Genomic DNA, 42,474 nt, shown 5'->3' with positions numbered 1-42,474 from the left:
GCACCGCGGCGGCCTTCTCCTCGACCGAGTAGCGACGAGTCGTCGGCTTCCCATTCGCCAGTTCCTTCGGCATAACTCCATCCTCGTTTCCAAGGTCAGGAGCCTCCAACAAACCCAGGGCGCTTCAGGTCGGAGGTGTTGACCGGGTTTGGGTGCGGTCATGGTTCCTCCAGGCTGATGCGGACGGTGATGTCGATGCGGATGCGGGAGGCGATGTCGTCGGCGAGTCGGTGTGCGATGGGGCGGACGAGTTCGGTGGCTTGGTCGGTGAGCCAGGCTGCGAGGCTGGTCATGTGCTGCACCGCGAGTACGGATCGATGGGCCCGAGTCGGCGCAGGAGGTGCAGTGCGGTGGTCAGGATGACGGCGTGTGCTGCGATGTCGAGGATGAGGTGCCGGTCGCGGAGTCGGTCGACGACGCGGGACAGCAGGGCGTCGTGGTGGCCGGTTCGGATGCACCACGCTTCGTAGCCGATAACGCTGCCGATGAGTGCGGCGAGCGTGGCTTCTCCGATCACCGCTGACCTCCTGGGGCCGGTGTGAAGTTGGGTGCCCGCGAACGTCACCTTGTGTGGTGTCGAGTCGCGGGCTGTTCCCCTGTTGTGCAGCTCGCGCCTCGCCGTGAAAGGTCGGGTCGTGGGCGTGGCTTGCGTCCCGGCACTCGCATGACGTGGCGGGACTGACACTCGGGGGACGTGACCCCCGACGCCGAGCAGCCCGTCGCGCGTCGGGGTGGCCGCCATGTGGCGGCTAGGTTCCCGGTGGTTTCGGTCCGCGGCCCACCAAAGCAGAGGATCGGCGGGGCGACCGGGTCCGGGAACGCGAACAGGACCGCCGCCCATTGGGCATACGGTCCTGCTACGCAAAGCGTACCACGCTGCAGTGACGCTATCTGTCAAGTCCGGGATCGGTGTCGAACATGCGCATGCAGCACGTCGCCGAGCCGATAGAACTTCGTTCCAGTATCGGGATCGGTGCCGGTCGCCTTGAGCACTTTCGCCTTCTCGAGTGTTCGCATCCGCCGAGCGTTGAGGCCCACCGCCATCTCCCCCAACTTCGGTGCGATCGTGTCGATCGAGTCCCGCGTGACGATCGTCCTGTTCGCCGCCTCGACACGCTGCGGGTCGATGATGACGTGATCGTCGGGCGGAATATCGACGACGCGCACCGCACTTCGAATGACGTCCTCGATCTCACGTAGCGCTTCTCTTGAACCTTCGCAGAGTGCTAGCGAGGTCATGTTGCGTCGGAGCCAGCCGGCGAGGCTGATCGTGGCGTCGGCCGGCGGCTCTCCTCCCCGTTGGTCGAGGACGACACGCACCCATCCGACGAGCGTGGCGTGAATGTTGTCGGCGGCGTCGGATGCCCCGATGTGGTACGGGATCGCTGGGCCGAGCTTCTTGGGTCTACGCCCTTGCGACATGCCGCGTTTCGCGATGCGCGCCTGTCTGGTCTGGACGTTGATGAGGTCTTCGACGAGGCCAGGTATGCGCGCGAGTAAGTCGCGGAGCTGCTTCTGCTCGTGCCGGTCGAGGTAGTCCGTCTGGCTCATGCGTCCCCCTGGTCGCTCTCGATGCAGTGGTCGGTGTGGTCCAGTACTCGCTGTACGAACGCGGTGTGATCGCCATGGCCGGTGAGGGTGGTGCCGCACAGGCAGGTCCAGTGGTGGTGGATGCGGGATGCCACGCGCGCGCGAACCCGAGACGAACGTGCCGTGATCAGCGTGGTCATCGATGGTCCTCCACTCGGTGGTAGCCGTCGGGTTGTTCGATGTAGGCGTTCTGCCACCATCCGCCGCGCATGTGGTGCATGCGTTGGCCTCGGCAGTGCTCTTCGGTGCAGTACGAGACGGGGAGTCCGTCGGAGTCGAGGCCGCCTCGGAATGCGCCTGGACAGTTGAGCTGGTACTCGCCGTCCTGGTGGTGGACTTGGCGGTCGTACTCGCGGGCTTCGCGGATGCACTTGCGCCGGGTGTGGAATGCGACGGTGGACAGTCCGTGCAGGTTGGTTTGAAAGACAATGACCTTCTGCCGGTGGGTGATGACTTCTCGGCATGCGGGGCAGACGTTGGGGTCGGCGAACCGGTCCAGCTTCTCGGCGTTCTGCTTGGCGATGGTGTCGATGACCGAGTGTTCGCACGGCATCAGGTCGTGGCATTTCGCGCACACCGGGTAGTGCTCAGGCAGTCGCGGCCATCCGACGTCCTGCCAGAAGCCCGTGGATTCGCGGGCACTGGTTGCGGGTTCATCGTCGATGGGGGTGTGTTCGATGATCCATACTCGGCGTCCGTCGCGGGTGTCTTCGCGGACTGAGGCGATGCGTCGCGGCACGCCGGGTCTGGTCTGGGTGGCTTCTCGGATGACAAGGTCGCCGACTCTTGGTGCGGTGTGGCACATCTGGGAGCCGAACGCTACGAGTGCTCCCCCTCGCCATCTGGGCAACTGGGTGAGGCGTTCGTGGTAGCCCGTCATGGCTGGTCCTCTCGTGCGATGGTGTCGGCCAACTCTTGGTCGGCATCGGTGGTGTGGCAATCCGGTCCACAGCCGTGCGGTCGTGGTGGCGGGTCGTCTCGATGGCAGACGAAGCAGTGAGTGCGTGGTCTGCCGATGGTGATTTCGAGCCACAGGAGGCCACCCTCGGCGCGCTTGGGGTGGATGACGGGCATGTGCTTGGTCATCTCGCGCGGGGTGTCGTCGGCGACGACTCCGGCGTCGACGAGACCGTCGCAGGCGGCCTTGAGCGTGGGGACGAGGTTGTCTGCGTCGCGGCGGTGATTCGTCGGGGGTGCGTAGTGCAGGCTGACTGCGACGTGGGCGGAGTTTCGCGGCAGTTGTGAGCATCGGGCTAGGGTCGCCGTCTCCTGACGGACTGCGGCGACGACAGCGGCCTTCTGCCGGAAGTGCATTCGCTGGTTCTCCGTGAGCGGCGGTTCCGCGTACGGCAGCACCAGACGGATCGGGTCGGTCATCGGGGCATCCCCTTGCGGCCAGCGAGCTTCCGCATCTGCGCCATGAACTCGGCGCGACGCTCGGGTGTCGACGGCTTCTTCTCGAGCGCGAGGACGTCGGAGACTGCGGCGGGCTGTCGGCGGGCGACCCGGATGCGTTCGGTGACGTCGCCGGGCATCAACCACTTCGAGGATTCGGCGAAGTACGCGTGGACGGCTTCGACGGCTTCGGGGAACGTCCATCCGGCTCGGCGCGCGGCTTCGGACCAGGCGGCGATGTCGCCTTCGCCGGACGATCGGCGATCGTAGGCGGCGATGACGGTCAGAAGGTCGATGGTCTGGTCTCGGTCGAGGCTCATCCGAGTCTCCTCTGCTCAGGTGCTGGTTGGTGTTTGAGTGCTTGGACGGCGGCCATTCGTTCGTCGGTGGTCGACTTCCGTGTGGTGGGTCTGGCGCGTCTGGCTTTGACGACGTCGCCGAGAACGTTCGGGAGGTACGCGGGCAGGGTGCCGGGTGGCCGGCGGTCCCATTCGCGGAGTGCTTCGGCGATGAGTTCGGCGTCGTGCTTCCCGGCAAGCTTGGCGACTTGGACGGCGAGCTGGTTGATCGTCGCGTCCGGGTAGTCGGCGCCTCCGAGGACGAGGCGGACGGTCGATTTGTGCGCCGGTTCGGCTCGTGGCGCCCGTGGTCTCGCCGCCGTTCCGATCTCAGTGGGAATGATCTCGCCGACGACGACATTCTCGCCAGGTCCTGCGGGTGGTTCCTCGGGGATCGGGGTGCCGTCAGAGAACGTCGACGACGACTCGCGCTTGCGCGCGTTACTTACGTGAGTCGTCTTCCCAACGTGAGTACTTGTCTCTGTCTCTGTCTCTGTCTCTGCTTGAGATTCGCTAAGCGACTCGCTAGCGACTTGCTTAGCGCGGCGCTTGGCTCTCGCTAGCCCACCTCTCTGACCAGCAGCTTTGTTGCGTGCCGATCGGGCCTCGATCTCGGCTCTAGTGTCTTGGTGCTCGGCGAAATCACGGATCATCCAGCCCTCTTCGACCTCGATCAGGGATGGATTCTCTGGGTCATTCGTAGCGAGTTCTGCCAACACGTCAGCGCCCCACTTAGCGAGTGCGTAGCGACGCGCTAGCAACCCGTCAGACATTTGCTTGCGACTCCACAACGTCGCCTCGACCAGACAGCGGAACGCCGCGTCGGACAACGGCAGAATCTTGTAGTTGTCCGGGAAGTCGAGGGTGAACTTCCCGTACAGACGGTCATCCTTCGGCACTACGGTTCCTCCTCTCTCGATGTGTCGAACAGCGTCGGCTCGGGTGCTACCGGCGGACCTTCGTGGTCCCGGTACGCGTTGAGCGCGAGACGCACCAACTCCATCGGCTCGAGCGAGTCCGAGTGGAGGTCGTCGACGAAGCAGATTCCTTCGGGCATCGCCTTGTCGAGCACTGTGATTCGCCAGCGGTCGCCAGTTCGTGGTTCGACGATGACTCGGTAGTCGAGGGTGGATTCCTTGTAGCCGAGCAGCGCGAAGTTCAGGCTGTCGCCGGCCTTGCGCATCGCCGTCTTGTCGATCCTCATGCTGCTTGGGTCTTTCGTTTGGCGGGGTGTCCGTAGCCGGGGAAACGTTTCTGGATGGTGCGGCGTGCGACACCGATACGCTCGGCGACCCGGTTGTAGGAGGCGCCCTCACGCAGCATCTGCTCAGCGGTGGCAAGGTCAGTCCCAGTCCACTCGTGGCGTGACTTCATGCGGTTCAGTCGAGCCTGGCGATCCCTCTCAGCTTTCGCACGCCGCTGCTGCTCAAGTTCGTAGTCGCGGCCACGCTGCAACTCAGGCAGACCGGTGCGCTTGTTGAAGTACTTGCGTTCGGTTTCGGTGACCATCGCCGTCAACGACTGCCACTCCTTGAGTTGAGCTTTCGTGCCTTTCGCTTCGGGGTAGTGGCGGGTGATCCAGGCGGCCGAGACGCCGATGGTGGCGGCGATTTCGCCGGGTGGGCATTCGTCGGCGATCAGCATGGTGATGGTGCGGTGCTCGTCAGGGGTGAACTCACGTCTGGTCATGCGATGGGTTCCTGTCGGTGGTGGGCGCTACCGTGCGCGAGTGAGTGAGGTGTCGTCGTGGTGCTGGTATTCGCCGGGCCTGGTTGAGGCGCCCGGTGGTGGGTGGGTGTCGACGATGCCGCTCGACTGCCGCGGTTGCGGTCTGCGTTGGTCGGATTTGGGGTTGCAGATCGTGCGCGGGAACGTGGTCCGCTCGTGGGGTGCACCGCCCGGGCATCCGTCTGCGACTGTGTTTTACGAGTGCCTCGGGTGCGGGCACCGGACGTACTGCCGGCGGGCGTGAGGTCACCCACGGGCGGACTCCCCGTCGAGTGCGCGGAGCAACGACGTCGCACCGCAGTGGAGGCACTGCGAATCCGTGTCGTTGCCGTCGGGGATGCGATAGCCGCACACGCAAGGATCGGCGTCCCAACGCTCGGCCAGCTCCCGTGCCCGTTCGATGGCGGCTTCGGCTCGCGCCAGCTTGCCTTGCTGCAGTCCCGCCCGGTACGCGGCACCTTCAAGGTCTCCGCGCAGCCGCTCGACTTCGACGCGCAGCTCGTCACGCTCGGCAATCGCCTCATCACGCTCGCGCATCGCTACGCCCGCGAGGTAGCCGCCGGTACGCGCGACGTTTGACTTCCTCTCCCGCAGCTTCTCGACCTCACGGTGCGCAAGTCCGACCATCTCCCACGTCGGTTCCGGCGGGCACTCCGAGTCCTCCCAGCCCTCGACGGACGCCTGCGCTGCATCGTCGTGCTGGAGGCACAGTTCGGCGTACGTCTCCGGTGCCGTGTACGTGATCCCGGTCGGCGTCGTCTTCGGCCAGGTGCGCTCGCGGCGCAGCCGCTCGACTTCGACGCGCAGCTCGCGCACGGGATTTCCGATGGGTTCAGTCATCGGTCAGTCCCCCTGGGTGGCCTGGTAGTAGTGGTCGTCCCAGTCGGCCCTGGTCTTGCCGGGATGTCCGCAGATGCAGTCGTATTCGCCGCCCGGACCCGTCTGGTAGTAGCGGTGCGCGTCGAGCAGACGGATGTTGACGGCCCGACCGATGTCGTCCACCTCGTAGACGCGAGCGACACCCGAGAGGCCGACCGTGGCGAAGCGTTCGCCCGGCTTGTACACGGTCAGTTGTTCAGTCATGGTTCAGTTCCTCGCTGGTGTAGATGAGGCGGGCGGTGTCGCAGGGCCACTGACCGTTGCAGTGATCGCACCCGGTGATGTGCGTAGGAGAGTCGTAGCGCCGGAAGTACGGCCAGGGGATCGTCTTCGCTTGTGTAGTTCGCGGATCGAGGCGAAAGCCTCGCGGACGGCGGCCACGGCGAGCCTCCCCTCGCTCATTCCTTCTTCGAGCGGACGACCGGGGCCGCCCCAGCCCTCGGACTCCCACGCCCGCTGCGCCGCCAGGATCGCGGGATCAGTGCCGGTCATGCCGTCACCACCTCGATGAAGTGTGCTGACCAGAGGACTGCCGGATTCACATTGCCGCGCAGCGGCACCTCCCAGCCGCAAACGCACATCGCGGTGCGAGCTATCCCCGCTACTCGCTGATGCTCGGCCAGTGCAGCCCGTATCACCGCAGGCTCGACCAACCCGATCTGCTCGATGGTCATCTGGTCACTCATCGCTCTCACCTGCCTCAGCGTGAGCGGCAGCCGCGAGGATAGCGGCGGCGAGAGTGCGCCCCTCGTCGGGCTGGTAATCGCCACCGGTGACTGAGAGTTCGCCGCAGCAGGTCGATACCACCGCGACGAGGCCGTCGCCGAGCGCCCAGAGGGGCACCTCGTGCTGGGACTCGGGCGTGGCGTGTTCGCTGGTCATGTCCCGCTCGGGCAGGCGCACGATCGCGTAGCCGGCGTCGGTGAGCGCGTCGAGTGCGGCTTGAGCAGTGTGCGTCTGCGCGTCTCGGCACGGCGTGCACTCGCCGAACCGATGAGGCTCGTGCACGTCGCACGTCCAGCCGTCGTCGTTGATCGCTTCGGCGATGACGTCCCGCGCGTCCTGCCCGGTCATGCCGCACCGTCCTCGGGCGTCCAAACGACGAGGGCGGGCACGCCGAGGTCCTTGCCGACTTCCATGCCGGAGAATCGGCGATGCCCGGGGAGCTTCTCCCACACGCGCCCATACCCGCACCGAAGGATCGTTCCGACCAGCAGTGCGTCGAGGTCTTCGACTTCGCGCACAGTGCGGGCTTCACGCCAGGTCGCGGCGACGTGCGCGCGATGATCACCCTCGTCGTCGAACCAGGTGCCGCAATGGCAGAGGATGAGGTGGGCGTCCTCCTCGCCGGGATTGACGGATGCGTGCGCGGCTAGGTGCTTTTCGAGCGTGATCATGCTGCACCGCCGTCCGAATGTCCCCACTTTTCGATGACCGCATCCAAAGCCCACTGCCGGTCGGCGGCCCACACCTCGCACATGTCCGCGAGGGCCGCGAGCATCGGACGCCGGACTGCGATCTGATCACCTTCCGCCTCAGGCCAGCCGTCATCCTGTGCGATCAGTGCGCGGAGGCCGTCGATGGTGCCCGTCCAGCAGCCGACACGCAGCGCCCATCCGCTCACGGTGGGTGTGAGGATTGCATGTCCAGACGGGAGGCCAGTCACAGACAGGATGGGGTCCGCGCCCCGGAGGTTCGCGGCCCCGGAGGTCCGCGCCCCGGAGGTCCGCGCCCCGGAGGTCCGCGCCCCGGAAGTCCGCGCCCCGGAAGTCCGCGCCCCGGAAGTCCGCGCCCCGGAAGTCCGCGCCCCGGAAGTCCGCGTCCCAGAGGTCCGCGCCCCGGAGGTCCGCGTCCCGATGCCCCTGTCGTGCGGCCTCAATCTCTGCCATTGCGTGAGCCGTGCGCTCTGCCGCCGTACTCATGCCGCACCGCCGTCCGACTCGATGCACGCAGCGTGCCGGTGGTCCGGTTCCCACGCGTCGGCCTCGGCTTTCAGCTCGCGGTTGATGTCGTCGCGAGTCTTGGGGGTGCCGTCCGGGAGTCGGTTGAACGGGCTGATCGTCTGCCAGAACTTCTTCGAGCGCGTCGTCCTGCGTCCGCACACCGGGCATTTGTCGTTCGATCGAGCGGTGATCGCCACCTCACGGAACCTGACGATGCTCATTCCTGCTCACCGCCGTCCGACTCCGGGGCGGGTCGCCAACCAATGTCCCAGAGAGCGCGGGCACCGGTGATGAACGACTCCTTCGTGTACTCACTCATGGCATCCCACTCGATGTCCGGGTTGTGCTTAGCCGCCATCGCGCGCGCCGCCTGTTCGATCAGCTTCTCCCGCTCAGCCTCCGCAGCAGCCTTCTCCTGCTCCGCCCGATGCTCGGCTTCGAGACGGTCGGCCGCGATTCGCAGATCCCCCCCTGTGGTCCTGGCGGGCCAGCGTCGCTCGTAAATTTGCGCCGCTTCCCGCAGCACCTCCCACGGCTGCGTCTCCTGCGCGTGCCGCGCCTCCACACGCCCGTACGTGTCACATGGCGCGATCAGCACGCCGTCGATCGTCACAGAGTGTGACCGTCGATCTCGGACGTCGCGGACCAGTTGCGCCAGGGCCTCGCCGTCAGCGGTCATCTCGTCGCGTGCGGCGAGGGCAAGGTCAACGACAGCGCGAAGGCCAGCGCGTTCGAGCGATGCGAGCGCGGCCCTCCGCGCGTACTCGACATACGTTTCATTCGCCTGCTGGTACAGGTCTTCGGTGGTGGTCATGCGGAAAGTCCTTCCGTAGAGGTGTTCATGCCGAGGTAGCGGGTCGCGGTCGACAGTGAGATTTGGAGGCGTTCAGCGATCTCCGAGACCCGCATCCCCTGGTCCCGCAAATGCCGGGCAGCGGTCGCATTCAGACGCATCCTGGTCACCGGAGGGATCTCCGGCCGGCCACCCTTCGCGATGTGGTAGAGGCGTTGCACCTGTGATCGGCGTTTCGATCCGTACCCCGACAGTGGGACCGACGCCCACACACCGACCGTGTCCGGACGCTCCAACGCCTTCTGTGCGCACGCCTGCACCATCGGGCACGACACACAGATGTCACGTGCCTGCTGCTGCTCCGCGTAGTCAGTCGAAAACCACAGTTCGGGGTCGTGTTCGCGGCACGCGGCGATCATGATGCGGACTCATCGACAGTCTCGGCGCCGGAGGATAGGTCGGCGATGCGGTCATTGACGCGGGCGATCAGACCATCCACACGCTCACGAGGCTCGCCATGCAAACCGGAGAGCCAACCGACCATCTGCCCGAGCTTCTCGACGTCGTCCATGCCGTCGATGCGTGCCTCGATGTCGGCCGGAATCTTCGACGGCGACGGAGCATCCGGGAGCGGCCTCACAGTGAACGGAGCCCGTTTACCGCGCGTGACGGTGAGTGCGACAGTCTGAGCTTCACCGATGTGCGAGGCGTGGCTGATACGGATTCCGCCGACAGCAACGCCACCGAATTTGACGTCCGGATCGCGGTAGATCGTCAGACGCCGGCCAACGTACGCAGCACCGTCCGGCCCCCAGATCGCAACAAGGATGCGACGCATACTCTTGCCTGGCCGGAAACTCTTTCGCGGCCCGAAAACGTCAGTGAACAGGTTGATCGGCTGCTCGGCGTTGCCACGAGTGACGTCCGTAATCGTCACAGTGACAGGTCCGGCGATCAGGTCCTCCGCGTTCACCTGATCCGATCTGGCTTCAATCATCGTGGACAGGTCGATGTTCTGGTCGGTCACAGCACGATCTCCTGGTCGAAGGTTTCGAGGATGCGTTCGGTGAGCGGGAAGCCTTCGACCGCTTCGGCGTACCGGCACACAATCTCCTGGATGTTCTGCTCGGCCTGTCTCACGGCCTGCACGATGACCTGCTGCCATGCGGGATTCGGGTAGACGCGTCTCACCCACATGTGCATGCCGGCGGTGTAGTCGATGTAGTCGATCCACTTGCGGCCGGACACGAGTAGTCCGCACTGCAGTTGGGCCATGTTCTCGGCGGGTACTTCTCCGGCGAGAACGTTGCGGACGTGCGATCTCTGCGACCGTGACTTGACCTCGATGAGTCCGTCGTCGCCGACGACACCGTCAGGGCTGTATCCGAGCTTGAAGTCGCCGAAGTCTCGGACCATGAACCCGGTCTCGCGGACACTGGCGAACTGTGTGCGGTAGACGTCGCGGGCGATCGGCTCATCGAAGACTCCGCGGTACATGGCGGCGGTCATCGGGGTGTCGTCGGTGAATCCGGAGAATCGTTCTCCTGCCAATCCGAGGATGATGCCGCGTGAGGTGTCGTTCGATGCGGGTTCGAGGACCGGTGTCGATGAGCCTGATCGTGCGGCGGCGGCGCGTTCGGGGTGAAGGGTCTTGATCGGCTCCTTGGTGCGCTTGCTGCGGCACGGATCGTTGGTAGCAGCGTGGCAGTTCGGGCAGTCGTAGTCCTTTGCGGACAGGGTTCGTTGGGTGATGAGGTGGCCGACGATGCTCGCGGTGACGATGCCGCGCCGCTGCTCAAACCACTCCTCGGACCCCTGCTCGATCTGCGGGTACTCAGTGAAAGTCATGCGATATCTCTTTCGGGTGTGACAGCCCACGGATCGGGGTCCTGTGAGCGGTCGATGAAAACAGGTTTGCGGTCGCAGTGCCCGTGCCCGCACTTCGCGTGCCAGCTGGTCTTGCGGATATCCGGGCACTGTCCGGGACGGTGACCGCAGCACATGAGCCCGGCCGGCACCGTGGTCGTCGTGCGGCTCATCGGTTGATCCAGCGGATCACCCACCGCAGCTGCGGCGGCATACGAGACGGATCGGGATCCTCGGATTCGAGACGACCCGCAACGACCCCGCACACCAAAACAGTCAGGCCGAGGAGGATCAGGATCATGCTGTTGGTGAGCATCAGGTGCTCCTTTCGGTGAGGTCCGGTCCCTGCCCCATCCCCTCTCAGGGCAGGGACCGGAAGTGCTTAGGCGGTCAGGCCGAGGGCTTCGCGGAGTCCGGCGGTCGGGACGCTGTAGCGGCCGCCGATGCGGATGACGCGGCACGGGAACGTTCCGTTCTTTGCGGCTTCGTAGGCGAGCGTCTTGCTGATGCCGAATGCGCGGGCCGCGGTTACGATGTCTGTGGCGACGCCCAGCTCGTCGAGTTCTTCCGGAGTCATCGCCGCTCCCCCTGTGTCGTGGCATCGGTGATAACGTGCGCGTAGTGCAGGAGCTGCTGCGCGAGAGTCCGCGCATCTTGTGCTGTCATCTGCGCGGTGATGAGCGTCTGCCCGTCCGCTGCCGTCTCGATGAGGCGAACGACTCGGCCGTGCGGACCGAATCCGGCTTCGGTGTACAGTTCCCGCCCGGATGCGGCGTCGAAGCAACGCGTGTCGTACGTCGGGGCGCTCATGCCGGCACCGGGGTTTCCGTGCGCACGAACTCGAGCAGAGCTTCGAGGACAGCCTCAGCAGACTCGCCCTCGGAGCCGCGGACCTGGACATACGCCCACTCGCGATTGGAGTTCTCCACGTGCGAGCAGAAGATGCGGTCGAGGGCGTATCCGGACTCGGCGTAGACGTCGTGAGCGAGGTTGGACGCTTCGGCGATCCACCGGTCGTACACCCGTCCGAGTCGGACGATGGGCTGCTTTCCGTCTGCGGCGATCGCAGCGTCGACGATCGCCGCGGCCAGGGTGTCGATGCTCATTCGTGACCTCCTGCGGGTCGGAAGTGGCCGGAGAGTGCTCCGAAGTGGGCGAGAGAGTTGGCGAGCGTTCGAGCGGCCGCGCCCTCGACCGAGTACGGGCCGATCTCGAACTTCCATCCGGTCAGGCCGTCGTCGACATACACGGACCGGAGCGGAACGCGGACGAATGAGTCGGTCTCGTCGATGCGCATCGGGATAGCGATCTCGTGCTGGACGTGACGGGCGGCGTCGCCGTCAACGCCCCGGTCCGGGTGGTCGGTGTCGAAGGTCGGGAAGGTCATGCCTGGACCTCCAGTTGCGGGTCGGCGTAGTAGTCGGTCCAGACCTGCTCGAGCAGATCGCGGTCGGCTTCCGTGTACGCGAGGACGTCGCGCGTCTGGCCGTTCGACAAGGTGAGCGGGTACTTCCCCGGCTCGACGCCGTGGCGTTCGATGTATGCGGCCTTGCAACGCTTCCCGAACACGCCGGCGATCGACTTCATGCGTTTCTCGCCGAGGTTCTTCTCCTTCAGAAAGTCCTTGGAGTAGAGCGGTCGTCTGTCCTCGTCCAGTTCGGCGTTCTCGCCCATGCCGCGCGCGAGGATCACGCGGGCCTTCGCTTCGAGGTGATCGGGGTGGATGAGTCCCTGCGCGGCCTGGCACAGTTCCATCTGCGCGCGGGCCTGGAATATCGCGGCGTTGATCTGATGCTCGGTTGCGCGAGGGTTGATCGCCGCGCCCTTGTGGAAGTAGGCGTCGAGGGCGTCGGCGGCTTCGAACTGGTAGGCCCGGAGTTCGGCGCGCTTGTCGGCGCGGACTCGGTTCTCGTCGAGGGTGGCGAGCCACATCGTCAGCGTCCGGCGATCGATGCCGACGACTTCGCGGCGCTGAGTGTCGCCCGGAAGCTGCATGGTGAAATTCGCCATGCAGGTCCACGACTTACCTTTGAGCTTCGCGAGCTGGCTCGACCAGTCGAGGCCGAAGTGTTCGACGATGGGCTTCATTGCGACGAACCTCTTGCCGTCGGTGTAGAGCGGCAGTGACGATCCGGGAACCCGGACCTCGACTGCGGTATCCTGAACGTGCATTTGAATCTCCTTCTTGTGCTTGGCCCGTACCTGTGTCCGCAGGTGCGGGCCGTTTCTTATGCGGTCAGTCGTTCCTTGTTCGAGTGCACATTGAACACCTCGACACGAAACAGATGCCCCGGCGGGAGCTTGAGAACACGCTCGATAGCCGCAGCTCGGCGATGGTGGATACGTCGCGCCACGCCCGTTTCCAAGTTCGAGATCGTAGACCGAGAGCAAGCCATCGGCGGCTTGCGACGGTCCTTGCGCAGTTCCCTGCTGACCTCCTCTGCGAGACCGCGCGTCGAGAACTGCGCGTACTCACGGGCGGCCACGAACTGCTCGGGCGTGGCGTGCATCTGAGCCATCACGGTGTCGGTCACCTGCATTCACCTCCTTCGTTCCGTGTGCAATTGAACATAGCACACTGGACGCCTACGTCAACCCTGAAACAGAATGTTTGAGGCGATATGCTGCATGACCAGGGATAACAGCGATGTAATTTCTGGACACCACGAACATCGGCGAGGTGTTCGAACACGAGGCGGATGAGGGAAGGTCTGATCTGTGAGCATCGAAGACCCGCAGGACGTGCCGGACGTCTGGCGTCAGCACTTCAAGCGGCAGAACATCGAGTTCACATACCGCGACTTGGACCGCAACGTCGAAGGCGTGGCACTGAACACCATCCGCCGTGCACTGCAGGGCATCGGGACGCCGTCGAGGCGAGTAGCTGCGTCGATCGCCGACGCCCTCGGGATGACAGCGGACGAGTTCTATGCCACGCGGGCGAAGGTCAGCGGCGATGAGCCGACGACCCCGTTCACGCTGCCTACACGCGCGGACCTACTGAACCAGCGTGAGCGCGACGCCGTCCTCGGCATCGTGAACGCGCTCCTGGATGCGAGGGACCGCCATGACACCGACCAACTTGCCTCTGACGCTGATCGTCCGCCGGCCTCGGGAACACCGCGCGAGGACGACAAAGGTGAGAAGACCGCTCGGGTAGTGCACATCAAGCACGACGGCTTGAACGAGCAGCAATCAAGCCAGGAGGCTGGAGACGTTGTGCACATGGTCCCGCCTCCGGCCGGAACCGCACCGTACACACTCGCCGCGTCTGCGCACTGGCCCGACGGCGTCGACGTCGACGCCAGCGGCACCGCAGACGAATACCAAGCCTGGCTCGACGACGGCAGCCCTGATACCTGGCGCGTGTACCGCGAACGCCGCAACGCCGGACTACGACCAGCGGCACTCGACTACGGACCCGACGACGAAGGCGAGTCTGAGCGGGCAGCACGCGAGCAGGACGAAGCGGCAGAGGAGTCGCAGGAGGAAGGCGAGTGAAGAACCCGCAACGCGAGCCCGCCAAGGCATCCGACCGTGTCTGCCGTGGCGGCTGTTGCTGGAAACGGCATGGGGACCTTGGTGAAGATCTGCAATCGCTGCATCAGGCAATCCACCCATCTACATGGTCCGACATTCGCCAACTGATGGCACGGGCTGCCAGGGGGACGGTCCGCAGTACGGAGTGGGAGTACCCGTGTCGCTCTTCACATGGGCGGGTCGGCGAACTGAAGACGAGCGTTACGGAGGCCGTCCAAGTTGACGATGTCGACGACCCCGACACCGACGATGGAACGGTCGACATGCGAGTTCACTACCGCATCTACTACCACGAGCCAAGCCTTCACGAAACTGAACTATGGGCGATGGCTGCAGGGTCGAAGTGCAAGGATGCGCGCTACCGCAGTACGAATCAAGACGATGACATCGCACGCGCGCGCGATAGGACTGACGGCACTCCACTCAACGGGGATGGATTAATGGACATGCCAGTCTAGTTACGGTTAACCTGAACCTCATGGGTGACTTCTTCGCGGAGATGGAGGCTGTTCTCGAGGCAGACGAGTACAGCCGCCTACGCGACCGACTCGCATATAACGACGACTGCCTGCTGGAAGCGCTTGTTACGCTTCGACGTGTCAAGGGGCTCACGCAGGAAGAAGTCGCTGGACGCATGGGACGATCGAAGACTGCTGTCTCCAACTTTGAACGGCTCGGAGCGGACCCCCACTTGACGACGATCCGGCGTTACGCTGCTGCAGTCGGTGCGCTGATACGAACTGAGGTCGAAGACTACGACTTGGTGCGGATCGACCTCGAGCCCATCCAGGTCATCCATCGACATCGCCGCATCGACGTAGATGAGTCCTCTGATGCAACAGTCAACGAGGAAGTGTCGACGCGAAGCTGGGATAGCACGAAGATTTTGGTCGATGCGTAACCCGGCTGCCGTCGACGAACTAGCAGAGGCATCGAACATCAACGATGCGTACCTTGAGGTCATTGAGTCGCGCATGGAGCGTCGCACTGACCCCAACGCCGAAGAATCGGAATCCATCGAAGCGCAGGGGCGAATCGACATCGAGTTGGGCGACAAGCCAGTCGTTGCAATTCTAATCAAGTTGGGCCACAAGACTGCTCGCGTCGACGGTGAGATTACCGCCGTACTCCGATATGTATGGGAAGACAGCATCGAGGTCGACGAAGACGCACTGGTCGAGTTCGCGCGAAGGCATGGCGTAGCGACAGCCTTGCCGGCCACGGCGGCGCTGTTTTCCGAGGAGTTTCGTCGCTTCGGCGTTAAGGTGCCAATCCCCCCTCCGTTGATCATCCCGCGAATCGCCGACGCCCTGGCTGACGGGTATGTCAAGCGGTCCTAGTGCACGAATGACACGCGTGTAATTCCTGGTCAGGACGGTTTTTGTCGGAGGCTCGTGATTGGGTGTCCGCTATGTACCACCCATGGCGACACGCGCGAGACCTCGGCCTGACGATCGAGTTCGTTCCCGGACTACGACCCCGAGGCACCTATGCAGCCGGGCTCGTCCAGATCCGCGCCGGCCTCTCCCAACGCGAACGCCGCGTCGTCCTGTCACACGAAATCGTGCACTGCGAGCATGGCGACGACGGCATCGCCTGCTCCCGCTGGCACCTCCAGAAGCGCGAACGCGCCGTACACCTCACCGCCGCACGCCGACTACTCCCCATCGAGGAGATCATCGCCGCCCAGCACGAACCCGACCCGGCGATCGCACTATGGGTCGACGACTACACGCTCGCGCTCCGCATGCGGCACCTCGACCTGCACGAACGCCGCCAGCTCGACCTCGCCACCGACGAATGGCGGATCGCATGACCGACGACGACCGCACACTGCTCGACTTCGCGGCACGCACCTATCGAGACCGCGGCGCCCACGCTGACGCCGTCCGCACCGAACTCGGGCTCAGCGTCACCCGCTACTGGCAACGTCTCGGGAGACTCCTCGACGACCCCGACGTACTCGCCCACAACCCAACACTCACATACCGGCTCCGCCGCATCACCAGGAGATAGCCCACATGGCACGCCCACCACTCCCCCTCGGCACATGGGGCACCATCACCCGCACCGAAGTCTCACCCGGACGATGGCGGGCCCGCGCCAAGTACCGCGACTGGGACGGCCGCACCCGACCCGTCGAGCGATTCGGGAAGACTGGTGCCGCCGCCGAACGCGCCCTGAAGGAAGCACTCCGCGACCGCGCCAAACCAACAGACGACATCAGCGATATCACCCGCGACACCACCCTCACTGACCTCGCTGCCCTCTGGATCACCAAACGCGAAGCCGAAGGCAAACTCGCCCAAGGGACGATCGACAACTACAACGAGATCATCGATACCGTGATAGTTCCTGCGGTCGGTGCCGTCCGAGTCGGCGAAGCCACAGTAGGGCGCCTTGACGCTTTCATCCGGGCTGTCGAATCCCCGAACTATGCGCGCCTCGCTAGGGTCGTGCTGTCGGGGATGATGAAGCTCGCTGCCCAGCACGACGCCATCACGCACAATCCGGTGGCCGATACGACGCGCCGCACCGCGGACCCAAAGCCGCCGCGAGCCCTCACGATCGCCGAGCTGCAGCAGTTGCGAGTGCGGATCGCGACGTGGTCTGGCGGCAATGCTCGCGGTGGCCCTCCACGTGGCCTCGACTTCCCCGACCTCGCCGACTGTCTCGTCGGGTCCGGTGGCCGCATATCTGAGGTCCTAGCGTTTCAGAAGTCGGCGATCCAGTGGGCTGACGGAGATACCCCGGCGATGATCCGCATCACCGGGAAGGTCGACAAGCGTGGGGTCTTCGTGCCGCAGGCGAAGAGTGACGGAGCAATGCAGTGGCTGCCGATGCCAGACTTCATGGTCGCCGCGGTGAAGCGCCAGATCGCCCGGAACCTCCCAACTGACGAGCTTGGCCTACTGTTCCCGTCGCGCACCGGCGGGCCTCGGCGTACGTCGAACATCCGGCGGCAGTTGCGTGCCGCGCGGTCGACCATCGTCTACGACGAGAACGGGGAACCTGACGGTCCCGAGGATCTGTTCGACTGGGTGACACCGCACGTGTTCCGGAAGACGGTCGCGACGATCATCGAGGGCGTTGAGGGTATGGATGCGGCTGCTGGGCAGCTCGGTCACTCGTCTCCGGAGATCACGCGCCGGCACTATGTGCAGCGGGCGAAGGTCGCTGCCGATATGCGGCATGCGCTGAATCAGTTGGCTCCGGTGCGACGACCTGTTTCGGGTGGGTTTCAGGTGGGTGAGACGAAGAAAGGCCCCCTCCCGGATTCCCGGAAGGGGGCCTGATCTGCGATTGGTGGTGCGCGCAAAGGGATTCGAACCCCTGACCGCTGGTGTGTAAGACCAGAGCTCTACCGCTGAGCTATACGCGCCCGGCCGAGACGTGCTGCGGCCCACACCAAGATATCGGCTCGGCGGCGTCGGGCCCAAACCGGGATACGCGCGGCCGCTACGGCTAGCGTGAAGCGGAGCCCCCATTCCACGGAAGGATGCCCAGTGACGACCATCGTGCCGCAGGAACCGCTGATCAGCGCCCTCGAGACGCAGTGGAAGGCCATCGACGACCTCGTCTCCCCACTATCCGACGCGCAATGGACCGCCGCGTCGCCCCTGCCCGGGTGGCAGATCCGCGACATCGTCGCACACATCGCGGGCACCGAGTCGATGCTGGCCGGCAGGCAGCCCGCGTCGTCCATCGACACCTCGCAGATCGCCCACGTGAAGAACCCGATCGGCGAACTCAACGAGCGGTGGATCGACCACTACCGATCGCGGTCCCGCGACGAGCTGATGACCGACCTCCGCACGGTGACCGCTGAGCGCAGCAAGGCGCTGCGCGGCATGACCGAAGGCCAGTGGGACGCCGAGACGGCCACGCCCGCCGGTCCGGACACCTACGGGCGATTCATGCGGGTCCGCGACTTCGACTGCTGGGTGCACGAGATCGACATCCGCGACGCGCTCGGCCTCGGCGTCCCCGAGAACGTGGAGCCGGCGCACTGGGCGCTCCGCGAGATCGAGAGCTCGATGCCGTACGTCGTCGGCAAGAAGGCTCGCGCCGAGGTCGGCAGCACTGTCCGTTTCGACATCACCGGCCTGTATCCGTTCACCTTCTTCGTCGTCACCGAGGACCGCGCCGCGGTGGTGCCGGCCGTCGACGGAGAGCCCGACGTCACGCTCCGCCTCGACGGGCTCGACCTCGCCCGTTCGGTCGGCGGACGGCCCAGCGCCGGCGACGCGGAGGTGGAGGTCACCGGCGATACGGAACTCGGCGCGGCGATCATCCGCAGCCTGCATTACCTCATCTGAGCTCTCCCGGTCCCCCGCCCGCCGACGCCGGGACCACGTTCGACTCGACCGGGAACTGTGACTCAACCGACACGCTCGGGCGTTGCGGCGAGTGTCGCACGTCCGGTGCAATGTAATTGTTGTGACTACTGAGACTCCTGTTACCGACGACCGCCGCCGCACGCGCTTCCGCCGCGGGCGGCGACTCACTGCTGCTGTCATCGCGGCGGCCGCCGTAACGACGATCGTCGCGCCCGCGGCGTCGGCCAAGACCGACGTCGCCGGAACGCTCGACGCCGTCTCCCGGATCATCACTCAGAATCTGAGCACGCAGCGCGGAGTCTCCGACACACCGTTCGACGTTCCGTCGTACCTCTGGGTGCTGACTCATCCGCTCGGATCCGGCACTCAGAATCTGCCGCGCCCGAATCAGAAGACGATGTGCAACACCGTGATTCAGATCGGCGATTCGACGTCGGTGGGTCTGGACAACTCGCTTCGCGTGCCCAGCCCCACCGACCGCATGACCCCCCAGTACCGGCGCGTGGGCGCGAAGAAGGTCTATCTCGACGCGGCCAACGGCCGTGCGGTCGTCGAACCGGCCGGCGGCCGCCCCAGCGGACTCGAAGCGATCGACGATCAACGCCGCCGCGGCCACGACGGCTGCTGGGTCATCGCACTCGGAGCCAACGACGCGGCACGCATCGCGGAGGGCAGTCATATCAGCGCCGACCGCCGCATCGACCTGGTGATGCACCGTCTGGCCGGCCGACCGGTTCTCTGGCCCACGGTGCGCACGGGCGACGGAGCCCTACCCCACTACGCCGACGCACACATGCGCGCATTCAACGCGGCGCTCCGCCGTGCTGCGCACCGCTACCCGAACCTGCGGGTCTACGACTTCGCCGCGCATACGGACCGGTCCTGGTACGTCGACGGGGTGCACTACACCCCGGACGCGATGATTCAGCGCAACCGCCTGCTCGCGACCGCGCTGGCCACCTCGTTCCCCCGGCGCTGAGCCCGGCGCCTCGGTCACACCGTCACGCGGCCCGACCGGTGGAACGGCGCTACCGCGCGACAGCCGCCAACGCCGCGTCCCAGGTCTCGTCGCCGCGCTGTTCGCCCGGACCGACCATCGCCGAGTACGCCACGACACCGTCGCGCCCGACAACGAACGTCCCGCGATTGGCGAAGCCGCGCTCGGCGTCGAAGACGCCGTACGCCTCCGCCACCGCACCGTGCGGCCAGAAGTCCGAGAGGATCGGGAACAGGAAACCCTGCGCCGACGACCACACCTTGTGAGTCGGGGGCGGGCCCACCGACACCGTGACCACGGTGACGTCGTCGTTGTCGAAACGCGGCAGATTGTCGCGCAGAAAGCCGAGTTCGCCTTCGCACGTGCCGGTGAAGGCCAGCGGGAAGAAGACGATCAGCACATTGCGGTCGCGCAGCGCGGAGAGCTTGACGACCTGATTGTTCTGGTCCCGCAACTCGAAATCCGGGGCGAGAGTCCCCGTCGCGAGGGGTGCGGCCACCGACTGAGCGGCCATCAGCGCTTACCCGCGCGCGCCTTCGGCGTGACCAGACGGGCGCCGGACCAGTCTCCGAGATTGACGACGGAGGTCTGCGTGAGTCCGGCGGTCGGCGCGGCCTCCGCGATCTCGCTGGGATCGACGTAACCGTCGCGGCCGGTCTTCGGCGACAGCACCCAGATGAACCCGCCCTCGGCGAGCGGACCGATCGCGTCCATCAGCGCATCGACGAGGTCTCCGTCGTCGTCGCGCCACCACAGCACCACGGCGTCCATGACGTCGTCCGCATCGTCGTCGAGCATCTCGGCATCGATCGCGTCCTCGATCTCGATTCGGAGATCATCGTCGGTGTCCTCGTCCCACCCGATCTCCTGCACCACCATGCCGTTGGTGAAACCGAGCTTGACAGCCCTGCCTTCTGGGGCGGTTACCACCGCGTACGACCTCCATTCGATGTAGCGGGCCGTGCATTCCGCACGTGCCGAGCCACGCCACGACGGCGCAACTTATGTGACAGCGTAAAGGCAAACTACCCCCGAGCACAGTGTCTAACCGCCCGAAGTACGGGATTGGGGCTTCTCTGCAACGGATTCGGGACGGTTCACGCCGATCCCGCGGGGAGATACCCCGCGCACGTGTCGAGTAGTGCGGTACGGTCCGCGTCCCATCTGTCGGAGGCGCCGTTGAGCGCTTGGCGCCGCTTCGCCTGAATCTGCTCGGCCAGGCGTTCGGCACTGGCGACGAACGCCTCCACCTGCGCGTCGACCTTCTCCGGCACCTCGGGCGAGACGGCCTTGCGGACTTCCTCGGCGCCCGTGTCGAGAGTGTCGACCGCCCAGCGGTCCTCGGATCCGACCTTCTCGTAATCCTGGACCTCGTTGAGGCGTTTGACGAAGGCGTTGTAATCGCGTGCCATCACACCGGCCGAAGTGATCACCTGCTGGCACAATCGGACGACGGCGACCTTCTCCGCTTCGGAGGATCCCGCGCGGGCGACGGTCCTGGTGACCGTGCCGACCGAGACCGTCGGACTCGGCGACTCGTCGTCCGATGAGCACGCCGGGACGGCGGCGACAGCGGTCAGCGCCGTCGCCGCGACCACGATCGACCGAGCCGTCCGGCCCACGAGGTCCCCCTTTCGGGAGAGAAGCAGCGGATACGCCGACGCTACCGCACCCGAGCGGCATGTGACTGGACACATCTTGCGCCAGGGCCGGTGATTTGCGGCACGATATAGGCAAGGCCGCACCATCGTTCCGCGGCACGTATCCGGCCGCCCCACCCCGGCGGCCCCGACATGCAGTTCGCGGCGGCAATCGCTTCGGTGGACTGCGAGATAGGTGGCAGACAGTGACTGATCAGATCGCCGGCACCGACAAGGCCGGCGCGCCGGCGTCGAGCGGGAGCCGCGTTCAGGTCATTCGGGACGGCGTCGCGTCCTACCTGGTCGACAACGACCCCACGGAGACCGACGAGTGGCTCGAGTCCTTCGACGCCATGCTCGCCGACGCGGGCCCCGAGCGCGCGCGGTACCTCATGCTGCGCATTCTGGAACGCGCGGAGGACAAGCGTGTGGGCATCCCCGCGTTGACGAACACCGACTACGTCAACACGATCCCGACCGAACTGGAACCCGAGTTCCCCGGGGACGAGGATCTGGAGCGCCGCTACCGCGCCTTCATCCGGTGGAACGCCGCGATCATGGTCCACCGAGCGCAGCGGCCCGGCATCGGCGTGGGCGGCCACATCTCGACGTACGCGTCGTCCGCCTCGCTCTACGAAGTCGGCTTCAACTACTTCTTCCGCGGCCAGGATCATCCCGGCGGCGGCGACCAGGTCTTCATCCAGGGCCACGCCTCACCCGGCATCTACGCGCGCGCCTTCCTGGAAGGACGCATCGACCAGGCGCGGCTCGACGGCTTCCGTCAGGAGCAGAGCCACGCCGGCGACGGCGGCGGGCTGCCGTCGTACCCGCATCCCCGGTTGATGCCGGAGTTCTGGCAGTTCCCCACCGTCTCGATGGGCCTGGGCCCGATGAACGCGATCTACCAGGCCCGGTTCAACAAATACCTGCACGCGAACGGCATCAAGGACACCTCCGACCAGCACGTCTGGGCGTTCCTCGGCGACGGTGAGATGGACGAGCCCGAGTCGCGCGGTCTGGCGCAGGTCGCCGCCATCGACGGGCTCGACAACCTGACCTTCGTCATCAACTGCAATCTGCAGCGGCTCGACGGCCCGGTCCGCGGCAACGGAAAGATCATCCAGGAACTGGAGTCGTTCTTCCGCGGCGCGGGCTGGAACGTCATCAAGGTGGTGTGGGGCCGCGAGTGGGACGATCTGCTGCACGCCGACAAGGAGGGTGCGCTGGTCAACCTGATGAACCGCACCACCGACGGCGACTACCAGACCTACCGGGCCAACGACGGCGCGTTCATCCGCGACCACTTCTTCGGCCGTGATCCGCGCACCAAGGAACTCGTCAACGATCTCTCGGACGAGGACATCTGGAACCTCAAGCGCGGCGGTCACGACTACCGCAAGATCTACGCCGCATACGCCGCCGCCATGGCCCACAAGGGACAGCCCACGGTGATCCTGGCGAAGACGATCAAGGGCTACACGCTCGGCAAGCACTTCGAGGGCCGCAACGCGACCCACCAGATGAAGAAGATGACGCTCGACGATCTGAAGGCCTTCCGCGACACCGCGCATGTGCCGATCACCGATGCGCAGCTCGAGGCCGACCCGTACCTGCCGCCGTACTACCACCCGGGTATGGACTCTCCGGAGATCCAGTACATGCTGGTACGGCGCAAGCAGCTCGGCGGATTCGTCCCGAGCCGCAAGGTGGCGGCCAAGCCGCTGCAGGCCGATCCGGCACCCGCCCTCAAGGCCGTGGCATCGGGCTCGGGCAACCAGCAGGTGGCGACCACCATGGCGCTGGTCCGCATCTTCAAGGAGCTCCTGCGCGACAAGGAGGTCGGCAAGCGCATCGTTCCGATCATCCCGGACGAGGCCCGGACCTTCGGCATGGACTCCTGGTTCCCCACCTTGAAGATCTACAACCCGCACGGCCAGAACTACACGTCCGTCGACGCCGAACTGATGCTCGCCTACAAGGAGGCGGAGAACGGCCGGATCCTGCACGAGGGCATCAATGAGGCCGGTTCCACAGCCAGCTTCACCGCGGTCGGCACGTCGTACGCCACGCACGGCGAGCCGATGATCCCGCTGTACATCTTCTATTCGATGTTCGGCTTCCAGCGGACCGGCGACGGTCTCTGGGCCGCGGCCGACCAGATGGCCCGGGGATTCGTCATCGGAGCCACCGCGGGCCGCACCACGCTGACCGGTGAGGGTCTGCAGCACGCCGACGGACACTCTCCGCTGCTCGCCGCGACCAACCCGGGCGCCGTCTCCTACGACCCGGCGTTCGCGTACGAGCTCTCGCACATCGTCGTCGACGGTCTCGAGCGCATGTACGGTCCGGATGCGGAGAACGTCTTCTACTACGTGACCGTCTACAACGAGCCCATCACCCAGCCGGCCGAGCCGGAGGATCTGGACGTCGCGGGGCTGCTCAAGGGCATCTACCGGTACCGGAGGGCACCGCAGCCCGCGGCGCACTTCGCGAACATCCTCGTCTCGGGCGTCACGATGGGCGATGCCCTGCGCGCCCAGGACCTGCTGGCGCAGGAGTGGGACGTGGCCGCCGACGTGTACTCGGTGACCTCGTGGTCGGAGCTCGCCCGCGACGGCATCGCAGCCGATCGGGCCGAACTGCGCAACCCGGGGTCGTCGACGCGGCCGTACCTCACCGAGGTGCTGCAGTACGCCAAGGGCCCGTTCGTCGGCGTCTCGGACTACATGCGCGGCGTCCAGGAACAGATCCGCGCGTACGTTCCGGGGACGTATCTCACCCTCGGCGCCGACGGCTTCGGATTCTCCGACACCCGCCCCGCCGCACGCCGCTACTTCAATATCGACGCCGAATCCATCGTCGTCGGAGTACTGGTGGCGCTGGCCCGCGACGGCAAGATCGACCGCACCGTCGCGGCCGACGCCGCCCGGAAGTACCAGATCGACGACGTCTCGGCTGCTCCCGAGCAGACCAGCGACCCCGGCGTCGCCTGACCGGTCCGACCACCCGAACGCCGGCGACCTCGCGTCGCCGGCGTTCGGTCGTCTCGGCGCGGGGGGACGTTCGACGGACAGCGCCCGCGACCATCGGCCCAGTCCGGCCGGCCGATACGACCCGGCCACAGCGGGTCGCGAGCGGTCTACATTGAATCCGTGCCTGATGCCGAACCCGACCCCCGTCTGAAGACGACGCGCGCCACCGACGTCTTCGGCGCGCGCGGCGCCCACGTGCCCGCGCCGGCCACCGTGCACGACGCGCTGCCCGACACCCTGCTGCGCCGCGTGAAGCAGTACAGCGGCCGACTGGCCACCGAAGCGATCCACTCGATGTCCGAGCAACTGCCCTATTTCAGCGACCTCGACGCGGCGCAGCGGGCCAGCGTGCAGTTGGTGGTCCAGACGGCGGTCGTCAACTTCGTGGAGTGGATCCAGGACCCGGAGGGGAACGTCAAGTTCACCGTCCAGGCATTCCAGGTGGTCCCCCAGGACCTGGCCCGGCGCATCTCACTGCTGCAGACGGTCGAGATGGTGCGCGTGGCGATGGAGTTCTTCGAGAAGTGGCTTCCGCTCCTGGCCCGGAACGACGCCCAGCTCCGCGCACTCACCGAATCGGTGCTGCGGTACGGCCGGGAGATCGGATTCGCCGCCGCCGCGATCTACGCCTCGGCCGCCGAGTCGCGTGGCGCGTGGGACTCGCGCATGGAGGCACTCGTGGTCGACGCCGTGGTGCGCGGTGACGAGGGCCCGCAGTTGCTCTCGCGCGCGGCGGCACTGAACTGGTCCACCGACGCCGCGGCGACGGTGATCGTCGGATCTCCGCCCCCGGAACAGAACGTGTCGGTCGCGTTGACGCTCCACAACACCGCCAAACAGTACGACCGCGCCGCACTCTCGGTGGTGCAGGGCAGCACCCTCGTCGCGATCGTCGAGGGGCCGCTGCGGCCGTCCGACCGCTTTCTCACCGACCTCCTCGAGCACTTCGCCGAGGGTCCCGTGGTGATCGGCCCGACCACGCCCAACCTGGGATCGGCCCACGCGAGCGCCGTCGAGGCCATGGCCGGACTCCGGGCGGTGGTCGGATGGCCCAACGCGCCGCGACCGGCTTACAGCTGGGATCTGCTTCCCGAGCGGGCGCTCAACGGCGACCGCTCAGCGATCGAGACGATGGACGAGACGATCGTGGAACCCCTGAGCGGTTCGGAGACCCTCGTCAACACCGTCGAGGCCTACCTCGACAGCGGCGGCCAGGTGGAAACTTGTGCCAGGGAACTGTATATCCATCCAAATACTGTGCGGTATCGCCTAAAGAAGGTGGCCGACATCACCGGACGTGACGCATCTAACCCCCGAGACGCTTTCGTTCTGCGTGTCGCACTGACCATCGGGAGATTGGCACGAAACCATCAAGGAACGCCCCATTCAGCCCCCTGAGTAACACTCGTCACGGCAAAGTAGCCGTATAGACCCTGTTCGGTGTTTGTCAGACTCGATCGCGTAACGGATCTCAACCCGATGACGATGGGAACACCGACAGAGTCACTTTTGTAGGAACCCTACAAATATCGCCGCCAAGGTTCGTACCCAGCAACACCACTACGACACAGCTGAAAGGTGTTCCCTAGTCACGTGCTTTCGTTGCTTGCGCCCGGCCAGGGCTCCCAGACACCCGGCATGCTCACCGAATGGTTGGAGCTGCCCGGGGCTCGTGACCGCGTCTCCGCGTGGTCCGAGGCCATCGGACTCGACCTCGAACGCCTCGGAACCACAGCGACGGCGGAGGAGATCACCGATACCGCGGTCACCCAGCCGCTCGTGGTCGCCTCCGCACTGCTCTCGTTCGACGAGTTCCGCCGCCGCCACGGCGAGTTGCCCGCGGACGTCGTGATCGCCGGACACTCGATCGGCGAGGTCGCCGCCGCCGCCGTCGCGGGCGTCCTGACGGCCGATGAGGCGATGATCCTGGCCGGCGTGCGTGGCGCCGAGATGGCCAAGGCCTGCGCGCTGGAGGAGACCACCATGGCCGCGATCCTCGGCGGCGATGAGACCGAGGTGCTCGCCTTCCTCGACGATCTCGACCTCGTGCCCGCCAACCGCAACGCGAGGGGACAGATCGTCGCCGCGGGTTCGGTCGTCGCCATCGACAAGCTGATCTCGGCGCCGCCTGCCAAGGCGCGCACGCGCAAACTGGCGGTCGCCGGAGCGTTCCACACTCGGTTCATGGCACCGGCGCAGGACGCGTTCGCCGAGGCAGCGGCGCAGATCACGCCCGCCGACCCCACCCGGACCCTGCTCTCGAACGCAGACGGTCGCCCCGTTCCCACCGGCGCCGAAGCCCTGCGCCGACTCGTCACTCAGGTCACCAGCCCCGTACGCTGGGACCTCTGTTCGGACTACCTCCGCGAGGCGGGCACCGACGCGATCGTCGAACTCGCGCCGGGCGGGACGCTCGTGGGCATCGCCAAGCGTGAATTGAAGGGCGTGCCCTCGCGAGCCGTCAAGGTCCCCGCCGATCTGGAGGACCTCCCAGGACTTGGATAGCGGTCGGCAGCACCCGACCCCCGGAAGGCCTCACGGCCCGTCCACTCAGCACACGCTGACTCCGGAAAACCAGATAGCAGTACAGAAACGAAGAAGGGAGCCACACCGTGGCCGCCACTCAGGAACAGCTCGTCGCAGGCATCGCCGAGATCATCGAGGAAGTCACCGGCATCGAGCCGTCGGAGGTGACGCTGGAGAAGTCGTTCGTCGACGATCTGGACATCGACTCGCTGTCGATGGTGGAGATCGCCGTCCAGGTCGAGGACAAGTACGGCGTGAAGGTTCCGGACGAGGATCTCGCCAGCCTGCGCACCGTCGGCGACACCGTCGCCTACGTCCAGAAGCTCGAGGCCGAGAACCCCGAGACCGCTGCAGCCATCGCCGCCCAGATCGAGGGCGGCCAGGCGTAGCATGACCGAGCTGCGTGACTTTTCCACTCGCGGTGGAGAGTTCCCCAGCGTGGTGGTGACCTCCATGGTCGCCACCACGCCCCTGGGAGCTGATCTCGACACGACCTGGGAAAATCTCGTCGCCGGTAAGACCGGCATTCGGGAGCTGACCGACGATTTCGTCGAGCAGTACAAATTGCCGGTCAGCATCGGTGGTCGTCTCGTCGACGACCCGACCAACGAAGTGACTCGCATCGAGGCGCGACGCATGTCGTACGTCGAGCGGATGTCGCATGTGATGAGCAAGCGCCTGTGGGCGCAGGCCGGCGAGCCGGAGGTCGACCCCGACCGGCTCGGCGTGGTTCTCGGCACCGGCATCGGCGGCGCGGACTCGCTGATCGACGCCGACCGAGCTCTGAAGGACACCGGCAACTACCGCAAGGTGTCGCCGCTGGCCGTCTCGATGGCGATGCCCAACGGGCCCGCGGCCGTCGCAGGTCTCAACATCGGCGCACGCGCCGGCGTCATCACCCCGGTCTCGGCATGCTCGTCGGGTGCGGAGGCGATCGCACACGCATGGCGTCACATCGTCATGGGCGACGCCGACATGATCGTGTGCGGCGGCGTCGAAGGACACATCGACGCGGTGCCGATCGCAGCCTTCAGCATGATGCGCGCGATGAGCACCCGGAACGACGATCCGGCGTCCGCGTCGCGCCCGTTCGACTCCGACCGCGACGGATTCGTCTTCGGCGAGGCCGCGGCCATGCTCGTCCTCGAGCGGGAGGACCACGCCAAGGCGCGCGGTGCTCACATCCACGCTCGGCTGATGGGCACCGGCATCACCTCGGACGGGTTCCACATCGTCGCCCCCGACCCCTCGGGGCAGGGCAACACCCGCGCGATGGCCCGAGCCCTGCAGACCGCCGGTCTGCAGAAATCGGACATCACGCACGTCAACGCGCATGCGACGTCCACCCCCATCGGAGACACCGCAGAATCGCTGGGCATCCAGGCCGCCGTGGGCAACCACGCAGCCATCTACGCGCCCAAGTCAGCCCTGGGCCATTCGATCGGCGCCGTCGGCGCTCTCGAAGCGGTCCTGACCATCAAGTCGGTGGAGGACTCCGTCATTCCCCCGACGCTGAATCTGGACAACCTGGATCCGGAGTGCGGCGACATCGACGTCGTACACGGTGAGGCTCGCCGCGGACAGATCGACTTCGCGCTGAGCAACTCCTTCGGATTCGGTGGGCACAACGTGGCCTTGGCATTCGGCCGATACTGATCCCCAACCCCCGCATAGGAGAACCCGATGACCACACTGGCACCCATCCCCGGCCGTGAGGAGGCGACGGATCCGCGCGATCCGTTGCTGCGGTTGACTAGCTTCTTCGACGACGGAACCGTCGAGCTGCTGCATCCCCGAGACAAATCGGGTGTGCTGGCGGCGATCGGCGACGTCAACGGTGTTCGCACCGTCTCCTATTGCACCGATGGCACCGTGATGGGCGGTGCCATGGGGATCGTCGGCTGCGCTCACATCGTGAACGCGATCGACACCGCGATCGCCGAGCAGGCGCCCGTCGTGGGCATCTGGCACTCGGGCGGCGCTCGACTGGCCGAGGGCGTCGAGGCCCTGCACGCTGTGGGGGGCGTGTTCGAGGCCATGGTGCGCGCATCGGGTTACGTGCCGCAGATCTCCGTGGTGGTCGGGTTCGCCGCGGGCGGTGCCGCGTACGGACCGGCCCTGACCGACGTCGTGATCATGGCTCCGGAGGGCCGGGTCTTCGTGACCGGGCCCGACGTGGTCAAGAGCGTCACCGGCGAGCAGGTCGACATGGAATCGCTCGGCGGACCGCACACCCACGGCAAGCGCTCCGGCGTCAGCCACATCACCGCCGACTCGGAGGCCGACGCGTACTGGCGCGCCCGCCGTCTGGTCGGCACGTTCTCGCAGCAGGGTCACTTCAACCGGGAGAAGGCGGAGGCCGGCGACACCGACCTGCGCGCACTGCTGCCCGAGTCGAATCGGCGCGCCTACGACGTCCACCCGATCGTCGAGGCCCTCCTCGACACCCAGCTCGCGGCGGACGGCGAGTCGGAGGTCACCACCTTCGAGGAGTTCCAGGCCAAGTGGGCCCCGAACATCACCGTCGGCTTCGGCCGCTTGTCGGGCCGCAGCGTGGGCATCGTCGCGAACAACCCGCTCCGGATGGGCGGTTGCCTGAACTCGGAGGCCGCCGAGAAGGCCTCCCGCTTCGTGCGCCTGTGCGATGCCTTCGGTGTGCCGATCATCGTCATCACCGACGTCCCCGGCTACCTCCCGGGCGTCGGCCAGGAGTGGAACGGCGTCGTGCGCCGCGGCGCCAAGCTGCTGCACGCGTTCGCCGAGTGCTCGGTGCCGCGTGTCACGCTCGTGACCCGCAAGATCTACGGCGGCGCCTACATCGCCATGAACTCGCGCGCCCTCGGCGCCACCGCTGTCTTCGCCTGGCCGGGCTCCGAGGTCGCCGTCATGGGCGCCAAGGCCGCCGTCGGCATTCTGCACAAGAAGACCCTCGCCGCGGCCCCGGAGGAGGAGCGCGAGGAGCTTCACGAGCGCCTCGCCCAGGAGCACGAGCAGATCGCAGGCGGCGTCGGCCGTGCCCAGTCGATCGGCGTCGTCGACGAGATCATCGATCCGGCCAAGACTCGCAGCATCATCGCCGAGGCCCTCGCTTCGGCGCCTGCCCGACGCGGACGGCACAAGAACATTCCGCTGTGACGCGCACTTGGAGCGCATGAGTTCGACGATGTCCCCGGACGCCTGTACGGCGCCGGGGACATCGTCGTTCCCGGCGGACTGCGCCGGCCCGTCGTCCGTCGCCCGTCGTCCGTCGTCCGTCGTCCGTCGTCCGTCGAGGAACACATCCGCACCAAAAAGAACTAGCGCAACACGCACATCACAAGGCATACTTTGTATCAGCAGTGTGATATCCGAGTTCCGGCGTAGGTGCGCTTGGGGAAGACGTTCCTCGTCGAACCGGAGGTGAAAAGGTGCGCAATCTGAATCAGTTTGCGGACATGACGAGCGGCGTGGTCTACATCCACGCCTCTCCCGTCGCGCTGTGCCCGCACGTGGAGTGGGCGCTGTCGTCGACTCTGAATGCGCGGGCCGACCTGAAGTGGTCCGAACAGGACGCCGAGCCCGGCCGCATGCGTGCGAGCGTCGACTGGACGGGGCCGGTCGGTACCGGCGCACGGCTGACCAATGCGCTGCGCGAATGGTCCGGCCTGGTCTTCGAGGTGACCGAGAACCCCAGCGAGGGTGTCGACGGCGAACGCTTCTGCTATCTGCCGGGGCTGGGTCTGTGGCGTGGGTCCACCGGAGCCAACGGTGACGTGATCGTCGGAGAGATGCAGTTGCGCGCGCTGATGGACGCACAGCCCGACAGTGCCGGCCTGGCCGGAGAGCTCGATGCCATCCTCGGCACCGCGTGGGACGAGGGCCTGGAGAACTACCGCATGGGCGGTGTCGGCGCAGAGGTCACGTGGCTGCGCCAGCGGGTGGGCTGAACAGCCGCCGCACCCCGGTTCTTCGACAGACGACGGGCGGTCGGAGCGTTCTGCTCCGAGCGGCCGTCGTCTGTCGCGAGCTCTGTCCTAGGTACTCAGCGGGTAACGCAGCCGAGCCGTCACGGTGCCGTTCCAGATGTCGGAGACGATCTCGGACGCGCGAACCGGAATCACCCGGCCGCCCGTCTGCAGCACCCACACCGCGATGCGTGACAGCAGGTCGTAGCCGTCGTCGGCGTACGTGACGTCGCCCGTCTCGTTGTCCAGGCGCCCGAGGACGTCGACGGTGAAGTCGTACACCAGGGTGTCGACGTTGCCCGCGACCGCCGCCCGTGCCACATCCACGAGGTCGGTCGCGACGAGGCCCTTGGCCACGCCGTCGGCGATCTTCTCAACCGTCGCGTTGGCGCGGCGGGAGTTGATGTCCGCGAGTTCCTGGCGGATCCTGGCATCGATCTGCACCGCCGTCAGTTCGTCGGGGCTTCCGGGCACCGCGACGAGTTCGCGGAAGCCGCGGTCGAGGTTCCGGTACATGTCCAGCAGCGGATCGGCGGCGAACACGAACAGCGGGCGCTCGGCGGACGGGTCATCGGCGTCGATCGCCTTCACCACCACCTCGTGCACGCGTTTGGCGTACGTCTCGAGGAGCAGCTTGGTGCCCTCGTCGCCGTGCAGCCGACGGGCATGGATCCGTCCGCGCACCGTCGCGCGATTGGTGGCCTCCGCGACATCGCCGATGCCGTCTGCCTCCACCTCCATCTCCGACGCCAGCTCCGTTCCGGACGCCTGCCACAGGTTCCACCCGTCGGCCGACAGCGTCAGCGCGTAGGCGTCCTGCGGGGCCGCCGCCGCGCGCACCAGCTGTCCGACGTCGAAGTAGCTGCCGACCTGAAGCTGGTTCTCCAACTGGTTCGGGAGGACGAACATCTCCGCCTCTTCCGGAGTGATGAACACCGCCAGCGAGTGCGACAGCTTGCGCCACCCCTCGTCGGCGAGAATCGCCGTGGTCCTCTCGCGCAGGGCCGACTCCAGCGCGTGGTTCCCGCCGCCGTTGCGGAGCGACCGGATGGCGCGGTCCATCGCGCTCTTGACCGTGGTTCGGGCGAGATCGTACTGCGCGGCACTGGCCTGCGCATAGACGGTCACCGCGTGATCGCGCGGCGACCCGAGTTCGAGCAGCTCCGTCGTGGTCGGGAGTTCATAACGTGCCACGAAACGCCTCCTTCGGGTTCTCGGGTGCGAACGCGGCGACGACGCGCCCCCGCACCCGACTGACTCCACCCGGATGTGAGGCGAGACCGCGTCCTGGTTCCGAGGCTACCCGCCGGAGCCGTCGAGTTCGTCGAGTATTTCCTGGTTGAACTCACTCCAGAGGGGCTTGGCCCACGGCCCGAAAGGCCGGTCGGTGAGGACCACCGCGGCGGCCCGCCGGTCGGGGTCCACCCACAGGAAGGTCCCGGCCTGGCCGAAGTGCCCGTGAGTCCGCGGGGAATGAGCGGGAGCCGTCCAGTGCGGGCTCTTGGTTCCCCGGATCTCGAAGCCGAGGCCCCAATCGTTCGGCCGGTGCTTACCGTAGCCGGGGACGAATCCGTCGAGCCCGGGAAACTGCACCGACGCCGATTCCGCTGAGAGACCAATGGAGATCAGCCGGGGTGCGAGCCGCTCGGCGGCGAACCGGGAGAGGTCCGCGACGGTCGACCGTGCACCGTGCCCGGCCGGACCGTATAGTTCCGTCGCCGTCAGTCCGAGCGGATCGCAGACGGCCTCGCGCAGATAGTGGGCGAAGGCGATGCCGGTCTCCGCTTCCACCGCTTCGGCTAGCACCTCGAATCCCGCGCTCGAGTAGATCCGCTGTTCGGCCACGCCTGCGACCACCTGCCGGCTGTCGAAGGCCAGGCCCGATGCATGCGCCAGCAGGTGCGCGACGGTGGCTCCGGGCGGGCCGGCGGGAGTCCGCAGATCGATCGCGCCCTCTTCCACCGCGACGAGCACGGCCTGCGCGACGAGGAGCTTGGTGACCGACGCGAGCTCGTACACGCGGGCGAGGTCGCCGAACGTTCCGGCGGTTCCCTCCGCGGTGAGCACGGCCGCGGAGACGTTGTCGACAGGCCAGTCCGAAAGCGTCTCGAGTGATCTCACGCCTACCGACCCTACTCACCGGCACGATCGCGCGTTCGGTGTCCCGGCGTGGCGGGATCCCGCTCCACCCTGATGATGTTGACCGACCGCGCGTAGACCGACTCCACTGTCAGCACCACCGCGCACAGGATCGCGATCGTGCCCGGTACGAAGACCAGCAGATCGTCGATCCTGTCCCATGCGGCCGGACTCCACAGCGCGACCCACGTCAGCATCAACGCCACCACCGTCGAGAGTTCGCCGAGAAAGCTCACCACCACGAACAGCAACGCGGCCCGCCGGTGACGCCGCACCGACGTACGCGAGAAGTGGAAGTTGGCCGCGAACGCCAACAGCAGGACCGCGAACAATGACAGCAGCAGCCCGAGATCGTCACTCGTCAGCTCACGCACGACACTCCCCGTCTCCGATCGGTGCGGTCAGCGGCCCGGCGTCGGCGTGCCTGCGGGAGCGGGCGTCTCGACATCGGTGTTGACCGAGGGCTTTCCGTCGGAGCCCGTCGTGAACTGGTCGTCGTCGAGCGTGGAGGTGACGTCGTCGACGTCGCCGAGCACGGCGTCGACCCGCTCCACCGGGATCCCGCAGTTGTTGATCGCCTCGGAGACCCACTTCTTCGTCAGCCGGTCCTTGCCGTCAGCATGCGCCTGGTCCACCGTGCCGTCGAGGATCGTCGCCGACCGCCGGAGATCGGGTACGTCGGCGCAGACGTGGAAGACCGAACCGCCCTTGGTGTAGTACACGCGGTTCTTGCCCGTCAGCTGCTCGACCACATTGGTCTCGACGCCGTACTGCTCCACCGAGGGCGGATCCCAGTCGGCGCCGGCCAATCCGACCAGAGCCGCGACGACGATCGCCACTGCGCCCGCGATCCCCTTCTGCTTCCCGTCCATGTCCTTGTTCAGGAAGATCAGGACGATCAGCGGGAGGAAGGCGATCACCGTGACGATCACGCCGAGCTGGTTCTGAACGAAGAATCGGACCCGGTCCTTCTCGGACGCCGGATCGTAGCGATTGGCCTTCTTCCACAGCAGCGATCCGGCCAGCGCGAACGCGCCGATGACGACGATCATCACGATCAGCAGCCACATCCGGAGCGGATCCTGACGCAGCACCCAGAAGATGGTGACGAGTTCACCCGCGATCGCAACTGTCCACAGCACTGCGGCGACGATGCGCAGAGTCAGAGCCGTCGACTTCGCCTCCGGCGAGGCCGCCCAGGCTCCGCCCTCGACGGTCTCGCGCTCGGCGATCTCCGCTCCCCGCTCGGCACGTGAACGCGAGCTCCTCTTCTCGGTCATCTCTCCCCTTCGCCGCCGGCAGTCGGACCTCCGGCCGCTGCCCGGGCCCACTGCATATGAAGATCCGCCGGCCCGATGAGCCGGCGGATCTTCAGGATGTCAGAATCTCGCGAGCGGGGCCTAGCGATCGGCGTCGGTGTAACGGATGACGCCGCGGATGTTCTTGCCGTCGAGCATGTCCTGGTAGCCCTCGTTGATCTGGTCCAGACTGTACTGGCGGGTGATCATCTCCTCGATCTTGAGCTTGCCGATCTTGTACATCGACAGCAGATTCGGGATGTCGAGCTTCGGGTTGGCGCCGCCGAAGATGCTGCCCTGCAAGTTCTTCTGCAGCAGCGTCAGCATCGACAGGTTGAGCGTGACCTGGTTCTCCATCATGTTGCCCATGCCGGTCAGTACGCACGTGCCGTTCTTGGCGGTGATGCTCAGCCAGGTGTCGACGTCCTCGCCGTGCACCTCGCCGACGGTGACGATCACCTTCTGGCACATCCCCCACTCGGTGGCGTTACCGATCTCGTTCATGGCCTCCTCGACGGACGCGAAGGCATGAGTCGCACCGAACTTCAGGGCCTGCTCACGCTTCCACTCCACCGGATCGATGGCGAAGACGTTGCGCGCGCCGGCGATGACCGCACCCTGCAGGGCAGCTGTTCCGACGCCACCGACGCCGATGATCGCCACATCCTCACCCGGGCGGACGTCGCCGCTGCGGGTGGACGATCCGTAGCCGGTCGGGATGCCGCAGCCGCACAGTGCCGCGACCTCGAACGGGATCTCCTTGTCGATCTTCACCGCCGACGCCTCGTGCACCACCATGTACGGGCTGAACGTGCCGAGGAGGGTCATCGGGTACACCGGCTCACCGGCGGCCGTGTGGATGCGGAAGGTGTGGTCGGAGACGGCTTCGCCCTGCAGCAGCATGGCACCGAAGTCGCACAGGTTGGCCACGCCCGCCTTGCAGGAGCGGCACTTGCCGCACGACGGGATGAACGACAGCACCACGTGGTCGCCGACCTCGAAGTCGGTGACGCCCTCACCGATCTCCTCGACCACACCCGCTCCCTCGTGACCGCCGAGGATCGGGAACCCGCCCATCGGAATGCCGCCGGTCATCAGGTGATGGTCCGAGTGGCACATGCCCGCTGCTTCCATGCGGATCTTGATCTCGTGCGCCTTGGGATCACCGATCTCGATCTCTTCGATCTTCCACGGCGTGTTCAGCTCCCGGAGGATGGCGCCCTTGGTCTTCACAGTCATTTACCTCGATTTCGAATCCCGTTGCGGCGAGGCCGCATCCCACAGATGACGTACGGCCTCAGCCGCATCTGCTAGTGAGGGTAGTCACTTCTCGACAAAAATGAAACACGTTACAGTTCTCAATTCTTGAGTCCGGCGTCTTTGCTGCCGTACGCCTCTCGCAACTGCGGCTTGACGACCTTTCCGCCGGCATTGCGCGGCAGTTCGTCGACGATGACGAGATCCTTCGGGTGCTTGAACCGCGCCAGATTCTCGTTCAGGAACGGTTCCATCTCCTCCAGCGTCAGGTCGTCGACCCCGTCGGCGAGGACGACCACCGCGACCGGCACCTCTCCCCACTTCTCGTGCGCGCGGCCGATGATCGCGGCCTCGGCGACCTTCGGGTGGCCGAAGAGCACGTTCTCCACCTCGGCGCAGTAGATGTTCTCTCCCCCGGATATGATCATGTCCTTCGCTCGGTCGACCACGTAGAGGAAACCCTCCTCGTCCTGACGCACCAGGTCGCCGGAGTGGAACCAGCCTCCGGCGAAGGCGTCCGCGGTGCCCTGCGGGTTCTGCCAGTAGCCGGCCATCAGGTTGGGGCCGCGGTACACGATCTCGCCGACCTCGCCCTGCGGCACGTCGTTCATCGCGGCGTCCACCACGCGCGCGGTGACGCACGGGACGACCTTCCCGATGGAGCCGAGTTTGCGCAAGGCGTCCTTGCCCTCGAGCACGCACGTGATCGGCGACATCTCGGTCTGTCCGAACACGGCCACGTTCATCGCGTCCGGGAAGGTCTCGTTCATGGCTCGCAGCACCGTGTCCGAGGCCGGCGCAGCGCCCCAGCTGACCACGCGCAGCTTGAGCTCGCGGGGACGTGCCTGCTGCGCGGCGCACACCGCCTGCCACTGCGCGGGCACCAGGAAGATGGAGGTCGTGCCCTCCGCCTCCAGGACGTCGAGCATCTGCTCGGGATCGAAATTGCCGAGCGGATGAATCACGGTGGTCGCACCCATGTAGAAGGTCGGCGTCATCGCACCGAGCGCCGCGATGTGGAACATCGGGGCGACGCAGGACGCGATGTCGTCGGATGCGGTGTTCAGCGCCTGAATGCACGTGACCGCCTGCGCCTGCAGATTCTGGTGCGTCAGCATCGACCCCTTCGGCTTGCCGGTGGTGCCGGACGTGTACATGATCAGGGCGACGGTGTCCTCCGGCACGTCGATATCGGGCAGCGGCTCACCCTGCTCGGACACGAGATCCTCGTACGCCAGGTGCGCGGGGTTCGCGACGTCGCCGACCGTGATGATCTCCTCGACGGAGCCGGTGATCTGCGAGACGGCGTCGGCCAGCGGGGCCAGCATCGTCTCGGTCGCGATCACCCGGGCACCCGAGTCGGAGACGAGGAAGGCCACCTCGGCGGGTGCCATCCGGATGTTGACCGGGACCGGGATCGCCCCGATCAGATTCGCGGCGAGCGTGAGTTCCACGTACTCGGTCCGGTTGAGCATCAGGACCATGATTCGATCGCCGAATCGCACACCGCGGCGCAGCAGCGCCGCCGCCAGCGAATGCGTCCGGTGGTCGAGCTCCCGCCATGTGGTGCTCTTGCCCAGGAAACGCAAGGCCACCCCGTCCGGGCGGGTCTCGGCGTGTCGGCGGACCTGGTTGTTCCAATGGTTGCGGCGCGAACGGAGCGGTTCGTCGGTGAGCGTGAAGCCCAGGGTCTCGGTCATGTCATCTCCTGTCGAGGTGCGGAAATAGCGGGCGCGGCGAGAAGCACGGGTGACGCCGGTCGGTCAGCGGCCGGCGACGAACGACGTCAAGGCGGACTGGAACTCCGGCGACTGGAGGAGCTCGGTCTGACCGGAGATCTCACGCTCGAGCGCCTCGTCGAATCCGCTCAGCGAATGGCGGTCGAGAGCCGACTTGGTCAGCGCGAGCGCGCGCGGGGAACGGCGGGCCAGTCGTCCGGCAACCCGGTCGACGGCCGCCGCGAGCCCGGCCGGGTCATCGAAGAACGCCGTGATGAGCCCGGCGTCGTACGCATCGGCGGCCGACAGCTTCTCCCCGAGCAACGCCATCGCGTTGGCCCGAGCACGGCCGACCGCCGCGGTGAACAGGGCCGACGCCCCTCCGTCCGGCATCAGGCCGATATTGACGAATGCGAGCATGAAGTAGGTGCGGCTGGTGGCGTAGACGAGATCGGCCGCGACAGCCAGCGACGCGCCGATGCCGACTGCGGCACCGTCGAGCGCGGCGATCACCGGCATCGGCAGCCCCCGAACCGCGCGGACCAGATTCGACCCGTTCTCGATGATCGCCCGGGAGGCGGCCTCGTCGAAGCCTCCCGAGCCCCGCGCGTCCTGCGCCATCCCCGCCACATCGGCTCCCGCGCTGAACGATCCGCCTCGACCGGACAGGATCACCACGCGGACGTCGGGACTCGCCGCCCACTCGTCACACAGGGCGATCACGCGCGCGGACGCGGGCCCGTCGAGTGCGTTCATCTGCCGGGGCCGGTCGATCTCCAGACGCGCGATCCCGTTCGCATCGATGCTCGCCCAGACCCCGTCACGGCACTCGGCCTCGCTGATCATCGCGCTCCTCGACTCGGTGAACCCTGGCAATCGCCCCCACCGTAGCACCGGAAGTGATCTACATCATGCGAATGTAAATTAACTTACCACCCTAATAATTGTCCTCTACCAGCTTGTTCTCTCTTCTAGGTTTCCAGATTCATCGCAACGGAGGTTCGCTAGCATCGTTTCTCATGGAAACCGGAGACGACTGCGGCACCGCCGAACGCACACGCAGACGCCCGGCCGACAGGCGGGAGGTGATCCTTGCTGCCGCCGCGCGCAGTTTCGCTTCGTCCGGATTCCACGCCACCCGCCTCGGGGCGATCGCCGACGAGGCCGGAATCTCAGCGCCCGCGCTGTACAAGCACTTCTCGGGCAAGTACGAACTCTTCGCTGCCTCGCTGATCCATCTGGCCGGACAACTGGCCGCCGCGGTCGCCGCGGTGCCCTCCGAGGACGACCCGCGCAGCGAACTGCTCGCCGTCGTCCGGTCGATTGCCGCCAACGCGCTCGACAACCGCGAATCCGGGAACGTCTACCGGCGCGAACCCCGGCTGTTGCGGGGAGACGATCGCCGACGCCTTGCGGAACTGTCGGCGACGACCCGGAACCGGCTCACCGCACTCCTGCGCGGAATGCGCCCCGAAGTCGACGACCGGACCTCGCGGATTCTGGTGACCGCCACCCTGTCCGTCGTCGCCAGCCCGGTGACGCACCGGATCGGTCTCGCCCGTCGTACCGTCCTCGACGTCCTGTGCGCGGCAGTGGAGACTCTCATCGATCTGGACCTGCCAGAGCCGCAGCCCGCGGCCGGCACTCGGGGTCTCGCCCCGGCCGGTCGGCGCGAGACGATCCTCACCGAATCGATCCGACTGTTCGCCGACCGCGGGTTCCATGACGTGACCCTCGAGCAGATCGGCGCCGCCGCCGGTCTTCCGCCGTCCGGCGTGTACCGCCATTTCCCGTCGAAGAACGCGATTCTCGCCGCGGCCCTGTGGCGCGGCTCGGAACGCACCACCGCCGCGATCGCCGAAGGTCTGGCACACGCGAACACTCCCCGCGAGGCACTCGTCGCGCTCGCCGCCGAGTACAGCGCACTGTGCGTCGGCGACCCCGGGATCATGACGGTCTACCTGCGCGACACGGGAGTGCTCGATCCCGCCGACCAGCGCGCGCTGCGGCGTCAGCAGCGCGTCAACGTCGACGAATGGGCGACGTGGCTGCAGCGCGCCCGGCCCGGGGTGGCCCCCGGCGTCGCCCGATTCCTGGTGCACGCGGCACTGAACGTCGCCACGGACCTGACGATCGCCGACCGCGACCTCGATGCACCGACCATCGCGGTCGTCGTCACGGCGGTGCTCACCGGCGAGACCGCTTCGGCACAGGCCGTCGGGGCGCTCACACCACCGACAGATCCGACAGCTTCCACGAATCACCGTCGCGCGACATCGTGATCTTGATGCGCGACTGGTAGTCGATGCCCTCCTTCGACGCATCGGGCGCCAGCGGCGTCTTGACGTTCTGGTCGATCGCGACCAGGACCACCGCCTCGTCGTCGGAGATCGACACGACTCCGGCTTCCCTGGCCACGGCCGTTCCGGTGGCCTGCGCGGCGTCGTTGCCCTCCCGCGCCTGCTGTGAGGATCGGATGTACCGGTCGGCGAAATCAGGCGTCGAGATCGATCGGATCCGCTTGTCGAGATCGGCGTAGTCGCCCGCCGAGTACGTCAGCACGGTGGTCGCGTACTGCTTCGCTGCGACGATCGCCCCCTGCTCGTCTGAGCGCCCCGAACCCGCCGAGTCCTCCGAGACGAGCAAGTAGGCGAGGATCCCGACGACCACCACCAGAAGCGCCGTCGTCGCGGCGAACGCGATGGCGAGCTTGCGCGGCGAATCGGCCGGTCCGCCGACACCGATCTCGATGAGATCCTGATCGCCGTCGGCCTTCTCGACGCGCTCTTCGTCACGGATCCGGGCCCGGCGTTCGCGGTTCTGCGCCAACAACTCCGCTCGGTCCGGGTCCGTTGCTTCCGGCTTCGTCGCTCGTTCGTCGTCGCTGCTGTCGGCCATGATCACCCACTGTAATGATGCGCGAAGGATGGTCGTATGTGACACATGCCACTTCACCGATCGCTAGATATATGTGATACGACTTGTAGGGATCTGTTTCATTCAGCCGATGTCAAGGAGTCACCCCGTGGTCGAATTCACCCCCGAACAGGCAGCTTTCGCGCAGGCGGTCGCCGACTTCTGTGAGCGCGAGGTCGGCACCCGGCAGCGGCGAGACGCACTCACCAACAACGGGACCGAGGCCCACTCCGACGAGCTGTATCGGAAGATGGCCGGCCTCGGCTGGGCCGGAATCAACGTGGCAGAGGAATTCGGCGGCGCCGGCGCGGGCAACGTCGAGATGTGCATCTTCCTGGAGGAGGCCGTCCGCGGCCAGGCTCCGATCGGCGCGGTGGGCCCGACCCTCATCACCGCTGCCGCGTACGCCAAGTTCGCGCACGACGACCTGCGGCGCGAGGTGCTCGCGGGCGTGGTCGCGGGCGACTCACTATCGATCTCGATGTCCGAACCCGAGGCGGGGTCGGACGTCGGCGCCCTGACCTGTCGCGCGGAGAAGGTCGAGGGCGGCTGGAAGATCAACGGGCAGAAGACCTGGTGCTCCAATGCACACTTCTCGAAGAGCATCCTTCTCATCGCCCGCACCGACCGCTCCGGCGGAAAGCACGAGGGTCTCACCCAGTTCCACGTCCCGGCCGACACTCCCGGGCTCAAGATCAGCGGTATCGACACGCTCGGCGGCCGCGAGGTGAACGACCTCTACTTCACCGACTGCTTCGTTCCCGATTCCGCAGTCGTCGGCGAGGTCGGCAACGGGTGGCGCCAATTGATGTCCGGGCTCAATTCCGAGCGCCTCATCCTGGCGGCGATGCAGTTGGGACTCGCGCGACGCTCATTCGACGACACTCTCGCCTTCATCACCGAACGCAAGCAGTTCGGTCGCCCGGTCGGCTCCTTCCAAGCGCTGCGCCATCGGATGGCCGACCACGCCACGGAGATCGCGTGCACCCGGGAGCTCGTCTACAGCGTCGCCCGGGCCGCGGATGCTCATCCGGACCGGCTGATGCCGCGGGAGGCGTCGATGGTGAAGCTGAAGGCAACCGAGACGAGCAAGAAGATGACCATCGACGGGATGCAGATGATGGGCGGGTACGGCTACGCCACCGAATTCGACGCCGAGCGTCTCATGCGGTCGGCGATCATCTCGACCGTGTTCGGCGGCACCAACGAGATCCAGCGCGACATCATCGGAAAGACCTATGGCCTCTGACGCCACCCCGGTCCGTCAGCGGCGACGCCCGCAACTGTCCGAAGAGGTCGCGTCGATCCTCCGGCACAAGATCATGACCGCCGAGGTGCTGCCGGGAGCGCGGATTCGCATCGACGAGACCGCCGTGGAACTGGGCGTGAGCGTCACCCCGGTCCGCGAGGCACTGCTGACCCTGCGGGGCGAGGGCATGGTCCTCCTCGCCCCGCATCGCGGCTACGAGGTCGCTCCGCTCACTCGGACCGACGTCGACGATCTGTTCTGGCTCCAGGGCGAGGCCGCGGCACGGATCGCCCGTCGCACGGCGCGGGTGGTGACCAGTGCGCAGATCGACGAGCTCGCCTGGGCCAACGCCCGGTTCCGCAGCGCCGTGAGGTCAGGCGATCACGAGGACCTCACCGATGCGGAATTCGAGTTCCACCGCACGCACAATCAGATCAGCGGCAATACGAAGCTGGCCTGGGTGCTGCTCAACACGACCCGCTACACACCCCACGCGCTGTACGCGTCGGACCCTGAGTGGGGAGAGCTGACCGCGGATCTGCACGACGAGCTGATCGTCGCCTACCGATCCGGTGACCCGGACGCTGCGGCCGAGTGCATCCGCCGGGAGTTCACCGACGGCGCCGCGCGGCTGATCGCCCATCTGTCGCAGACTCAGATTTGGCAGAACGCCCCCTGAACTGCTGTTTTGCACTCTCCCGGAGACATGGGATAGAGTCTGTTCTCGTTCGCAACGAGAGCAATCCCCCATAGCTCAACGGCAGAGCACTCGACTGTTAATCGAGCGGTTATTGGTTCGAATCCAATTGGGGGAGCAACAAGAAACCCGCTGGTCACAGCGGGTTTCTTGCTTTTCTACCGGCGAGTAGCTTAGCGATTGGGTACCTGGTGGGTACCTCGGAATCGATGACGTTCCGAGAAGTGCTTGCGTTTAGTTGCGGTTATTGCCTACCGTTGAGGCACAACTGCAGAGTCATCAATCACACCTCTCCCGACGACGGGGCAAGTTCCACCGGGAGAAGTGTGTCCGCTGAAGTTTCACCTCTGGCCGCAGACGACGATCTGCGTGCCTTCCGCGTTTCGACTGTCGCCGAACGGCTCGACGTATCCGAAGACACGGTCATCCGCCTCATCGACAGCGGCGAGCTGCGCTCGATCCGTCCGCGAGCACGCGGACGCGTGCTGCTGGTGTCGGCCGCGTCATTGCGGGCTTACCTCTACGGAGACGGCCAGTGACGGGCCGACGGGCTGATGCGGCCCGCTCCACGTCGCACCGTTCCGCGGGTTGCGTCAGCGCAGTGTCGATCGACGGGTCCAGATGGTCACCGTCACCCCTGCTCCACGTC

59 protein-coding genes and 2 tRNA genes are annotated in these 42,474 nt (G+C 66.3%); 20 read left to right on the top strand and 41 right to left on the bottom strand.

What is annotated here, in order from left to right:
* Positions 1-158: 158 nt before the first annotated feature.
* From ABFX36_RS07355 to ABFX36_RS07220, 29 genes are all read right to left on the bottom strand, one after another.
* Positions 159-293: a hypothetical protein gene (locus ABFX36_RS07355; protein ID WP_269449343.1), complete on the bottom strand. Its 135-nt coding sequence runs from the start codon at positions 291-293 to the stop codon at positions 159-161.
* Complete coding sequence (locus ABFX36_RS07350; protein WP_346075693.1) at positions 290-517, bottom strand: DUF7427 family protein; 228 nt, start codon at positions 515-517, stop codon at positions 290-292. The genes ABFX36_RS07355 and ABFX36_RS07350 overlap by 4 nt, the downstream gene beginning before the upstream one ends.
* A gap of 377 nt (positions 518-894) precedes the next feature.
* Positions 895-1,551, bottom strand: a complete 657-nt coding sequence (locus ABFX36_RS07345) for a hypothetical protein (RefSeq protein WP_346075692.1) — start codon at positions 1,549-1,551, stop codon at positions 895-897.
* The gene (locus ABFX36_RS07340; RefSeq protein WP_346075690.1) at positions 1,548-1,730 is read right to left on the bottom strand and encodes a hypothetical protein; all 183 of its coding nucleotides are present in this window, start codon (positions 1,728-1,730) and stop codon (positions 1,548-1,550) included. The genes ABFX36_RS07345 and ABFX36_RS07340 overlap by 4 nt, the downstream gene beginning before the upstream one ends.
* Complete coding sequence (locus ABFX36_RS07335) at positions 1,727-2,470, bottom strand: hypothetical protein (protein ID WP_346075688.1); 744 nt, start codon at positions 2,468-2,470, stop codon at positions 1,727-1,729. Before ABFX36_RS07335 ends, ABFX36_RS07340 begins: the two co-directional genes overlap by 4 nt.
* Positions 2,467-2,967, bottom strand: a complete 501-nt coding sequence (locus ABFX36_RS07330; RefSeq protein ID WP_346075686.1) for a RusA family crossover junction endodeoxyribonuclease — start codon at positions 2,965-2,967, stop codon at positions 2,467-2,469. The genes ABFX36_RS07335 and ABFX36_RS07330 overlap by 4 nt, the downstream gene beginning before the upstream one ends.
* On the bottom strand, positions 2,964-3,305 hold the full coding sequence (locus ABFX36_RS07325) for a hypothetical protein (protein WP_346075684.1): 342 nt from the start codon (positions 3,303-3,305) through the stop codon (positions 2,964-2,966). The genes ABFX36_RS07330 and ABFX36_RS07325 overlap by 4 nt, the downstream gene beginning before the upstream one ends.
* Positions 3,302-4,222: a hypothetical protein gene (locus ABFX36_RS07320; RefSeq protein WP_346075682.1), complete on the bottom strand. Its 921-nt coding sequence runs from the start codon at positions 4,220-4,222 to the stop codon at positions 3,302-3,304. Before ABFX36_RS07320 ends, ABFX36_RS07325 begins: the two co-directional genes overlap by 4 nt.
* A complete protein-coding gene (locus ABFX36_RS07315) occupies positions 4,222-4,527 on the bottom strand; it encodes a hypothetical protein (protein ID WP_346075680.1) in 306 nt (101 codons plus the stop codon). Before ABFX36_RS07315 ends, ABFX36_RS07320 begins: the two co-directional genes overlap by 1 nt.
* Positions 4,524-5,012, bottom strand: a complete 489-nt coding sequence (locus ABFX36_RS07310; protein ID WP_346075679.1) for a hypothetical protein — start codon at positions 5,010-5,012, stop codon at positions 4,524-4,526. Before ABFX36_RS07310 ends, ABFX36_RS07315 begins: the two co-directional genes overlap by 4 nt.
* 285 nt (positions 5,013-5,297) lie before the next feature.
* Positions 5,298-5,891 (bottom strand): hypothetical protein, encoded by a 594-nt coding sequence (locus tag ABFX36_RS07305; RefSeq protein ID WP_346075677.1) that lies wholly within the window; start codon positions 5,889-5,891, stop codon positions 5,298-5,300.
* A 3-nt stretch (positions 5,892-5,894) separates the two neighbouring features.
* Complete coding sequence (locus ABFX36_RS07300; RefSeq protein ID WP_346075675.1) at positions 5,895-6,134, bottom strand: hypothetical protein; 240 nt, start codon at positions 6,132-6,134, stop codon at positions 5,895-5,897.
* A 284-nt stretch (positions 6,135-6,418) separates the two neighbouring features.
* Positions 6,419-6,604 carry a hypothetical protein gene (locus ABFX36_RS07295; protein WP_346075673.1) on the bottom strand — a complete coding sequence of 62 codons (186 nt, stop codon included), beginning with the start codon at positions 6,602-6,604 and terminating at the stop codon, positions 6,419-6,421.
* 4 nt (positions 6,605-6,608) lie between these two features.
* Complete coding sequence (locus tag ABFX36_RS07290; RefSeq protein WP_346075671.1) at positions 6,609-7,004, bottom strand: hypothetical protein; 396 nt, start codon at positions 7,002-7,004, stop codon at positions 6,609-6,611.
* A complete protein-coding gene (locus tag ABFX36_RS07285) occupies positions 7,001-7,327 on the bottom strand; it encodes a hypothetical protein (protein WP_062368137.1) in 327 nt (108 codons plus the stop codon). The genes ABFX36_RS07290 and ABFX36_RS07285 overlap by 4 nt, the downstream gene beginning before the upstream one ends.
* Positions 7,324-7,554, bottom strand: a complete 231-nt coding sequence (locus ABFX36_RS07280) for a hypothetical protein (protein ID WP_346075705.1) — start codon at positions 7,552-7,554, stop codon at positions 7,324-7,326. The genes ABFX36_RS07285 and ABFX36_RS07280 overlap by 4 nt, the downstream gene beginning before the upstream one ends.
* Positions 7,478-7,819, bottom strand: coding sequence for a pentapeptide repeat-containing protein (locus ABFX36_RS07275; RefSeq protein ID WP_346075669.1), 342 nt, complete (start codon positions 7,817-7,819; stop codon positions 7,478-7,480). Before ABFX36_RS07275 ends, ABFX36_RS07280 begins: the two co-directional genes overlap by 77 nt.
* 29 nt (positions 7,820-7,848) lie before the next feature.
* Entirely contained in the window at positions 7,849-8,094 is a 246-nt protein-coding gene (locus ABFX36_RS07270; protein WP_346075667.1) for a hypothetical protein, read from the bottom strand.
* Positions 8,091-8,687 carry a hypothetical protein gene (locus ABFX36_RS07265; protein WP_346075666.1) on the bottom strand — a complete coding sequence of 199 codons (597 nt, stop codon included), beginning with the start codon at positions 8,685-8,687 and terminating at the stop codon, positions 8,091-8,093. Before ABFX36_RS07265 ends, ABFX36_RS07270 begins: the two co-directional genes overlap by 4 nt.
* Positions 8,684-9,085: a WhiB family transcriptional regulator gene (locus ABFX36_RS19050; RefSeq protein ID WP_423201237.1), complete on the bottom strand. Its 402-nt coding sequence runs from the start codon at positions 9,083-9,085 to the stop codon at positions 8,684-8,686. The genes ABFX36_RS07265 and ABFX36_RS19050 overlap by 4 nt, the downstream gene beginning before the upstream one ends.
* The gene (locus tag ABFX36_RS07260; RefSeq protein ID WP_346075664.1) at positions 9,082-9,693 is read right to left on the bottom strand and encodes a hypothetical protein; all 612 of its coding nucleotides are present in this window, start codon (positions 9,691-9,693) and stop codon (positions 9,082-9,084) included. The genes ABFX36_RS19050 and ABFX36_RS07260 overlap by 4 nt, the downstream gene beginning before the upstream one ends.
* Positions 9,690-10,514: a YqaJ viral recombinase family protein gene (locus tag ABFX36_RS07255; RefSeq protein ID WP_346075662.1), complete on the bottom strand. Its 825-nt coding sequence runs from the start codon at positions 10,512-10,514 to the stop codon at positions 9,690-9,692. The genes ABFX36_RS07260 and ABFX36_RS07255 overlap by 4 nt, the downstream gene beginning before the upstream one ends.
* A gap of 187 nt (positions 10,515-10,701) precedes the next feature.
* Positions 10,702-10,848: a hypothetical protein gene (locus ABFX36_RS07250; protein ID WP_346075660.1), complete on the bottom strand. Its 147-nt coding sequence runs from the start codon at positions 10,846-10,848 to the stop codon at positions 10,702-10,704.
* A 66-nt stretch (positions 10,849-10,914) separates the two neighbouring features.
* Positions 10,915-11,109: a DNA-binding protein gene (locus tag ABFX36_RS07245; RefSeq protein WP_278124162.1), complete on the bottom strand. Its 195-nt coding sequence runs from the start codon at positions 11,107-11,109 to the stop codon at positions 10,915-10,917.
* Positions 11,106-11,342: a hypothetical protein gene (locus ABFX36_RS07240; RefSeq protein ID WP_346075658.1), complete on the bottom strand. Its 237-nt coding sequence runs from the start codon at positions 11,340-11,342 to the stop codon at positions 11,106-11,108. Before ABFX36_RS07240 ends, ABFX36_RS07245 begins: the two co-directional genes overlap by 4 nt.
* A complete protein-coding gene (locus ABFX36_RS07235) occupies positions 11,339-11,638 on the bottom strand; it encodes a hypothetical protein (RefSeq protein WP_346075656.1) in 300 nt (99 codons plus the stop codon). The genes ABFX36_RS07240 and ABFX36_RS07235 overlap by 4 nt, the downstream gene beginning before the upstream one ends.
* Entirely contained in the window at positions 11,635-11,919 is a 285-nt protein-coding gene (locus ABFX36_RS07230; RefSeq protein WP_346075654.1) for a hypothetical protein, read from the bottom strand. Before ABFX36_RS07230 ends, ABFX36_RS07235 begins: the two co-directional genes overlap by 4 nt.
* Positions 11,916-12,704, bottom strand: coding sequence for a phage antirepressor N-terminal domain-containing protein (locus tag ABFX36_RS07225; RefSeq protein WP_346075653.1), 789 nt, complete (start codon positions 12,702-12,704; stop codon positions 11,916-11,918). Before ABFX36_RS07225 ends, ABFX36_RS07230 begins: the two co-directional genes overlap by 4 nt.
* 56 nt (positions 12,705-12,760) lie before the next feature.
* Positions 12,761-13,066, bottom strand: coding sequence for a hypothetical protein (locus tag ABFX36_RS07220; protein WP_346075651.1), 306 nt, complete (start codon positions 13,064-13,066; stop codon positions 12,761-12,763).
* Between the two features lie 184 nt (positions 13,067-13,250).
* On the opposite strand from ABFX36_RS07220, the gene ABFX36_RS07215 reads away from it, so the two are divergent.
* From ABFX36_RS07215 to ABFX36_RS07190, 6 genes are all read left to right on the top strand, one after another.
* Positions 13,251-14,033, top strand: coding sequence for a helix-turn-helix domain-containing protein (locus ABFX36_RS07215; protein ID WP_346075649.1), 783 nt, complete (start codon positions 13,251-13,253; stop codon positions 14,031-14,033).
* Positions 14,034-14,550: 517 nt separating this feature from the next.
* A complete protein-coding gene (locus tag ABFX36_RS07210) occupies positions 14,551-14,973 on the top strand; it encodes a helix-turn-helix domain-containing protein (protein ID WP_346075647.1) in 423 nt (140 codons plus the stop codon).
* The gene (locus ABFX36_RS07205; protein WP_346075645.1) at positions 14,966-15,412 is read left to right on the top strand and encodes a hypothetical protein; all 447 of its coding nucleotides are present in this window, start codon (positions 14,966-14,968) and stop codon (positions 15,410-15,412) included. The genes ABFX36_RS07210 and ABFX36_RS07205 overlap by 8 nt, the downstream gene beginning before the upstream one ends.
* A gap of 71 nt (positions 15,413-15,483) precedes the next feature.
* Positions 15,484-15,888 carry an ImmA/IrrE family metallo-endopeptidase gene (locus ABFX36_RS07200; RefSeq protein ID WP_346075642.1) on the top strand — a complete coding sequence of 135 codons (405 nt, stop codon included), beginning with the start codon at positions 15,484-15,486 and terminating at the stop codon, positions 15,886-15,888.
* Positions 15,885-16,088 (top strand): DUF3263 domain-containing protein, encoded by a 204-nt coding sequence (locus ABFX36_RS07195; RefSeq protein ID WP_346075640.1) that lies wholly within the window; start codon positions 15,885-15,887, stop codon positions 16,086-16,088. The genes ABFX36_RS07200 and ABFX36_RS07195 overlap by 4 nt, the downstream gene beginning before the upstream one ends.
* Before the next feature lie 5 nt (positions 16,089-16,093).
* The gene (locus ABFX36_RS07190) at positions 16,094-17,368 is read left to right on the top strand and encodes a tyrosine-type recombinase/integrase (RefSeq protein WP_346075638.1); all 1,275 of its coding nucleotides are present in this window, start codon (positions 16,094-16,096) and stop codon (positions 17,366-17,368) included.
* 11 nt (positions 17,369-17,379) lie between these two features.
* Here ABFX36_RS07190 and ABFX36_RS07185 read toward each other — a convergent pair.
* Positions 17,380-17,454 (bottom strand) — tRNA-Val (locus tag ABFX36_RS07185).
* 124 nt (positions 17,455-17,578) lie between these two features.
* Between ABFX36_RS07185 and ABFX36_RS07180 the strand changes: the two genes are divergently transcribed.
* The gene (locus ABFX36_RS07180) at positions 17,579-18,391 is read left to right on the top strand and encodes a maleylpyruvate isomerase family mycothiol-dependent enzyme (protein ID WP_062366632.1); all 813 of its coding nucleotides are present in this window, start codon (positions 17,579-17,581) and stop codon (positions 18,389-18,391) included.
* A 121-nt stretch (positions 18,392-18,512) separates the two neighbouring features.
* Entirely contained in the window at positions 18,513-19,391 is an 879-nt protein-coding gene (locus tag ABFX36_RS07175; protein WP_062366630.1) for an SGNH/GDSL hydrolase family protein, read from the top strand.
* A gap of 49 nt (positions 19,392-19,440) precedes the next feature.
* On the opposite strand, the gene ABFX36_RS07170 is transcribed toward ABFX36_RS07175, so the two are convergent.
* The 3 genes from ABFX36_RS07170 to ABFX36_RS07160 form a co-directional block, all read right to left on the bottom strand.
* A complete protein-coding gene (locus ABFX36_RS07170) occupies positions 19,441-19,923 on the bottom strand; it encodes a redoxin domain-containing protein (RefSeq protein ID WP_062366629.1) in 483 nt (160 codons plus the stop codon).
* The gene (locus ABFX36_RS07165) at positions 19,923-20,339 is read right to left on the bottom strand and encodes a DUF3052 domain-containing protein (protein ID WP_006895215.1); all 417 of its coding nucleotides are present in this window, start codon (positions 20,337-20,339) and stop codon (positions 19,923-19,925) included. Before ABFX36_RS07165 ends, ABFX36_RS07170 begins: the two co-directional genes overlap by 1 nt.
* 167 nt (positions 20,340-20,506) lie before the next feature.
* Positions 20,507-21,031 (bottom strand): hypothetical protein, encoded by a 525-nt coding sequence (locus ABFX36_RS07160; RefSeq protein WP_006895214.1) that lies wholly within the window; start codon positions 21,029-21,031, stop codon positions 20,507-20,509.
* Positions 21,032-21,255: 224 nt separating this feature from the next.
* Between ABFX36_RS07160 and aceE the strand changes: the two genes are divergently transcribed.
* The 7 genes from aceE to ABFX36_RS07125 all read left to right on the top strand — a co-directional run bounded on the left by aceE (position 21,256) and on the right by ABFX36_RS07125 (position 30,533).
* A complete protein-coding gene (gene aceE, locus ABFX36_RS07155) occupies positions 21,256-24,042 on the top strand; it encodes a pyruvate dehydrogenase (acetyl-transferring), homodimeric type (protein ID WP_062366628.1) in 2,787 nt (928 codons plus the stop codon).
* A gap of 159 nt (positions 24,043-24,201) precedes the next feature.
* Positions 24,202-25,479: a PucR family transcriptional regulator gene (locus tag ABFX36_RS07150; RefSeq protein ID WP_006895210.1), complete on the top strand. Its 1,278-nt coding sequence runs from the start codon at positions 24,202-24,204 to the stop codon at positions 25,477-25,479.
* A 195-nt stretch (positions 25,480-25,674) separates the two neighbouring features.
* On the top strand, positions 25,675-26,586 hold the full coding sequence (locus ABFX36_RS07145; RefSeq protein ID WP_006895209.1) for an ACP S-malonyltransferase: 912 nt from the start codon (positions 25,675-25,677) through the stop codon (positions 26,584-26,586).
* Between the two features lie 107 nt (positions 26,587-26,693).
* Positions 26,694-26,996 carry a meromycolate extension acyl carrier protein AcpM gene (acpM, locus tag ABFX36_RS07140; protein ID WP_006895207.1) on the top strand — a complete coding sequence of 101 codons (303 nt, stop codon included), beginning with the start codon at positions 26,694-26,696 and terminating at the stop codon, positions 26,994-26,996.
* Between the two features lies 1 nt (position 26,997).
* A complete protein-coding gene (locus tag ABFX36_RS07135; RefSeq protein WP_006895205.1) occupies positions 26,998-28,263 on the top strand; it encodes a KasA/KasB family beta-ketoacyl-ACP synthase in 1,266 nt (421 codons plus the stop codon).
* Positions 28,264-28,290: 27 nt separating this feature from the next.
* Positions 28,291-29,742, top strand: a complete 1,452-nt coding sequence (locus ABFX36_RS07130) for an acyl-CoA carboxylase subunit beta (protein ID WP_006895204.1) — start codon at positions 28,291-28,293, stop codon at positions 29,740-29,742.
* Between the two features lie 272 nt (positions 29,743-30,014).
* Complete coding sequence (locus ABFX36_RS07125; protein WP_006895202.1) at positions 30,015-30,533, top strand: DUF3145 domain-containing protein; 519 nt, start codon at positions 30,015-30,017, stop codon at positions 30,531-30,533.
* Between the two features lie 87 nt (positions 30,534-30,620).
* Here ABFX36_RS07125 and ABFX36_RS07120 read toward each other — a convergent pair whose 3' ends face one another.
* The 7 genes from ABFX36_RS07120 to ABFX36_RS07090 all read right to left on the bottom strand — a co-directional run bounded on the left by ABFX36_RS07120 (position 30,621) and on the right by ABFX36_RS07090 (position 37,809).
* The gene (locus ABFX36_RS07120) at positions 30,621-31,745 is read right to left on the bottom strand and encodes a baeRF11 domain-containing protein (RefSeq protein WP_006895200.1); all 1,125 of its coding nucleotides are present in this window, start codon (positions 31,743-31,745) and stop codon (positions 30,621-30,623) included.
* A 105-nt stretch (positions 31,746-31,850) separates the two neighbouring features.
* A complete protein-coding gene (locus tag ABFX36_RS07115; RefSeq protein ID WP_006895199.1) occupies positions 31,851-32,672 on the bottom strand; it encodes a serine hydrolase domain-containing protein in 822 nt (273 codons plus the stop codon).
* Positions 32,673-32,683: 11 nt separating this feature from the next.
* Entirely contained in the window at positions 32,684-33,064 is a 381-nt protein-coding gene (locus ABFX36_RS07110; protein WP_006895198.1) for a hypothetical protein, read from the bottom strand.
* 27 nt (positions 33,065-33,091) lie between these two features.
* A complete protein-coding gene (locus tag ABFX36_RS07105; RefSeq protein ID WP_006895196.1) occupies positions 33,092-33,970 on the bottom strand; it encodes a hypothetical protein in 879 nt (292 codons plus the stop codon).
* Positions 33,971-34,090: 120 nt separating this feature from the next.
* Entirely contained in the window at positions 34,091-35,221 is a 1,131-nt protein-coding gene (locus ABFX36_RS07100; RefSeq protein WP_039866974.1) for an NDMA-dependent alcohol dehydrogenase, read from the bottom strand.
* A 125-nt stretch (positions 35,222-35,346) separates the two neighbouring features.
* Positions 35,347-36,945, bottom strand: coding sequence for a fatty-acid--CoA ligase FadD5 (gene fadD5 / locus ABFX36_RS07095; RefSeq protein WP_006895192.1), 1,599 nt, complete (start codon positions 36,943-36,945; stop codon positions 35,347-35,349).
* 63 nt (positions 36,946-37,008) lie between these two features.
* Positions 37,009-37,809, bottom strand: coding sequence for an enoyl-CoA hydratase-related protein (locus ABFX36_RS07090; protein WP_006895190.1), 801 nt, complete (start codon positions 37,807-37,809; stop codon positions 37,009-37,011).
* A gap of 173 nt (positions 37,810-37,982) precedes the next feature.
* On the opposite strand from ABFX36_RS07090, the gene ABFX36_RS07085 reads away from it, so the two are divergent.
* On the top strand, positions 37,983-39,245 hold the full coding sequence (locus ABFX36_RS07085) for a TetR/AcrR family transcriptional regulator (protein WP_006895189.1): 1,263 nt from the start codon (positions 37,983-37,985) through the stop codon (positions 39,243-39,245).
* Here ABFX36_RS07085 and ABFX36_RS07080 read toward each other — a convergent pair.
* Positions 39,190-39,861 (bottom strand): hypothetical protein, encoded by a 672-nt coding sequence (locus ABFX36_RS07080; RefSeq protein WP_006895188.1) that lies wholly within the window; start codon positions 39,859-39,861, stop codon positions 39,190-39,192. The two genes, ABFX36_RS07085 and ABFX36_RS07080, sit on opposite strands and share 56 nt — an antisense overlap.
* Positions 39,862-39,988: 127 nt before the next feature.
* Here ABFX36_RS07080 and ABFX36_RS07075 point away from each other — a divergent pair, with 127 nt between their 5' ends.
* From ABFX36_RS07075 to ABFX36_RS07060, 4 genes are all read left to right on the top strand, one after another.
* Positions 39,989-41,128: an acyl-CoA dehydrogenase family protein gene (locus tag ABFX36_RS07075; RefSeq protein WP_006895186.1), complete on the top strand. Its 1,140-nt coding sequence runs from the start codon at positions 39,989-39,991 to the stop codon at positions 41,126-41,128.
* Complete coding sequence (locus ABFX36_RS07070) at positions 41,118-41,807, top strand: GntR family transcriptional regulator (protein WP_062366620.1); 690 nt, start codon at positions 41,118-41,120, stop codon at positions 41,805-41,807. The genes ABFX36_RS07075 and ABFX36_RS07070 overlap by 11 nt, the downstream gene beginning before the upstream one ends.
* Before the next feature lie 64 nt (positions 41,808-41,871).
* Positions 41,872-41,943 (top strand) — tRNA-Asn (locus ABFX36_RS07065).
* 208 nt (positions 41,944-42,151) lie between these two features.
* Positions 42,152-42,364 carry a helix-turn-helix domain-containing protein gene (locus ABFX36_RS07060; protein WP_346075627.1) on the top strand — a complete coding sequence of 71 codons (213 nt, stop codon included), beginning with the start codon at positions 42,152-42,154 and terminating at the stop codon, positions 42,362-42,364.
* Positions 42,365-42,474 lie beyond the last annotated feature (110 nt).

The sequence above is a fragment of the Gordonia cholesterolivorans genome, from assembly GCF_039531975.1.
Lineage (GTDB): Bacteria > Actinomycetota > Actinomycetes > Mycobacteriales > Mycobacteriaceae > Gordonia > Gordonia sihwensis.
The sequence above is the reverse complement of the archived record's forward strand: the minus strand, read 5'-3'. Positions and strand labels throughout refer to the sequence as shown.

Coding starts and splice junctions, on each gene's coding strand:
- ABFX36_RS07355 (WP_269449343.1), bottom strand. CDS start 293: ATGACCAGCCTCGCAGCCTGGCTCACCGACCAAGCCACCGAACTCGTC.
- ABFX36_RS07345 (WP_346075692.1), bottom strand. CDS start 1,551: ATGAGCCAGACGGACTACCTCGACCGGCACGAGCAGAAGCAGCTCCGC.
- ABFX36_RS07340 (WP_346075690.1), bottom strand. CDS start 1,730: ATGACCACGCTGATCACGGCACGTTCGTCTCGGGTTCGCGCGCGCGTG.
- ABFX36_RS07335 (WP_346075688.1), bottom strand. CDS start 2,470: ATGACGGGCTACCACGAACGCCTCACCCAGTTGCCCAGATGGCGAGGG.
- ABFX36_RS07330 (WP_346075686.1), bottom strand. CDS start 2,967: ATGACCGACCCGATCCGTCTGGTGCTGCCGTACGCGGAACCGCCGCTC.
- ABFX36_RS07325 (WP_346075684.1), bottom strand. CDS start 3,305: ATGAGCCTCGACCGAGACCAGACCATCGACCTTCTGACCGTCATCGCC.
- ABFX36_RS07315 (WP_346075680.1), bottom strand. CDS start 4,527: ATGAGGATCGACAAGACGGCGATGCGCAAGGCCGGCGACAGCCTGAAC.
- ABFX36_RS07310 (WP_346075679.1), bottom strand. CDS start 5,012: ATGACCAGACGTGAGTTCACCCCTGACGAGCACCGCACCATCACCATG.
- ABFX36_RS07305 (WP_346075677.1), bottom strand. CDS start 5,891: ATGACTGAACCCATCGGAAATCCCGTGCGCGAGCTGCGCGTCGAAGTC.
- ABFX36_RS07300 (WP_346075675.1), bottom strand. CDS start 6,134: ATGACTGAACAACTGACCGTGTACAAGCCGGGCGAACGCTTCGCCACG.
- ABFX36_RS07295 (WP_346075673.1), bottom strand. CDS start 6,604: ATGACCATCGAGCAGATCGGGTTGGTCGAGCCTGCGGTGATACGGGCT.
- ABFX36_RS07290 (WP_346075671.1), bottom strand. CDS start 7,004: ATGACCGGGCAGGACGCGCGGGACGTCATCGCCGAAGCGATCAACGAC.
- ABFX36_RS07285 (WP_062368137.1), bottom strand. CDS start 7,327: ATGATCACGCTCGAAAAGCACCTAGCCGCGCACGCATCCGTCAATCCC.
- ABFX36_RS07275 (WP_346075669.1), bottom strand. CDS start 7,819: ATGGCAGAGATTGAGGCCGCACGACAGGGGCATCGGGACGCGGACCTC.
- ABFX36_RS07270 (WP_346075667.1), bottom strand. CDS start 8,094: ATGAGCATCGTCAGGTTCCGTGAGGTGGCGATCACCGCTCGATCGAAC.
- ABFX36_RS07265 (WP_346075666.1), bottom strand. CDS start 8,687: ATGACCACCACCGAAGACCTGTACCAGCAGGCGAATGAAACGTATGTC.
- ABFX36_RS19050 (WP_423201237.1), bottom strand. CDS start 9,085: ATGATCGCCGCGTGCCGCGAACACGACCCCGAACTGTGGTTTTCGACT.
- ABFX36_RS07255 (WP_346075662.1), bottom strand. CDS start 10,514: ATGACTTTCACTGAGTACCCGCAGATCGAGCAGGGGTCCGAGGAGTGG.
- ABFX36_RS07250 (WP_346075660.1), bottom strand. CDS start 10,848: ATGCTCACCAACAGCATGATCCTGATCCTCCTCGGCCTGACTGTTTTG.
- ABFX36_RS07245 (WP_278124162.1), bottom strand. CDS start 11,109: ATGACTCCGGAAGAACTCGACGAGCTGGGCGTCGCCACAGACATCGTA.
- ABFX36_RS07240 (WP_346075658.1), bottom strand. CDS start 11,342: ATGAGCGCCCCGACGTACGACACGCGTTGCTTCGACGCCGCATCCGGG.
- ABFX36_RS07235 (WP_346075656.1), bottom strand. CDS start 11,638: ATGAGCATCGACACCCTGGCCGCGGCGATCGTCGACGCTGCGATCGCC.
- ABFX36_RS07230 (WP_346075654.1), bottom strand. CDS start 11,919: ATGACCTTCCCGACCTTCGACACCGACCACCCGGACCGGGGCGTTGAC.
- ABFX36_RS07225 (WP_346075653.1), bottom strand. CDS start 12,704: ATGCACGTTCAGGATACCGCAGTCGAGGTCCGGGTTCCCGGATCGTCA.
- ABFX36_RS07210 (WP_346075647.1), top strand. CDS start 14,551: ATGGGTGACTTCTTCGCGGAGATGGAGGCTGTTCTCGAGGCAGACGAG.
- ABFX36_RS07205 (WP_346075645.1), top strand. CDS start 14,966: ATGCGTAACCCGGCTGCCGTCGACGAACTAGCAGAGGCATCGAACATC.
- ABFX36_RS07200 (WP_346075642.1), top strand. CDS start 15,484: ATGTACCACCCATGGCGACACGCGCGAGACCTCGGCCTGACGATCGAG.
- ABFX36_RS07195 (WP_346075640.1), top strand. CDS start 15,885: ATGACCGACGACGACCGCACACTGCTCGACTTCGCGGCACGCACCTAT.
- ABFX36_RS07190 (WP_346075638.1), top strand. CDS start 16,094: ATGGCACGCCCACCACTCCCCCTCGGCACATGGGGCACCATCACCCGC.
- ABFX36_RS07170 (WP_062366629.1), bottom strand. CDS start 19,923: ATGGCCGCTCAGTCGGTGGCCGCACCCCTCGCGACGGGGACTCTCGCC.
- ABFX36_RS07135 (WP_006895205.1), top strand. CDS start 26,998: ATGACCGAGCTGCGTGACTTTTCCACTCGCGGTGGAGAGTTCCCCAGC.
- ABFX36_RS07130 (WP_006895204.1), top strand. CDS start 28,291: ATGACCACACTGGCACCCATCCCCGGCCGTGAGGAGGCGACGGATCCG.
- ABFX36_RS07105 (WP_006895196.1), bottom strand. CDS start 33,970: ATGACCGAGAAGAGGAGCTCGCGTTCACGTGCCGAGCGGGGAGCGGAG.
- fadD5 (WP_006895192.1), bottom strand. CDS start 36,945: ATGACCGAGACCCTGGGCTTCACGCTCACCGACGAACCGCTCCGTTCG.
- ABFX36_RS07090 (WP_006895190.1), bottom strand. CDS start 37,809: ATGATCAGCGAGGCCGAGTGCCGTGACGGGGTCTGGGCGAGCATCGAT.
- ABFX36_RS07085 (WP_006895189.1), top strand. CDS start 37,983: ATGGAAACCGGAGACGACTGCGGCACCGCCGAACGCACACGCAGACGC.
- ABFX36_RS07080 (WP_006895188.1), bottom strand. CDS start 39,861: ATGGCCGACAGCAGCGACGACGAACGAGCGACGAAGCCGGAAGCAACG.
- ABFX36_RS07070 (WP_062366620.1), top strand. CDS start 41,118: ATGGCCTCTGACGCCACCCCGGTCCGTCAGCGGCGACGCCCGCAACTG.